General features: G+C 40.1%; 44 protein-coding genes, 1 tRNA gene and 1 riboswitch (2 of these 46 only partly in view). Of the genes, 12 read left to right on the forward strand and 33 right to left on the reverse strand.

Annotated features, from left to right (window positions below; genetic code table 11):
* The 3 genes from EO113_RS04235 to EO113_RS04245 form a co-directional block, all read right to left on the reverse strand.
* On the reverse strand, positions 1–49 hold the start of the coding sequence (locus EO113_RS04235; protein ID WP_240633663.1) for a DMT family transporter. 782 nt of this gene lie to the left of the window's left edge; only the first 49 of its 831 coding nucleotides appear in the window; it begins with the start codon at positions 47–49; the stop codon falls past the left edge of the window.
* Positions 50–83: 34 nt separating this feature from the next.
* Positions 84–1,583, reverse strand: coding sequence for a threonine synthase (gene thrC, locus EO113_RS04240; protein WP_127010224.1), 1,500 nt, complete (start codon positions 1,581–1,583; stop codon positions 84–86).
* A 211-nt stretch (positions 1,584–1,794) separates the two neighbouring features.
* Positions 1,795–1,964: riboswitch (cobalamin riboswitch) on the forward strand.
* A gap of 425 nt (positions 1,965–2,389) precedes the next feature.
* Entirely contained in the window at positions 2,390–3,196 is an 807-nt protein-coding gene (locus EO113_RS04245; protein ID WP_164723786.1) for an ADP-ribosylglycohydrolase family protein, read from the reverse strand.
* 257 nt (positions 3,197–3,453) lie between these two features.
* Here EO113_RS04245 and EO113_RS04250 point away from each other — a divergent pair, with 257 nt between their 5' ends.
* The 4 genes from EO113_RS04250 (at position 3,454) to ychF (ending at position 8,834) form a co-directional block, all read left to right on the forward strand.
* On the forward strand, positions 3,454–4,794 hold the full coding sequence (locus tag EO113_RS04250) for an MATE family efflux transporter (RefSeq protein WP_127010226.1): 1,341 nt from the start codon (positions 3,454–3,456) through the stop codon (positions 4,792–4,794).
* A gap of 250 nt (positions 4,795–5,044) precedes the next feature.
* Entirely contained in the window at positions 5,045–6,274 is a 1,230-nt protein-coding gene (locus EO113_RS04255; RefSeq protein ID WP_126939339.1) for an LL-diaminopimelate aminotransferase, read from the forward strand.
* A 160-nt stretch (positions 6,275–6,434) separates the two neighbouring features.
* A complete protein-coding gene (locus EO113_RS04260; RefSeq protein WP_127135634.1) occupies positions 6,435–7,409 on the forward strand; it encodes a diaminopimelate dehydrogenase in 975 nt (324 codons plus the stop codon).
* 318 nt (positions 7,410–7,727) lie between these two features.
* Positions 7,728–8,834: a redox-regulated ATPase YchF gene (gene ychF / locus EO113_RS04265; RefSeq protein ID WP_127135635.1), complete on the forward strand. Its 1,107-nt coding sequence runs from the start codon at positions 7,728–7,730 to the stop codon at positions 8,832–8,834.
* Positions 8,835–8,904: 70 nt separating this feature from the next.
* Here the strand turns inward: ychF and EO113_RS04270 are convergent, their stop codons facing one another.
* The 4 genes from EO113_RS04270 to EO113_RS04290 are packed head-to-tail and all read right to left on the reverse strand — an operon-like array spanning position 8,905 to position 11,420.
* Positions 8,905–9,219 (reverse strand): DUF3343 domain-containing protein, encoded by a 315-nt coding sequence (locus tag EO113_RS04270; protein ID WP_127010227.1) that lies wholly within the window; start codon positions 9,217–9,219, stop codon positions 8,905–8,907.
* A 58-nt stretch (positions 9,220–9,277) separates the two neighbouring features.
* Complete coding sequence (gene yedF, locus EO113_RS08255; RefSeq protein ID WP_240632804.1) at positions 9,278–10,150, reverse strand: sulfurtransferase-like selenium metabolism protein YedF; 873 nt, start codon at positions 10,148–10,150, stop codon at positions 9,278–9,280.
* Positions 10,140–11,168 carry a selenide, water dikinase SelD gene (gene selD, locus EO113_RS04285; RefSeq protein ID WP_126940570.1) on the reverse strand — a complete coding sequence of 343 codons (1,029 nt, stop codon included), beginning with the start codon at positions 11,166–11,168 and terminating at the stop codon, positions 10,140–10,142. The genes yedF and selD overlap by 11 nt, the downstream gene beginning before the upstream one ends.
* Before the next feature lie 45 nt (positions 11,169–11,213).
* Complete coding sequence (locus EO113_RS04290) at positions 11,214–11,420, reverse strand: DUF951 domain-containing protein (RefSeq protein WP_009352829.1); 207 nt, start codon at positions 11,418–11,420, stop codon at positions 11,214–11,216.
* Between the two features lie 518 nt (positions 11,421–11,938).
* On the opposite strand from EO113_RS04290, the gene rbr reads away from it, so the two are divergent.
* A complete protein-coding gene (rbr, locus tag EO113_RS04295) occupies positions 11,939–12,487 on the forward strand; it encodes a rubrerythrin (RefSeq protein ID WP_127135636.1) in 549 nt (182 codons plus the stop codon).
* Positions 12,488–12,966: 479 nt separating this feature from the next.
* Positions 12,967–13,458 (forward strand): hypothetical protein, encoded by a 492-nt coding sequence (locus EO113_RS04300; RefSeq protein ID WP_126940572.1) that lies wholly within the window; start codon positions 12,967–12,969, stop codon positions 13,456–13,458.
* Positions 13,459–13,736: 278 nt separating this feature from the next.
* Here EO113_RS04300 and EO113_RS04305 read toward each other — a convergent pair whose 3' ends face one another.
* On the reverse strand, positions 13,737–15,125 hold the full coding sequence (locus tag EO113_RS04305; protein ID WP_127010229.1) for a cation:dicarboxylate symporter family transporter: 1,389 nt from the start codon (positions 15,123–15,125) through the stop codon (positions 13,737–13,739).
* Positions 15,126–15,456: 331 nt separating this feature from the next.
* Here EO113_RS04305 and EO113_RS04310 point away from each other — a divergent pair, with 331 nt between their 5' ends.
* Positions 15,457–16,353, forward strand: coding sequence for a LysR family transcriptional regulator (locus EO113_RS04310; RefSeq protein ID WP_127010230.1), 897 nt, complete (start codon positions 15,457–15,459; stop codon positions 16,351–16,353).
* Positions 16,354–16,651: 298 nt separating this feature from the next.
* Here EO113_RS04310 and EO113_RS04315 read toward each other — a convergent pair whose 3' ends face one another.
* From EO113_RS04315 to EO113_RS04325, 3 genes are all read right to left on the reverse strand, one after another.
* Positions 16,652–17,368, reverse strand: coding sequence for a gamma-glutamyl-gamma-aminobutyrate hydrolase family protein (locus EO113_RS04315; protein ID WP_127010231.1), 717 nt, complete (start codon positions 17,366–17,368; stop codon positions 16,652–16,654).
* Positions 17,369–17,591: 223 nt separating this feature from the next.
* Positions 17,592–18,761 (reverse strand): 2-methylaconitate cis-trans isomerase PrpF family protein, encoded by a 1,170-nt coding sequence (locus tag EO113_RS04320; RefSeq protein WP_240633664.1) that lies wholly within the window; start codon positions 18,759–18,761, stop codon positions 17,592–17,594.
* 74 nt (positions 18,762–18,835) lie between these two features.
* Entirely contained in the window at positions 18,836–20,770 is a 1,935-nt protein-coding gene (locus tag EO113_RS04325; protein WP_127010233.1) for an aconitate hydratase, read from the reverse strand.
* A 143-nt stretch (positions 20,771–20,913) separates the two neighbouring features.
* Here EO113_RS04325 and EO113_RS04330 point away from each other — a divergent pair, with 143 nt between their 5' ends.
* A complete protein-coding gene (locus EO113_RS04330) occupies positions 20,914–21,795 on the forward strand; it encodes a LysR family transcriptional regulator (protein ID WP_127010234.1) in 882 nt (293 codons plus the stop codon).
* 84 nt (positions 21,796–21,879) lie between these two features.
* Here EO113_RS04330 and citF read toward each other — a convergent pair whose 3' ends face one another.
* From citF to zwf, 16 genes are all read right to left on the reverse strand, one after another.
* Complete coding sequence (gene citF / locus EO113_RS04335; RefSeq protein ID WP_127135637.1) at positions 21,880–23,430, reverse strand: citrate lyase subunit alpha; 1,551 nt, start codon at positions 23,428–23,430, stop codon at positions 21,880–21,882.
* A complete protein-coding gene (locus EO113_RS04340; protein ID WP_009352816.1) occupies positions 23,420–24,352 on the reverse strand; it encodes a CoA ester lyase in 933 nt (310 codons plus the stop codon). The genes citF and EO113_RS04340 overlap by 11 nt, the downstream gene beginning before the upstream one ends.
* Positions 24,352–24,621: a citrate lyase ACP gene (locus EO113_RS04345; RefSeq protein WP_009352869.1), complete on the reverse strand. Its 270-nt coding sequence runs from the start codon at positions 24,619–24,621 to the stop codon at positions 24,352–24,354. Before EO113_RS04345 ends, EO113_RS04340 begins: the two co-directional genes overlap by 1 nt.
* Before the next feature lie 95 nt (positions 24,622–24,716).
* Positions 24,717–26,138, reverse strand: coding sequence for an anion permease (locus EO113_RS04350; protein ID WP_127135638.1), 1,422 nt, complete (start codon positions 26,136–26,138; stop codon positions 24,717–24,719).
* A 714-nt stretch (positions 26,139–26,852) separates the two neighbouring features.
* Positions 26,853–27,755: a LysR family transcriptional regulator gene (locus EO113_RS04355; RefSeq protein ID WP_062401016.1), complete on the reverse strand. Its 903-nt coding sequence runs from the start codon at positions 27,753–27,755 to the stop codon at positions 26,853–26,855.
* A gap of 125 nt (positions 27,756–27,880) precedes the next feature.
* Positions 27,881–28,579, reverse strand: coding sequence for a Bax inhibitor-1/YccA family protein (locus EO113_RS04360; RefSeq protein WP_127135639.1), 699 nt, complete (start codon positions 28,577–28,579; stop codon positions 27,881–27,883).
* Between the two features lie 9 nt (positions 28,580–28,588).
* Entirely contained in the window at positions 28,589–30,325 is a 1,737-nt protein-coding gene (gene pyk, locus EO113_RS04365) for a pyruvate kinase (protein WP_127135640.1), read from the reverse strand.
* A 10-nt stretch (positions 30,326–30,335) separates the two neighbouring features.
* On the reverse strand, positions 30,336–33,743 hold the full coding sequence (locus EO113_RS04370; protein WP_127135641.1) for a DNA polymerase III subunit alpha: 3,408 nt from the start codon (positions 33,741–33,743) through the stop codon (positions 30,336–30,338).
* A gap of 214 nt (positions 33,744–33,957) precedes the next feature.
* Positions 33,958–34,821 carry a M48 family metallopeptidase gene (locus tag EO113_RS04375; protein WP_127135642.1) on the reverse strand — a complete coding sequence of 288 codons (864 nt, stop codon included), beginning with the start codon at positions 34,819–34,821 and terminating at the stop codon, positions 33,958–33,960.
* A 159-nt stretch (positions 34,822–34,980) separates the two neighbouring features.
* A complete protein-coding gene (gene typA / locus EO113_RS04380; RefSeq protein WP_009352910.1) occupies positions 34,981–36,792 on the reverse strand; it encodes a translational GTPase TypA in 1,812 nt (603 codons plus the stop codon).
* Between the two features lie 209 nt (positions 36,793–37,001).
* Complete coding sequence (locus EO113_RS04385; RefSeq protein ID WP_009352921.1) at positions 37,002–37,940, reverse strand: bile acid:sodium symporter family protein; 939 nt, start codon at positions 37,938–37,940, stop codon at positions 37,002–37,004.
* Between the two features lie 343 nt (positions 37,941–38,283).
* Positions 38,284–38,724: a cupin domain-containing protein gene (locus tag EO113_RS04390; RefSeq protein ID WP_009352998.1), complete on the reverse strand. Its 441-nt coding sequence runs from the start codon at positions 38,722–38,724 to the stop codon at positions 38,284–38,286.
* 93 nt (positions 38,725–38,817) lie between these two features.
* Positions 38,818–39,123, reverse strand: a complete 306-nt coding sequence (locus tag EO113_RS04395; protein ID WP_127135643.1) for a heavy-metal-associated domain-containing protein — start codon at positions 39,121–39,123, stop codon at positions 38,818–38,820.
* An 84-nt stretch (positions 39,124–39,207) separates the two neighbouring features.
* On the reverse strand, positions 39,208–39,432 hold the full coding sequence (locus tag EO113_RS04400; RefSeq protein ID WP_009352849.1) for a twin-arginine translocase TatA/TatE family subunit: 225 nt from the start codon (positions 39,430–39,432) through the stop codon (positions 39,208–39,210).
* 26 nt (positions 39,433–39,458) lie between these two features.
* Positions 39,459–40,208: a 6-phosphogluconolactonase gene (gene pgl, locus EO113_RS04405; protein ID WP_127135644.1), complete on the reverse strand. Its 750-nt coding sequence runs from the start codon at positions 40,206–40,208 to the stop codon at positions 39,459–39,461.
* Complete coding sequence (gene zwf / locus EO113_RS04410; RefSeq protein ID WP_127135645.1) at positions 40,193–41,716, reverse strand: glucose-6-phosphate dehydrogenase; 1,524 nt, start codon at positions 41,714–41,716, stop codon at positions 40,193–40,195. The genes pgl and zwf overlap by 16 nt, the downstream gene beginning before the upstream one ends.
* A gap of 175 nt (positions 41,717–41,891) precedes the next feature.
* On the opposite strand from zwf, the gene rpsD reads away from it, so the two are divergent.
* Together rpsD and EO113_RS04420 are read left to right on the forward strand one after the other, a co-directional pair.
* Positions 41,892–42,479, forward strand: coding sequence for a 30S ribosomal protein S4 (gene rpsD / locus EO113_RS04415; RefSeq protein ID WP_009353000.1), 588 nt, complete (start codon positions 41,892–41,894; stop codon positions 42,477–42,479).
* A 222-nt stretch (positions 42,480–42,701) separates the two neighbouring features.
* Entirely contained in the window at positions 42,702–43,022 is a 321-nt protein-coding gene (locus EO113_RS04420) for a YnfA family protein (RefSeq protein ID WP_197413469.1), read from the forward strand.
* A 215-nt stretch (positions 43,023–43,237) separates the two neighbouring features.
* On the opposite strand, the gene EO113_RS04425 is transcribed toward EO113_RS04420, so the two are convergent.
* The 3 genes from EO113_RS04425 to tadA form a co-directional block, all read right to left on the reverse strand.
* Positions 43,238–44,080, reverse strand: a complete 843-nt coding sequence (locus EO113_RS04425; RefSeq protein ID WP_062401034.1) for a DUF362 domain-containing protein — start codon at positions 44,078–44,080, stop codon at positions 43,238–43,240.
* A 66-nt stretch (positions 44,081–44,146) separates the two neighbouring features.
* Positions 44,147–44,237 (reverse strand) — tRNA-Ser (locus tag EO113_RS04430).
* A complete protein-coding gene (gene tadA / locus EO113_RS04435) occupies positions 44,191–44,688 on the reverse strand; it encodes a tRNA adenosine(34) deaminase TadA (protein WP_072270739.1) in 498 nt (165 codons plus the stop codon). The genes EO113_RS04430 and tadA overlap by 47 nt, the downstream gene beginning before the upstream one ends.
* Positions 44,689–44,824: 136 nt before the next feature.
* On the opposite strand from tadA, the gene ispE reads away from it, so the two are divergent.
* Both ispE and EO113_RS04445 read left to right on the forward strand, forming a co-directional pair.
* Positions 44,825–45,709 carry a 4-(cytidine 5'-diphospho)-2-C-methyl-D-erythritol kinase gene (gene ispE, locus EO113_RS04440; RefSeq protein WP_062401036.1) on the forward strand — a complete coding sequence of 295 codons (885 nt, stop codon included), beginning with the start codon at positions 44,825–44,827 and terminating at the stop codon, positions 45,707–45,709.
* The gene (locus tag EO113_RS04445) at positions 45,706–46,395 is read left to right on the forward strand and encodes a GntR family transcriptional regulator (RefSeq protein WP_062401039.1); all 690 of its coding nucleotides are present in this window, start codon (positions 45,706–45,708) and stop codon (positions 46,393–46,395) included. Before ispE ends, EO113_RS04445 begins: the two co-directional genes overlap by 4 nt.
* Positions 46,396–46,451: 56 nt before the next feature.
* On the opposite strand, the gene EO113_RS04450 is transcribed toward EO113_RS04445, so the two are convergent.
* The 3 genes from EO113_RS04450 to EO113_RS04460 form a co-directional block, all read right to left on the reverse strand.
* Positions 46,452–51,605, reverse strand: a complete 5,154-nt coding sequence (locus EO113_RS04450) for a TonB-dependent siderophore receptor (protein ID WP_127135646.1) — start codon at positions 51,603–51,605, stop codon at positions 46,452–46,454.
* A gap of 675 nt (positions 51,606–52,280) precedes the next feature.
* Positions 52,281–56,867: a glutamate synthase large subunit gene (gltB, locus tag EO113_RS04455; protein WP_370466846.1), complete on the reverse strand. Its 4,587-nt coding sequence runs from the start codon at positions 56,865–56,867 to the stop codon at positions 52,281–52,283.
* Positions 56,868–57,281: 414 nt separating this feature from the next.
* Positions 57,282–57,671, reverse strand: the final stretch of a protein-coding gene (locus EO113_RS04460; protein ID WP_127135647.1) for a branched-chain amino acid aminotransferase. It continues 630 nt past the right edge of the window; 390 of the gene's 1,020 nt are visible here — the last part of the coding sequence; its start codon lies beyond the right edge, outside the window — the gene reads right to left on this strand; it ends in the stop codon at positions 57,282–57,284.

Below are 57,671 nucleotides of genomic sequence, written 5' to 3' on the forward strand. Positions count from 1 at the left end.
CTAGAAGTTTCACAAATAAATTCATAATACTGAAGGCGAAGGATGACATGAGGGAAAAGAAAAATGCTTGTACCATAGGTCACCTATTGTTTGAAAGTATCCACAAAGGATAGAATTTCTTCTTTCATAGCTTCTTTTGGAATCACCTTGGTGAAACGCAATGGCTTATGTTGCAACTCTGCCAATTGTTTCGGACAACCTACGCCTGTGACTGCCGAAATATTGTCTAAGCTTTCATAAGGAGTTGATCCTACTTTGATATCCAAGGCTTCACAAATCGGTGTTGGGAATTTGAAAGGATGCGCCGTGGAAGCAATCACCGTATGACGGTGACCATCTTCAGGATGAGCCTCTAGCTCTTTCATATAAGCTCCCATCGCCACCGCTGTGTGCGGATCCATTACATAGCCATAGGAATTGTACACTTGCTCGATGACAGCCTTTGTCATGTCATCGTCTACATAGGCGCCAGCAAACTCTTTTTGCACCGCTTGTAGTTCTTCTGGAGTGACAGAGAATTTGCCCTCTCCTTTCAGTGCTTTCATACGCTCAGCTGTCAATTCTGCATTTTCACCGCTCACATAATAAATAAACCGTTCAAAGTTAGAACTTTCCAAAATATCCATAGACGGAGAGATGGTTGTATAGAACGGACGGTTCATATCATAGGTACCAGTGCTGAAGAAATCTGCGAGCACATTGTTTTGATTGGATGCACAAATTAATTTACCAACCGGAATACCCATGCGTTTTGCATAGTAAGCGGCCAAAATATTGCCGAAGTTGCCTGTTGGCACCACCACATTAAACGCTTCATCTTCGTGGATAGCCCCCGTATTTACCAATTCAGCATAGGCTGCCACATAGTACACCACTTGTGGCGCTAGACGGCCGATATTAATAGAGTTAGCAGAAGAGAACTTCACTCCTTTGTCTGCCACTTCCTTCGCCACATCAGCATCCACAAAGAGACGCTTCAAAAATTGTTGAGCATCATCAAAGTTACCTTCGATGGCTGTTACATTGACATTTGCACCTTCTTGCTTTTGCATTTGCTCTTGTTGCATAGGGCTAACGCCATCCGTTGGGAAGAACACTTGAATGTGTGTGCCTGGTACATCTTTGAATCCTTCTAAGGCTGCTTTTCCTGTATCACCAGAGGTAGCTGTCAATATCAACACTTCTTTTATTTCTTTTTCCGCTTCCTTTGCTGCCACCAATAAGTATGGGAACAAAGATAAGGCCATATCTTTAAAAGCTTGGGTGCGACCGTGGAACAACTCCAACACGGATACTCGCTCTAACAAGGAATGCATAGGCGCCATATCTGGTGTATCGAAGTTCACCGTATTATAGGCACTACGAATCATCGTTTCTAATTCCGCTTCTGTGAAAGTCGTAAATAACTTACTCAACACAACCAGTGCAATTTCTTCATAACTCTTGTCTGCCACATCGCGGTAGGACAAACATTGTTCCGGAAACTCCACCGGCACATATAAACCGCCATCACTTGCCAATCCATGGAGCAACGCAAAGGTTTCACTCACCGTTTCATGACTGCGCGTACTTGTATACTTCATCTCATCATCCTTTATATTACACAATATATTGTATTATCTTCATTCATTATAAATTAATGCTATCTATTTAGCAAGAAAAGGCGCACTTCAATCTCAATCATGACAATTAGTAATAAAAGTCACAATTATACCACTCTAATTATAAAATAGTCATACTTATTCATCTTGTTCTTGACATCGAAAAACCAAAGGAGTACAATACACACATACAATCAAACATTCGGGAATAGGTGCGAAAGCATAATAGAGAAGCCAGTTAAAGTCTGGCACGGTCCCGCCACTGTAAAGCAGAGCAAATCCAATTATGTCACTGGGAAACTGGGAAGGCTGGAGGCGCGTTGAAGCTGAGTCAGGAGAACTGCCTATTCATCATTCACCACTTGACCTACGAGAGATAGGGAGGAGAATCAAAGGCCTTTTTCTGATACTCCAAAATACAAGAAAAAGGATTTTTTATTACTACAATATGCGTTGTATGGGATACGTCACATATTGATGATCGCCTTATCATGGCCAAGTGAATTCACCATTATGGTATTAGCACTCAAAGTGTTGATATAGTTGTCATGATTTTGTATGGGCGTACATCATCATCCTAAAAAGAACCTGCCGGTGGGCAGGTTCTTTTTTTTGCGTCAATAGTAAATAGGGAGACCACTCACATACGAGTAGCCTCCCATATTTTTATCATAATTCTATTTTCTCTCTATCGTCATTGCCTTTCACATGGTACAATACAATTGCATAGGGGATTCCGGCCCCTTGTATCATACCCTCAAAGGCAATATGCGTGTCCAGCGCTAGCTTTAGAGGGTTTTTTCTTTGTCCATATACATTGCTTTGAAGTCTTCATAATCTTCCGCCATATAGTCCGGCATTATGGATAAGGCTTTTTCTTGGATCCATTCTGGGATTCCATAATAGGCCCCCGCTACAGCACCGACAATGGCACCCAATGTATCACAGTCACCACCGATGTACATTACATTGCGAATAGCCGATTCATAGTCTTCACTTTCAAAGAAACATTGCATTCCTTCTGGCACTGTTTTTTGACAGCTTGGCTCAAACCTATAAGTCTTATGCAACTCTTCCACACTGTACTCACCAGGATAATAGGATCGTACCATTTCTTGAATTTCTTCTTTCGTCGCTCCATGAAGTGCTTTGAACACGGCTAAAGCCGTCACTTCTCCACCTTTTAATCCTTCCGGATCATTATGGGTGGTACCTGTTACAATTTGGCTCAACAACTTGACTTCCATTTCACTATTCCCTACGTAAGCCACAGGGCTAATACGCATCGCTGCTCCATTACCCCAACTACCATAGGGCTCAGTCACATCAGATAACCCCCATCGGAAAAATTTTGCACCAAATCCGCCCATCGGTAATGGATTGGAAAGAAAATATTCTTTCATACGATAGATAGTAGCTCGTTGTAAATGTGTCCCCCTTCCTTTTACATCAATTAAAGCTCGTGCAATAGCACATGTTAAAATCGAATCATCTGTAGGCTTACAAGCCTCTGACAAAAACTCGAAGTCTCTGCTTTTGATATTATTGAACTCATAGATTGAGCCCGCCATATCTCCAATGATTGCTCCTAACATAGAACTCCTTTCCGGTGTTTCCACCAAACTCATTGCGATAATTACATAGATATATGCAAAAATTATATACATCTATGATTTTTCCACAATATACCTCGTTACATCTATTGATATAACTGAATTGTTACCATTATACACCATGTCTTTTTAAGAGACAATACCTCTCAACAGCTATAGATATATAGTGTAACAAGTGATAAAATTAAATGTTATTAACATTATTAATATCATAAGTGAGTTTGTTTTTGGGAGGCACTATGTCTTTAGTTTCTATGATTAAACATTTTCTACTTGTAGCTGCCCCCGTCATTGCTACACAATTTTCTATCATTGCTGGTAGTTTTGTAGCGGTCACATTAACGGGGCAATACAGTACTATAGATTTAGCAGCTATCGGTGTGGGGTATAACTTATGGGTCGCCGCTTTTTTTGGTCTGTCAGGAATTCTCCTTGGTGTGACCCCTATTATTTCTCACGCCTTAGGGGCTAAAAAAACTGAATCGGTAGCTGCTACTATGTGGCAAAATATCTATTTAGGGCTTGCATTTGCAACAGTTCTTATACTTGCCACTCTACTTGGTTTATCTCCTTTGTTAGATCTATTGGGATTAGAACCAGCGGCAAAATCTGTTTGCATCCAATATATGAACGCCATGTGCGTCGCCTTTCCAGCTATGATGATTATGTCTGGATTCCGATATATCGTCGATGCTCACGGAAATACTCGCTACTCTTTATACATCATTGGCAGCAGCGTACTTTTTCAGTCCATTTTCAATGTACTATTCATACAAGGTTATGGCCCCATCCCCGCTCTTGGGGGCTTTGGTGCCGGTATTTCAACGGCCATCGCCTATTGGTATATGATGCTGTGTTTCCTTGGATTAATTACATTTCACAAGAACTTTAAGCACTATCGGTTTTGGTCATCTTTCACTGGACCTAGCTGGATATTAATCAGAGACCAATTAGCCTTAGGTATCCCTATCGGTTTATCTATCTTTGCTGAAATTAGCATTTTCAGTGCTGCCGGTATTGCTATGACAAAATTTGGTACAGAAATTATAGCCGCCCATCAAGCTGCCTCTAGTTTCCTTGGTCTAACGTTTTCCTTTCCACTTAGTCTAAGTATGGCAGCTACCATCGTTATTGCCTATGAATTGGGGGCTAAACGATATCAAAATGCCATTACCTACACATGGATTACTCGTGGCGTAGCCATATGTATCGCTCTTGGTATTGGGACCTATTCCTTCACACACATCGATTTCTTAGCTAACTTATACACTAAAGAGGAACACATGATTCCTCTCATCGATAGCTTCATTTCTTACGCTGTATTTTTCACCATCATAGATGCTCTAGGCACTCCATTGCAGGGTGTACTTCGGGCTTATCGTGATGTAACTAGCGTGTCTATTATTACTATAGGTACTTATTGGGGGGTAACCGTTCCCGTTGCGTATCTATGTTATCTATTCACAGATTTTGGCCCCTATTCCGTATGGATCGGGTTATTGTCAAGTACCTCTACGGCAGCGTTATGTTATATGTATCGCTTGCGGAGAGTGCAACGTAAATTACTATATTTGACGTGAAAGAAAATAACACACTCTAATTCTACAGGACTGTTCACCTAGAGCAGTCCTTTTTATATTCCTTAGTATCCCTCTTACAAGTATTTATAATCTCCAATACAAAACTAGGCTATAGACAATGCATATATCAGACTTTTTCAGATAAAGCCATTTTATTTTGACATATCGCTCCAAATACTATAGAATATAGAAATGCAATTTAAGCTATATATAAATGTATCATTATTGATGTATAACAGAAGGAGCTCCTATGGCTACTGTAAATCCAAATTACGAAAACCTACAAGGTTCTTATTTATTCGCTAACATCGCTCGTAAAGTAGAAGCTTTCAAAGAAAGCCATCCTGAGGCAGACATCATTCGCCTTGGTATTGGTGATGTGACACGTCCTCTTGTGCCAGCTGTAATTGAAGCTATGCACGCAGCGGTGGATGAAATGGGTTCTGCTGACACATTCCGTGGTTACGGTCCTGAGCAAGGCTATGATTTTTTGCGTAATGCTATTGCTGAAGGAGATTACGCTCCCCTAGGTATTACCATTCAAGCGGATGAAATTTTCGTGTCCGACGGTGCTAAATCTGATGTGGGTAACATCCAAGAAATTTTCTCTGAAGATAACATCATTGCTATTACTGACCCTGTATATCCTGTATACCTTGACTCTAATGTTATGGGCGGTCGTACTGGCAAAGCTATCGACGGTATTTATGAAAAAGTAGTATACCTACCAACGAACGCAGAGAACAATTTCTCTCCGGATTTTCCAAAAGAACGTGTAGACATTGTTTATCTTTGCTGCCCTAATAACCCTACAGGCACTGTATTAAGCCGTGCTCGCTTGACTGAATGGGTGCAATGGTGTAAAGAAAACGAAGCAATTTTGATGTTTGACTCTGCTTATGAAGCGTTCATCACTTCTACGGATACAGTTCGTTCTATTTATGAAATTGAAGGCGCTCGTGAAGTGGCTATCGAATTCCGCTCTTTCTCTAAAACAGCTGGATTCACTGGCACTCGTTGCGCCTACACTGTAGTCCCTCATGAAGTAACTGCAAAAAATGCAGAGGGTAAACGGGTTCCTCTAAATCCTATGTGGAATCGTCGTCAAACTACAAAATTCAACGGAGTTCCTTACATCATCCAACGTGGTGCTGCTGCTGTATACACACCAGAGGGCCGTGCCCAAATTAAAGAGCATATCGCTTACTATATGGAAAATGCACGCATTATCCGTGAAGGCCTAGAAGCCATTGGTCTTACTGTATTTGGTGGCGTCGATGCTCCGTATATTTGGATCCAAGCTCCGAAAGGTATGAGCAGTTGGGACTTATTCGATACCTTATTAGAAAAGGTACACATTGTAAGTACCCCTGGATCCGGCTTTGGCCCTGAAGGAGAAGGCTATCTACGTCTCACTGCATTCGGCAGCCGAGAAAATACGATTCGCGCAGTAGATCGCATTAAAATATTACAATTTTAATATTCCCCTTTTCTATATGGGAATTTTCCGCTATAATGATACATGCGAAAATAGTGGGCGCAATGTCCCTAATTTATTTCATCATATACTGTAATTTTCCATTACAGTTCGTATAGTATTATTATTAATGAAAGTATCAACTTTCACGAAAGGAAGTAACATGAGTAACATTCGTATTGGTATCATTGGATACGGTAACCTTGGTCGCGGTGTAGAAGCGGCTGTAGCATTACAACCAGATATGGAATTAGTAGGCGTATTCTCCCGTCGTTCTGGTTTACAAACTGTTAGCGGTGTGCCTAGCTACACAATGGAAGACGTAGAGTCTTTCAAAGGTAAGATTGATGTGATGGTATTATGCGGTGGCAGCGCTACAGATTTAATCGATCAAACTCCAGCTATCGCAGCACATTTCAATGTCATCGATAGTTTTGATACACATGCTCGTATTCCTGAGCACTTTGAAAACGTAGGCAAAGTAGCTCAAGAAGCCGGCACTGCTGCTCTAATTTCTTGCGGTTGGGACCCTGGCATGTTCTCTTTACAACGTGTATACGCTGAAAGCATCTTACCTCAAGGCGATTCCTACACATTCTGGGGCCGTGGTGTATCCCAAGGTCATTCCGACGCAATCCGTCGTATCGAAGGCGTGGCAGATGCACGCCAATATACAGTACCTAAACAAGAGATCATCTCCTCTATCCGTAACGGTGAAACTCCTGAAGTAACAGCGACATCTTCTCACCTTCGCGAATGTTACGTAGTATTGAAAGAAGGCGCTGACGCAGCTCGTATTGAAAACGAAATCAAAACAATGCCTAACTACTTCGTTGGTTATGAAACAACAGTAACATTCATTTCCCAAGAAGAATTAGATGCAAACCACAAAGGTATTCCACATGGTGGTCTTGTCATCCGTAGTGGCGAAACTACAACAGGTACAAAACATATCTATGAATTCGGCTTACAATTAGATTCTAACCCTGAGTTCACAGGTGCTGTATTAGTAGCCTTCGCTCGTGGCGTACACCGCTTAGCAGCACATGGTGGCCGTGGTGCTTTCACAGTATTCGATATTGCACCAGCTTGGTTATCCCCAAAATCTGCTGAAGAATTACGTGCACATTATCTATAAGATATACGTTAGTAGCATCTTATTTCATGAGATACTCGGGACTGTAATAACATAGTCAAAACAAAGTAGAGGAACGTCGATCAAGGAGTATCAACGTTCCTCTATTTTTATATTTTGCATAAATCTATTGGCAGGTAGTATGCAATTATGGTATACTATGACTGTAAAAAAGAGAGCCCACAACGTATACTAGGCGTTAGGCTCATCTCGAAACGTATCAAAAATCGAAATGCCTAACGTGTTAAGGTACGCGAAACCTTATATCGTTAGGCATTTATATTATTTTAATAATTATCGCAAGCACTAAAGGAGTTACCAATGAGCACAAATTTAGAAGTAGGCATTGTAGGCCTTCCGAATGTCGGAAAAAGTACATTGTTTAATGCTATTACAAAGGCTGGCGCAGAAGCGGCAAACTATCCTTTCTGCACCATCGAACCAAATGTAGGCGTTGTTGACGTACCAGACGCTCGTTTAGCTGTATTGGCTGAAATGTTCGGTTCTAAACGCATCTTACCTGCTGCTATGCGCTTTGTAGACATTGCAGGCTTAGTAGCTGGTGCTTCCAAAGGGGAAGGTTTGGGCAACAAGTTCTTGAGTCATATCCGCCAAGTCGATGCTATCGCCCAAGTCATTCGTTGTTTCGATGACCCTAACATCACACATGTGGCAGGTTCTGTAGATCCTGTTCGCGATATTGAAATCATCAACACTGAACTTTGCTTAGCTGACCTTGAAAGCGTAGATAAACGCTTACAACGCATTGCTAAGTTAGCAAAATCTGGCGACAAAGATGCTCGTATGGAAGCACCTATTTTAGAAAAAGTATCTGCTGCATTAGGCGATGCCATCCCTGTTCGTGCCCAAGGCTTAACAGAAGATGAGCTAGAGATTTTAAAAGATTTAACCTTATTGACAGCAAAAAAATCTTTATACGTAGCCAATGTGGGAGAAGATGAAGTATCCGACTACTCTGGCAACGAATTTGTCAAACAAGTAGAAGAGTATGCAGCGAAAGAAGGCTCTGGTGTAGTTGTAGTATCTGCTCGTATCGAATCTGAAATCGCTGAATTATCCGACGAAGAAGCAACTGCTTTCTTAGCTGACCTTGGCTTAGAAGAAAGTGGCTTAACGAAATTAATCAAAGCTAGTTACTCCTTATTAGGTTTAATTAACTACTTCACAGCTGGTGAAATGGAAGCTCGTGCGTGGACTATCGTGGAAGGCACAAAAGCTCCACAAGCAGCTGGTAAAATCCACTCCGATATCGAAAAAGGCTTCATTCGTGCGGAAATCGTATCCTTTGACGATTTAGAAGCTTGCGGTAGCCAAAATGCTGCCAAAGAAAAAGGTCTTGTGCGCCTAGAAGGCAAAGACTATATCATGAAAGACGGCGATGTAACACATTTCCGCTTCAACGTATAATAACCTACTAACAATACAGGCATATACAGTGTACTTTTACTTAAAATATCACTGTATATGCCTCTTTTAGTTAGCAAGGTCTGCGTACATATTCAGTTGGTTCTTTTCCCTTTTCATAATAATACATATGAGAAGGGGTTATTTTTTCTACTTCAAAGATACGTAACACTTCTTCTATGTATTCTTCTTGCACACCAATAGAGAGCCCACAAGCACTAGATAGCTCTGGTGGAACTGGCATTAACTGATGAGGCACTTTATATTGCCCTAACATTTTATCTGCTTTATCTGCAAAATAGTAAGAACTAAATAGAACGAGTACTTTTTGTGGTACCTTATCTGTAGCTGTATCAAGTTTCTTACTATCTACTGCAAAAACGTTCATGTGCGTCTACCTCATTCCATCTTTCCAGTTCTATCTACCAATGTTACCACGCATCTAATTACAACGTAACAAATGGTTCTTGCATCATACTTTCAGTAATAGCATACAGATTCGTAATAGTGCCTACTTGCACTTTGTCTTTCACCTCGTAAAAGTCTAAACAAATGCCACAGCCACTAACAGTCACCCCTGCTGCTTCTAAGGCTTTGAAGTTTTCAATATGTTCAGACCCTTCTACGAGCATTTTTACAGCGCTATTAATGCAATAGATGGCTTTGGGTTTCACATCTGTTTCTGTCAATACATAGATGAATGTTTTCATCAAATTACGACCTAACTCTTCACTACCTTCACCTAAATAGTCTTTTGTCAGCAATAAGACTTTACCACCCATAGAAGGGGTTGGCACAGACGGTACCGCGGTTCCCATCAATTCAGGGGGAACTGTATCTTGACTAATCGGCGCACCCATTGCTGCTTTTTCTGCTTTTGTTTTTTCATAAGCTGCAATACTGCGTTCCAAGCTACCTGTACCATTTGTCATATAAAATGGGGCCTCTCCACCGGCAATCGTTGTATTCGTTACAACCTTTCCTAGGGGTGCAGCAAATTCATTTTCAAAAATATCTTCCAAATCTAGGTCCTCTAAATCATTCGAAGTTTGAATATTTACAGCACTAACCGCAGTCACTTCCGCTTTCACAGCTGTAGGGGGAATCAATACAACGATGTAATTTCCCTCTTGTTCTAATACATGGTTTTCATAGCCTCGGTATTCTCCTAATTTCACCACATTGTCACGGCTCACATCATTGTCGACAATGACTTTTACATACAGATTCGCATCAGAATCCATCGCTTTTTTTGCTTCAATCACAGGCGCTGGGCATACTTGGCCTCGCATATCTATCGTTACTTCTTTATTTGACATAGACTTGTTTCCTTCCTTCCTGAATGACACGGCCGATCTGCGCGGCCTGTAAACCCTTTGCCTGTAACTCTGAAAGTAACTGCTTTCCTTCACTTTCAGAACAAGCAAATAATAAACCACCTGATGTTTGCGGATCAAAACAAATATCGCTCCATACTGGATCTAAATGGTCAGCAAACTCAGCTTGATCGCCTAATGCTTTACGATTCCCATAGGTAGACGCTGGAACTAAGCCCATACTAGCAGCCTCTAATACATCCGTAAAGAGAGGAATTTGCTCCGCATAGAGTTCCACAGATGTTCCACTAGCTTTTGCCATTTCAGATACATGACCAATCAAGCTGAATCCCGTAATATCCGTACAACCGTGAATGATAAACTGCGCCGCCACATCTCGAGCTCCTTTATTAATCGTTCCCATACTGTGCACAGCTTCCTGCACACCTTCAGAGAATACGCCACCTTTTGCAGCCGTGTTCATAATGCCCGTTCCAATCGGTTTAGATAGAATTAAGACATCACCCACTTGAGCATCTCCATTCGTCCAAATATGACGTGGATTAATGAGACCAGTCACAGCCATTCCAAAAATAGGCACTTCATTTTCGATACTGTGACCACCAAGAAGAGCTACTCCCGTCTCCAGTAAAACCTCATTGGCCCCTTCTAAGACCTCACGAAGGACACCTTCTTTCACTAAAGACACAGGAAATCCTACAATATTCAATGCTGATATAGGCGTGCCCCCCATGGCATATATATCACTTAAACTATTGCAAGCCGCTACTCTACCAAAGAGTCTCGGATCTGCCACTGGAGGTGTAAAAAAATCCACCGTCTGTACAATAGCTTGACTTTCATTAATTTGATACACTCCAGCATCTTCCATACCAGATGCATCGGTCAATACAGCTGGATGTGTAGGCATCTTCATATGTTGCAACACATCCTCTAAAATGTGCGGCCCAATCTTGCAAGCACAACCGCCCTTAGCTGCATATTTCGTTAAATCAACCATAGGTATCCCTTTCCTAGAAAATTATTATGATTTACAAATCATATTTTATTCTTCTGTTGCTTCTTTTCTGGATACTATCTTTTTTACATTCTTTTCAAACTTAGGTCGTGGTATCATCACTTGATGCCCACAGCCTTCACAGACTGTTACGAAATCAACGCCAGTTCGTTTAATCTCCCAATTCTGACTACCACAAGGATGGGGTTTCTTCATTTGTACCACATCACCTACTTGGTATTTTATAAATCCCATAGGCACCTCCTATTTCCATGATTATGTTTATAGTATATCATCTAACTTTATATTTCTCTATAGGGCCGTATGGGTATTACTAAAAGTTTGCACTAAGTCTGTCAACCCTCTCATCAGTACTGATGACTGCTATCACTTGTTAGCAACTGACAACTCCCCTTTTCTGTTTCATAACTAAGAAACCCTATAAATAGAGGGATTTCTATGTATTATCATTACAGCTTTATCTCTTGAGTTCGATTCTCAATTTCTTTTCTGTGTAATCCCCTTGTTTTTATAGGGAATTAAATAGCTATAAATGCGATACTATAGCCGATTGAGAGGCTTTATCATTTACAAAAAATTTTAAATTTTTCTAAAAAAAGACTTGCATTTCTCATTTTCATAGTCTATAATGTAATCAACAATGATTATTCGTTAAGTAACGAAATCAATAGGGACTTGTTCAAGTGAACAAGCCCACTATACAAATAAGTATTTATTTTATTACAACAATGTAAAGTACATGGAGGAACAAAATGCCAGAATTAAAAGGTACTCAAACAGAAAAAAATCTTCAAGCAGCATTCGCTGGTGAATCTCAAGCTAACCGTAAATATACATACTATGCAAGTGCAGCTCGTAAAGCTGGTATGAACAAAATCGCTGATTACTTCGAAGAAACAGCAATCAACGAATCCGCTCATGCTAAAGTATGGTTCAAATTGTTACACGGTGGCGATGTAAACGCTGACGTAGCAATCAACTTAAAAGATGCTGCTGCTGGCGAACACTACGAACACACTGTAATGTACCCAGAATTTGCTAAAGTTGCAAAAGAAGAAGGTTTCGCTAAAATCGCTTACTTATTCGAACAAGTTGGTGTTATCGAAGCTCGTCACGAAGAACGTTACCTTGACCTTGTAACTGCTGTTGAAGGCGGTAAAGTGTTCAAACGTGAACAACCAATTGCTTGGATCTGTGCTAACTGTGGTTATATCCACATCGGTGAAGAAGCTCCAAAACTTTGCCCAGTATGTGCTCATCCACAAGCATTCTTCTCTCAACACGGAGAAACTCTTATCTAATCAGTAAGCCGAGTGGTTTCTTAGATAAGTACTATAAGATTGTATCAAGTGATACAAAACAACCTACATAGAGAACTAAGTAGTTCTAAGGGTAAGTACCCCATACAAATGATATACTAAGTAGTAATGATATATACCCAAGTGGGTCAAATTACATATACCTTATCCCAAGTGGGTTAGAACTAGTATAGGTATACTAAAGCGACTGTGAAAACAGTCGCTTTTTTGTACCCTAACTCATAAGTATATAGGTTCATAGGTATCCTCCATATAGTAGCTATACATATCTTTCACCATGTATCATCGTATCTTCATTTTACTAGGATATACTTTAACTACAAGGTCCACTTCTCAAGATGGATACTAGTATGTAACAAACCCTTACACGCAGTTGTTTTCAAAATATACCTGCGGTGATTGTAAACACTACTAGGTACTGAACTATATTTTACAAATGTAATGATGAAAAGGAGACACTTATGAAACGTGCACTACTATTGACAACTATAGCCATGACTATTGGTTCTTCCGCTTTTGCTTCATCCATCAACTACCCTAATTTTCAAAGCGACCATACACCTATGTCTTTTAAAATGGCATCTACTGAGGATATGAAAGCATACACGAAAGATTTGGAAAATTACTTAGCAGATACAGATGCAGTGATTCAAATGTTGATTACTAAAAAACGTGCTGCTATCGATGCTTACAATGCAGGTGTACGTGAATATAACAAGGATGATTTTTTTCATAAAGATCGTGTAGAACCATACTCCTATGATGAAAGTTACTCCCAAACTAAACGTGTAGGTGGGCATACATACCATACCTTTGGTGATACTGTGATTATCACATCACCTAACTCCATTCCTGTAGTTGAAGAAACAAAATCGCAGAAAAAAGAGGAAGATGATGCCTTCGCACGCATGATGCGTCGTATGGAACGCCACCTAGGCATTGATCGATGGTAAGGTTTCCTATATATACCCTTAAATACCCTTAAATAGCCTTACACTACCCTTATCTATATTCTTTTATATTCCCTTCCCTATATCACAAATAAGGACCTCTATCGCGCGATAGAGGTCCTTATTTTACATCTGTCATGGCACACTCAAGGAATAGCCTATTTTCTTCAACTCTATGATAGAAAAAAGCTGCAACCTACGCGATATCAATAGGTTGCAGCTGTATATCTTTTAGTACTTTCATCATAGATACATGATGCATCTAATACATTACTTATACCTTATCGAATTGTTTTTGTGTCGTTAAAGGCTTCTTGGTCAAAAGTTCCTTGCAAACGATCTACTACAATAGCATTTGTCATAGAACCACTTACATTTAACATTGTACGTCCCATATCTACAATAGGGTCTACTGCTAAAATTGGAGAAATGGAGCCGAAGAATGCTCCCATACCAGTACCAGATAAGGATACGGATGCTGCCATAGTTGCTGTACCCGGAACCCCTGCAATCCCTAAGGAGCCTAATGCAATCACGATAACGCTCATCACATACATTGTAAAGTCTAATGGCACTCCAGATACGCGAGCGATATAAACGATACATAAGGCTGGGAAGATGCCTGCACAGCCTTGCATGCCTGCTGTCGTACCAAAACTTGCTACTGTATTCGCAGTAGCAGGGTTAACGCCTAACTTTTTAGTCAATGTTTCTACCGTCAATGGTAATACACCCATACTAGAACGAGATGTGAAAGCCAAGATTAAGGCTTCTTTTGCTTTACGGAAGTACATGATTGGACTAACACCAAACATAGTTAATAATACAGCTTGTACTACTAACATGATTGCAACGCCTACATAGATTAAGATAATAAACAAGCCCATGTCAGCAATAGCACCAAACCCTTTTTGCGCCAATGTTGTAGCCAACAACGCCACAACACCATATGGCATTAAGCCGATCACAAAATCTGCTACCCAGAAGATAACTGTGTGCACTTCATCAAATAATTTTGTGACTACTTCTAAATCACTGGCACCATGTTGTTTCACAAGTCTAGCAACACCACCAATAATAACGCCAAATACAACAACAGCAATAACATTAGTTTGCGCCATTGCATTAATAGGATTTGCTGGTATCAAGGCACGCAATGTATCTACAACAGGTTTTACCTCTCGCATTTTAGAATCACCAGCCACTGCTAAGGTACCTTCTCCTAATCCTGTTACAGTACCTAGTACTAAACCTATAATAGCAGCAATACCTACCATGATTAAAGCTACTACACCTGTGGAGGATACAAGGCGTTTTAAGTTCGCATTCGTATCCATATGTAAGATAACATGAACAATGGAAATAAATACCACAGGAATGACAAGCATACGGATTAAATCAATAAATCCTCCCCCAATAAGAGAGAACCACTTCGTGCTTTCCTTAATAAACACCACGTCCATTGGGTTTTTAGGGAATCCTGCAATCAATTGCACCGCAACCCCTAACACAGCACCTACTACAGTGGCAATCATTACCAATGTGCCGAATTGAATATTTCTTTTTTGAAGAAAATACACGTATCCCAACGCAATAAGGAATAACACAAGTATTCCTACTGTCATGAGATCGCTAATCATGAGAAATTGTGTAAAAAATGGCATATCCATACAAATTCCCCTTCCTTTCCAGACCTAACTATAGTCCAATTACTTCTTGATTCCCTGCACTGTACAGGCAACAATATGACCCAATTATATCATTCTCAATATAGCACGTCAATATTCCTACTTTTTATATAGGTTTATATCCATGAGTTATAATCATAAACTAAACCATAATTAACAGCATTAGTTAACAAATATAGGAGACGAATTATAAAATTTATAGTACAATAGAATAGTAAAGGTTAACAATAAGAGATCTATTGTACGATGATGTGCGCCCATGAATAGAAACGAACTAACATGACATCTGACTACGTATGTTTAGGAGGATACCATGGATACATCTTACTATTATAATTTTATCATCTTAGTACAAACGGGGAATATGACGCAAGCAGCAGAGATACTGCACATTACGCAACCAGCTTTAAGTAAGCAACTCAAGTACTTAGAAGCAGAATTTGGTACCCCCCTATTAGTTATCAAGCGTGGCCAACGTGGAGCTAGCTTTCACCTCACCGAAGCCGGTCGCATTTTCTATGAAAAAGCACAACAATTGTGTTCCATTGAGGAGTCTACCTACGCTGATGTAAAGCGTCTTAGTTCTGAGGTAGAAGGCACTCTTCGTATCGCCTCCTCTGCCTCAAGGTCTACCGCCTTAATTCAGCAATATTTACATTTCTTTTCCCGCCAATACCCTGTGGTGCGTTATGAAATCTATGAAGGATTAATGACAGATGTTACAGAATCCTTATTAAATGGTAGCGCTGAAATTGGTCTATGCAACGAGCAAATGGTAGATACCAACAAATTTGATGTTCTCTATACGCAAACGGAGGACTTATATGCTCTGTTCCGAAAAGATTTATTTTGGACAGACCGTGACCTAGAAAGTATTTCTTGGAATGATATTGCCAAATGTCCTCTTAGCTTGTCTGGTGGTTCTGTACGTATGTTGATGCAAGCTCATCACAATGACTTCTCTTCTCTCAATGTTATTTCTGTAACTACCACAAAGAGTTCTGCCATTGAATGGGCTCAATCTGGACGTACCATAGCCATTATTCCTATGGATGGACAGGAAACCGTATCTCATCCAGATATGACTCGCATTAAGTTAACAGAACTGACCAACACATTCTATAAAGCGTTTATTACCATCAAAGGACAACCTTTGTCCATGGTGGCACAACAGTTTTTAGAATTCTACAAAGCGCATTCAGAAGAATAGTAGCTACGAGGCTATGCATTTTATATCCATGTGAACAAAAACACTACAACACTTTACAGTAAATAGAGGAACATTGATCATTGCGTATCAATGTTCCTCTATTTATTTTATATTCATATATTCCGTACTATTGATGCCTTTATCTAAGTATTTTATAGTACAGGGTATCTACAACAATCCGACTAATACACAATACAAAAAAGGGTCCCTAAGGACCCTTTCAATATGTAAATTACATGGTATATCAATTTCCTTACACAAGCTACGCCATTTGAGAGCAAAATTAACTCTTTACATATTACTTAGCAGCGGCTACAAAATCTTCAAAAATTACTTTATTTAACTCTGTATGACGCATCATTTCTGGATGGAATTGATACGTACGTAGATATGGATAGTCAGTGCCTTCCATTGCTTCTACTACAGTATCTTTCGCACGTCCTACCACACGCAAGCCTTCCCCAACTTCTTTCACGACTTGGTGATGATGGGAATTCACCATCACTTCTTCTGCACCTACCATAGCAAATAATTGGGAGTCCTTTTCAATCACCATGGAATGAGTTGGTAATCCTGCTGTTTGGCTTTGGGCATGCTTAATCGTAGCAAAGGCAGGTAAATCTTGATACAAAGAACCTTTGTGAGCTACGTTGATGATTTGATGACCACGGCAAATACCCATAATAGGAATGTTCCGTTCTTTCGCAAAGGCTAATAGACGCATATCAAAAATATCGCGTTCTGGCCAAATTTCACCTAACCCACGTTCTGGCTCTTCGCCATAGAATTGTGGGGCAATATCATGACCGCCAGATAAAAGTAACCCATCAATGCGCTCCACCAAAGCTTTCAATACAGCTTCATCTTCTTGGAATGGAATAATCACAGGAATACCACCTGCTTCTAATACGGATTGCACATAATCATCATTTACATAGGATCGTTTATACCCTGGGAATGGACCTCCTTGGTCAATCATATGAGAACCTGAAATGCCGATTAATGGTTGTTTCATGTATATTACCTCTCCTTACTTATATACTATAATATATAGCTATATAATAAAGGAATTTATCCTTCATTACAAGGTGTACATATATCTATTCACAAAAATAGATGTATTTTATGATTCCTAACATACTATAAAAATAGATTTAAAGAAAAGAACATACAATATAATAGGTTTTCCTCTGTATATCATGGTATATCTGTTACAGTAAATTTTCTACTGCATTCTACTAGTATTTACCCACCTTAACATAGGCAATGCCATCCATTATAGGTCTAGCCGTTCTAGCTACACCTGCTTTGGTAACACATAAACTCTCTGTATCTATATCAATAGTAAATGTAAAAGTCCCACTTGGATGACCCAAAGTAACGGTTTTCGTACGCTTAGCCTCTTCACTGACCACATCATTGACAACCGTTCCTGGAATGAGGGCTGCTGTGGCTGTGGCAATGCCTCCTGTCACTGCATAAGCCTTATGAATCACTTGTAATGCTTTTGTGCGCGCCACTATATCGATCGATGCGCCCTCAATGACACGGCCCTGTATATCTGTATACGTACAAGACGTTCCCACCATACATACCTTTGGAATGGCTGGACTAGCACTATCTTTTGATGTAACTAATCCCATTCTGACAGCGGCAGTCTTACGAATATCTTCTAATATAGCCAATAGCCCCTCTTTATCTGTTTCAATGTCACTTGGCATTTCTGTTCCTGTATACCCTAAATCTTCTGCTTTCACAAATACACCTGGTGTGGCAGAGTCCACAAAACTTACGTCTATCCTTTGATTGTTCTTCGCCGTATGCGCATTGCCTACTTCCAAAGTAATGGTATCTCGCACATTGCCTGTAGGCAGTAATTTCCCAGTTTTAGACCCACTAGGGGATTGAAAGTAAAGCATGATTTGTGCCCCTGTACCAGGAACTCCATCGATGGCAAAGTCTCCTGTTACCACTGGTAATCCATCTTGTACAGGTATATGAGCTTCTATGATTTTATGGGTATTCGTATTATGTATGCGAACTACAGTTATTGGCTCTACTGGTTCTACCAAACCACGTAACATAGCAAAAATACCAACTCCAGATGAAATATTACCACAATTACCTTCATAATCGACAACTGCCGTATCGATACCTACGTAAGCAAATGTATAATCTACATCACATCCTTCCACCGAAGCAGGTCCCACAATAGCCAGTTTACTCGTTAAAGGGTCTGCTCCTCCAATCCCATCAATTTGACGTATATCTGGACTCCCATAGAGGGATAGAATCATTGCATCCCGTTCTACTTGATCTCTAGGCAAGTCTGGAGCATATAAATAAGCTCCTTTACTAGTTCCCCCACGCATATATAATACGGGTAATTTCATATATTCTTTCATCATTCACCTCGAATATAGAGGATGACACAGTCTACACTGTGCCATCTCTTACTGTATCTATTAACTATTATTACTAATTATTGTCCACCATTACGCAAGAAGTTCAATTTACCTCCTGCTCGAACAATTTCTAATTGTCGTTCATTTAATGGTGTTCTTAATGTATAAATAGTAGATTTTGTTTTATTCTCTACGGTAAATACACCAGCTGCAAAGGAAGCATCATCACAATGATAGAATAATTCATCACCTTCTTGAATACTCTCATAATCTGCATCATTTTCAAATAATAAAGGCAAAATACCAAAGTTAACAAGATTATCCATATGAATCCGTTCAATAGATTTTGCAATCACTGCTTTTACTCCTAAATACATTGGGCAAAGCGCGGCATGTTCACGAGAAGATCCTTGTCCATAACTTTCACGAGCTACAATCACATTATAGTATCCATGCTCAACATTTTCTTTACATTCTTCTGCAAAATCTGGTTTTACAGGGCTAAATACATATTGACTATATTTAGGTACATTCGATCTAAATTTCAAATATGGTCCAGCTGGCATAATATGATCTGTAGTAATTTTATCCTCTACTTTTATAGCTACTTTAGCAGAAATTGTTTCTGGTAAGGCACTATTACTAGGAGGTTCGCCAATATTAGGACCACGTAAAATAGATTGGTTCACATCACAGCTTGGAGCAACAATCAAGGAATCATCAATTTCATACACCTCAGGGAGCTCAATTGTTGGTACTTCTATTCCTATTTCACGAGGATCTGTAATCGTTCCCGTTAAAGCAGAGGCTACCGCTGTTTCTACTGAAACTAAATGTACTAAGGCATCTTTAGTCCCACTACGACCCTCATAGTTACGGTTATTCGTACGCAATGAAATAGATTTTGTTCGTGGTGCTTGTCCACAACCTACACAGAATCCACAAGCACTTTCAAACAGACGTGCTCCGGAAGCAAGTATATCTGCTAAGGCTCCATTTTTTGTAATCATAGCTAATGCTTGCTTGGATCCAGGAGCAACCCCAAAACTCACATCTGGATGAATTTTACGTCCTTTCAACATTGCTGCTACGATCATTAAGTCTCGATAACTGGAATTGGTACAGCTTCCCACTAACACTTGATCTACGGCAACATCTTTTAATTCTGCTACTGTTTTTACATTATCTGGAGAGTGTGGACATGCAATCATAGGCACTAATGCATTTAGATCAATTTCAATGACTTCATCATACTGTGCATCTTTATCTGCCTGTAATTCCACCCATACATCTTCACGACCTTGAGCGCGTAAAAACTCTTTTGTTTTTGCATCACTTGGGAAAATGGATGTAGTGATTCCCATTTCTGCACCCATATTCGTGATTGTTGCTCTCTCTGGTACTGTTAAAGATGCCACACCTTCACCTGTATACTCGATGGCTGTTCCTACATTTCCTTTAGTGGTTAAAATACTTAATACTTTTAACACGATATCTTTTGCTGCACACCAAGGTTGTAAACGCCCATTTAATTTAATATTCGTAACTTTAGGACAAGTTAAATGGAATGGCTTTCCTGCCATAGATGCCGCCACATCCATACCCCCAACACCGACAGCAAACATCCCTAAACCTCCAGCAGTTGGAGTATGACTATCTGCACCTACTAAGGTTTGACCTGGTCTAGCAAATCGTTCTAAATGTACTTGATGGCAAATCCCATTACCTGCTTTTGAGTAATAAATACCATATTTACTTGCTACATCTTGTAAATATTTATGATCGTCTGCATTTTCAAATCCATCTTGTAATGTATTATGATCTACATAGGATACGGATAGAGTTTTTACTGTATCTAAACCTAATGATTCAAACTCTAAGTACGCCATAGTCCCTGTGGCATCCTGTGTTAACGTTTGGTCTATGGCAACAGCAATATCTTCACCTGCAACCAATCTTCCCTCTACTAAATGAGATTCTAATATTTTATAGATTAAACTTTTTCCTGCCATCTTAGTCCTCCTACTTATGACTAACTACGGTTTTACCTTACTTGAAGGCCTTTATAGTTTAAGTATATATGTTGTAAGTAAATAAATAAAATAGATTACATTTATCTTATGTGATAAAATATTTTTATTAAAGGAGGGCGACCATGGAAACTATGGAAAAAGATTGGCATTTTTTTATTGCTATTGCAGAAGAGGGAAATATGACGAAGGCAGCCAATCGTTTATATATCTCTCAGCCTGCGTTATCGTATCGTCTACAGCAACTAGAAAAGCAGTTCAATAAACCTTTATTTATACGTACATCTCGTGGCGTTACCTTAACAGAAACAGGGGAATTATATTATCACTATGCCTTAGATATGCTACATAGAAAGCGTGAATTTGAAAACACTCTATCCAATTATAGTAAAGAAATAACAGGAACATTACGGCTTGGCGTCTCAAGCATCTATGCCAATTATATGTTACCTGATATTTTATCAGGGTTTACGCAAGCCTATCCAAAGGTAAAGTTAGAAGTTTATACTGGCATTAGCTCTAAAATAGCTCAATTATTTCAGTCTAATGAGGTAGAGGTTGCTATTATTCGCGGTCCTCAATCCATTGACGGTGAATCATTGTTAATTCACACAGATCGCATCGGTTTAGTAACCAATACATCTTTACCTTCTAAACCTATGCCCAGAGAAGACATCTTGACTTTGCCATTTATACGATATGCAACAGCCCATGATTTATATACTATCATCGATAAATGGTGGAAACAGCATTACCAAGTCCCTCCCAACGATAGTATAAAAGTTGATACCATGGCTACATGTCGACAATTCATCAGAAAAAATTTAGGATGGTCTGTTCTCCCAGAAACAGGATTGGGAAGGTTCTCTGATGAATTTACCTTTGATCCATTACTATGGGAAGATGGTACACCTCTATTGCGAGAAACAAAGCTTTATTATCAAGCAAATTCCCTACAACGTAGAGCTGTTCATACCTTTATTACCTATATAAAAAGCACTATATAATAGTCTATTGCATATACATATACTAGATATACAAAAAGGATTGAACTCGTTGAGTTCAATCCTTTTGTATTTGACAGTATGTAATTATAGTAATGGTTTACGTACTACGTCGATGATAGATCCATCACGATATTCGATGATAGCTACTACATCTTTAGGATCTTGAGATACTTCAATACCTTCTGGTTTACCAACCATGTCGTACGCCATTTGTTGTAACTCTTCAATTGTGTAAATTGGCAAGTTAGAATCTTTGAAACGTTCAATTAAATCTTGACGATTTGGATTGATCGCGATACCACGTTCTGTTACCAAAACGTCGATACTTTCACCTGGAGTGATAACTGTTTCCACGCGTTCACGAATCATTGGCAAGCGACCACGAATCAATGGGCATGTAATAACAGTTACTTTTGCGCCTGCTGCTGTATCAGAGTGACCACCAGATGCACCCATCAAGATACCGTTGGAGTCAGTCATACAGTTTACGTTGAAATCTGTATCGATTTCTGTAGCGCCCAAGAATACTACATCTAAGTAGTTTGTCATGCAGTCTGTTGTAGGGTCTGCGTACATGGATGCGCTCATTTCGATATGATTTGGATTTGTATCCAAAGATGCCGCTGCTGTTGTGTCAAATGTTTGTGTATCATAAATCGCTTTGATGTGACCTTTTTCAAGCATGCTGACTAGTACGCCTGTAGCACCGCCAACACCGAATCCACCAACAACGCCTTTTTTCTCTAATTTTTCACCGATGAATTTAGCTACTGCTAATGGAGCTCCGCCAGCGCCTAATTGGAAAGAGAAACCTTCTTGGATAATGCCCGCTTCATCAAGGAATTCTGCGGCCATTTCCGCAATTTTAATTTGTACAGGATTTTTTGTGATTCCCACAGCACCAGATGCGATACCTTCTGGATCACCGATAGCCTCTACTTCTACGATGTAATCTACATCTGTTTGAGGGATGGAGATTGGGTATACATTGTCGATTAAGTTATCTGTTAATAATACAGTTTGGTCTGCATAGTGAGAGTCAACCATAGCATAACCCAACGCACCGCAAGCGGATTTACCTTTACGGCCTGTAGCATTACCACGACGATCACAAGCAGGTACGCCCATGAAAGCTACGTCAATATGAGCTTCCCCAGTACAAACGGCACGAGCACGTCCACCATGGGAACGAATTACTACTGGGCGTTTTAATACGCCTGGGTTCAAGCTTAAGAATTTGCCCAATGCATCACGAAGACCAGATGTTTCGATGGCTGTTACTGTACCATCTTTAATCATATCGATTAAGAATTCATGGCAGGGTGCTAAGGAAGAATTAAGGATTGTAATATCTTTGATTCCTTTGGCTTGTACACGGTCCATCACAAGTTTCATTACATAGTCACCATTACGTAAATGATGGTGGAAGGAAATAGACATGCCATCTTTCAGACCTACTTTTTCAATAGCTTCATCGATAGAGCCTACTAATTTATTTTCGCCTGGAGTGTGAAGTTTCACTGGTTTACCTGCACGAACTGCAGTTTCTGTCATTGCAAATTGTCCTTCATAGAGACGACGACCTTGAAGGCATTCTAATTCCATAGGAATATCGCGACCAATTTTATTTAACATCGATTTCTGCTCCTTCCTCAAGCTCTACTTTGATACCTGCTGCACGGGCTTTATCTACCACGCGTTGTGCACGTACTACGATAGGACCGTCGATCATTTTACCATCTACAGCGATAACGCCTTTATTGTTGCGAAGTGCTTCTGCATAGGAGTTCAACACTTTTACAGAATGAGCAATTTCTTTTTCATCTGGAGTGAACACTTCATGGATAATTTTGATTTGGCTTGGGTGAATACAAGATTTTCCATCATAACCAAGAGCTTTAATGAATTCTACTTCTTCACGGAAGCCTTGTGGATCTTTCACATCGGAGAATACTGTGTCAAGTACACGGATACCTGCTTCACGAGCTGCATGAAGGATTGTTTGACGAGCAAATAACAATTCATGAGCTGGTTTATGTTTGCCTGTACGAAGGTCAGCACGGTAGTCTTCCGCACCAAGAGCAATCGCTACTACACGAGGACCTTGTGCAATTTCACGCACATTGTATAGACCTTTAACGGATTCAATAGCAACGATAATATTGATAGTACCTTCTTCCCAACCGTTCGCTTTTTCTACTTCTTCAATTTTCTTAGCAACGATTTCTACTTCAGATACATCTTCTGTTTTTGGAAGACGAATCAAGTCAGGTTTTGCTGGTACAATCACATCAAGGTCAGCATAACCATATGGAGTTTGTGTAGGATGGTTGATACGAACCACTGTTTCGCCTTTGAATTTTAAAGTTTTCAAAGCTTCTGCTGTCAATAAACGAGCTGTATCTTTTTCAGTGACTGCTACAGAGTCTTCAATATCAAACATGATGGAGTCTGCACCGTGGATATCAGCACTGTTAATCATTTTAGGCGTGTTACCTGGTACGAACATCATGGAACGAGATAAACGTTTTTTTGCTAATTCAGTTAATTGGCTCATTATGCTTCGCTCCCTCTTTCTAATGCACCCAATACACGGGCTTTAATAGTATAATCCCAAGCTGCTTTATCGATAGCTGTTACTTTCACGCCATCGAAGCCTGCTTCTTTTACAGTGGCTTCAATGAAAGCACGAATATGCTTACCATAAGCACGCTCAACTTTTGATTTTAATTCTACTTCGATACCAGATGCAATTGGTTCAACCGTTACCAATACATCATTTTTTTCATCAAAGCCAGCCATAGCTGCTTTCACTAGATGTTTCATAGCAAATCCTTTCTATTACATCAAAATATAGCATAAAAGTCAGGTTCTACAGAGGTATTTCCCCTGTAGACTCTGACTATACAAATTACCTTGTCCTATAGGATGCCTAGCATACCCCACCATGGATAGCCTACTACGAATGTAAGGGTTAAGCACAATACAGCGATAATACCGCCAGTAATCCACCAATCTTTTACATCATTGTAACCTGCGCCAAATACGATTGGTGCTGCTGCTCCGCCGTAGTGTGTTAATGCACCACCATAAGAGTTAGATGCACAAAGCACTAATGCTAATGCCATAGGATTTACACCTGCTGCTGGGCCTACTGCCAAGAATACAGGTAGCATTGCTACTACATAAGCAGATCCAGATGCAAATAAGTAACGAATTGCTACGGAAATAATACCGATAATAACAAGTGCTACAAATCCATTATCTCCGAAGTGAAGATGTGTTTGCATTACATCTGCTAACCATTCGAAGAATTTTGCTTTAGATAACGCATCAGATAAACCGATGATACCACCGAACCACATCAATGTGTTCCAGCCACCTTTATTGGCAACCATATCATCCCATTTAATCGCGCCTAAGCAGAAGCTAGCAACCATAGCTACAATAGCTACTGCAGTAGCATCAATTTTAAATTTAATACCAAATGCTGCTAAGATAGAAGGCAATGCCCAGCCTACTAATGCAAAGATGAAAATACCAACTAATGTTTTTTCAGCACTAGTCATAGGTCCTAATTCTGCTAAGCCTTCTGCTGCAATTTTCTTATTGTCAACTGTAGTCAACGTTGGTTTGTTTAATAAGTATGTTACATATGGAACTACTAATAACATTACTATGCCTGGTACTGACATAGCCAATGCCCATAAGCCCCAATCTAAATGTACACCTAACATTTTTGCCATGAAGTCACCTGCTAGTGCATTTGGTGCCATCGCTGTTAGGAACATTAAGGATGTAACTTTTGTTACCATGTACGTATTAACCATTAAGTAACGACCAGCTTTGTTCGCTGTTTCACCAGGTTCAGAACCCAAGGATTTCGCTACAGAGTTCATGATTGGGAATACGATACCACCACAACGAGCAGTGTTAGATGGTGTAGCTGGGGAAATGATTCCGTCTAATAAAGCCGTTACATAGCCTAAACGAAGTACTGTACCGCCAAATGCATTGATTAGATGATACGCAATACGACGGCCTAAGCCAGTCTTTACAAATGCTACAGATAAAGCAAATGCAGAGAATACCAACCATGCTGTTGTTGTAGCATAACCAGAAAGAACTGCTTTTGTGTTACCTAAAAATAATGCAGAACCTGCGATAGCGGATAATACTACTACAGGAGCTGGAAATGGCTTCAAAATTAAGCCTACGATAGCTGCTAAATAGAAACCAAATAGTTTCCAAGCACCATCTGCTAATCCTTCTGGAGCTGGGCTATACCAGATCACGATTGGGATTAACAACATAATCAAAGCATTGATTACTTTTTTGTTCATCTTGTGTCTCCTTACTACATAAGATATAAATACATTGCCTATGTTGCTTGCACTCATACTTTCTATAAACGTGAAACTTAATATATATATAAATGAATGTATATAAGGGCGGTTCACCACTTACTAGAATACTAGAACGTGCAAATGTCTAGGTCTTTTTACGCTCTCATTATATCCAATCATTTCAGAAGGTAAAAATAAAAATCCTTTATAAGGCTTATAAAAATTTTATTATCATCAAAAAGCCTTCATGTATGCATTTAGAGAATACATTATAAACATAGGTATCATGCGGTTTTTATATTATTCCTACTAAATTGTTCCTATTTTCATGATATATATCTATAATAATTGCTACTTTCATATACATTAACAGTCTGTTAATAGTATTCTAAACTAATCAAATATTAGCATTAGAAAAATCTATACATTGTAAAAACTCAAGCATACTAATATACAAAAGTACCAACTACAATGCAAACCACATACAAAAAGAACGCAACTCAATTAGCTGCGCTCTTTATATGTAATACTTTATACGCTTTATCAACTATGAGGCCTTGTTCGACCAGACATGTAACCCCTATCTATATACGTAGTCAGGGACATATTTTTTGCTGACCAAATATATACAAATCCATTAAGTTGTATACTTATATCTATGGACAAAAATACCTGACAGTTGTAAATCCTTACCATACGCACATCAGCCTCTTAGCTTGTATATCCCGATAATGTAACGATTTGATGATTTTCGTAATACTCTGTTACATAATCAATGAAAGTTTTCACTGCAATAAGCTTTGTACTTACTTCATCGTGGAACAAATAGGTAGAACGTACCAATGGACGATTATCTTTCATCCGCAAAGGTTCTACATAAATACCATGTTCACGGCAACTACCAAGTCCTAAATATGGTAAAATAGCCCAACCTAATCCTTCTCGCACAAAGTGACGGCAAGTCACCATAGAATCCAGTTCCATGGCTGGTCTCACATCCCCCACGCTATGTTCTTTCTTCCAATTTTCTACCACTGTCGCAATGGATCCATCCGTGCGATAGTTAAGCATCGGAATATCTCGTAATTCCTTGTAATCTACAGGATGTTTATAGACTAAACAATAGGGTTCATCAAAAAGACGCACACCATTCGGCACATGATTATATTCACCACGGGCAAAGGCAATCATCACCTCTCCAGAATTAAACATTTTATTCACATGGGAGCTATACCCTGTCTTTACTTCAATACGAATCTTAGGATACTGTTTTGTGAAATTATTGAGTAAATGAGGCAACTCATAGTCCGCAAAATTAATGGATGCAGCAATTTTTAAGGTACCTTGTATTTTTCCCGTCACCTTTCCAATATTTTGTCGCAATTCCTCCCGGGATCGAATCATACGTCGGCAATAATCGTAATACAACTCGCCTTCTGCAGTTAACGCAATGCCATCATTAGCACGAATTAATAAGGGCCGCCCTAAAATATCTTCTACTTGCTTTAGTCGATAGCTTAATGCAGGTTGTGAAAGAAATAATTTTTCTGCTGCTTTCGTAATATTGCCTTCTTCCACCACTGTGACGAAGGTTTGCCATTCTTTTGCTTCCATATACAACCTCCTTACTTGTGTTAATCTATTATATATTATCTCATATATCGAAAGATTTGCATACTAAAAGGGAGAGCTTATAGCTCCCCCCTTTTATAAATGTACTCTCACAAATTAACGATACGTTACCGACGACCGAAAACGCGAAGTAGATTGATGAAAATATTGATGAAATCTAGATATAAACCTAAAGCACCAATCAATTCAACACGTTCCAGAACACTTTCATCTTCATAAGCTACTTCCATTATGGTCCGTTTAATGCGATATACATCATACATGGTAAATAAGGAAAAAATCCCTACGGCTATATAGCTGTATACTAATAATCCAAAGTCACTAGCACCGAAGAACATCATAATCAAACTAGCAATGAGTAGCGCAATCACTGCACCCATTAAAAATGTGCCTAATCCAGACAAATCTTTTTTTACCACTACTCCTAAAAAAGCAAAACTGCCAAATACCGCTACAGCTCCTGTTAAAGCATATACTACCACCTCAAAGGAATAGTGTAACGCAATAGCGGTCAAGGTCAATCCATTCATAATGGAATAGAGGAAAAACATGGCTTTCAAAAATGTGTTAGACGCCGTGTATTGACGGAAGGAAAATAAGAACACTACCGCCACTTCGGCTAACAAAATAATATTAAAGTTGGAATGGGCAAAGCGCAACCAACTGGAGTTCGTCAACGCCATAAACCCAATGATGGCTGTAGTCAATAAGCCCCACACCATCCAAAGCATAGAATTGCGTAATTTACGATTTACAATTTCTTCTACTACCACTGTATCTGCTTGTGTAGGAACATGATATTCCATAGTTACCTCCTATCTTGCGTTTGCAATACCTTCATAGACATTACCACGAATGCCATCTACTGTTACCACTTGACCATTTGTCAATTGCGATTGCTCATGAGCACCTAAAATAACAGGAATACCAAATTGAATACCTGCAATAGCTGCTGTCGATGTGTATCCTTCTTCTGCGGTAATAATAGCACCAGCTCGTTTTGCTAGTTCCATATATTCTGGTTCTAAATCACGAACTACTAGAATGCTTCCATCTGCCATAGGCTCTGTAGAATCACCGTGATGGATTGTTCCCGTTACAGATAGTTTACCAACTCCGCGACCTTTAATCAATACATTACCAGTGACATGAACACGAATCATATTAGTTGTACCAGATAAGCCAGATGGCACACCAGCTGTAACAACCACTAAATCACCAGATTGAATTAAACCTTCTCCTAAGGCAGCACTCATAGCGCAGTGTACCATTTCATCTGAATTGGAGTGCGAAGGCCCTTGAATCGGTGTCACCCCCCAGTATAACTGCATACGACGTACAGCGTGTTCATGTGGTGTTACTGCAATAATTTGACAGTTTGGACGATGACGAGAAATACTCATGGCTGTAATACCCGATTCAGTACAAGTAATGATCGCACCAGCTCCCAAAGAACGTCCTACTTCAACAGTAGCAGAGCAAATAGCATCTGTCGTTTTTGCTTCTTCTAACGGCACTGTATGATTACTATTCATATATAAATCAGATGTTTCTGTTACCTTTGCAATACGAGCCATAGTGGTGACCGCTTCCAATGGGTAGTCCCCACCTGCAGTTTCCCCAGATAACATGACCGCATCCGTACCATCTAATATGGCATTCGCAACGTCACTAGCTTCTGCTCTTGTAGGTCTTGGATTAGTTACCATGGACTCTAACATCTGGGTCGCTGTAATCACAGGCTTGGAGGCCGCATTACATTTTTGAATCATCATTTTTTGCAATACAGGCACTTCTTCGGCTGGAATCTCTACACCCAAGTCACCACGAGCCACCATCAATCCATCAGAGACTTCTAAAATATCATCTAAATTATTAAGACCTTCTTCATTTTCGATTTTAGAAATGATGCGAATATCTGCCCCTTTGGATTCCAAAATACGACGAATTGCCACTACATCGCTGGCCCGTTGCATGAAAGAAGCTGCTACATAGTCCACACCCATTTCACAACCAAATACCAAATCTTTTTCATCTTGTTCCGACACTGGCGGCAAGGATAAGGATACTCCTGGTACAGCCACTCGTTTGCGATTGCTCATCATACCCGTGTTCATAACAGTCGTATGAATCTCCGTACCCTCAATAGAATCAATGCGCAATGTCACTAATCCATCAGATAAGAGAATTTGTTTTGCCTCTTTCACATCTTCTGGCAATCCTGCATGATTCACGGAGCAAATCTCCTTCGTTCCTTCCACATCTCTTGTAGTCAATGTAAAAGCTTGTCCTTCTTCTAAGCATACTTTACCGTCTTTGAATAGGCCAAGACGAATTTCAGGACCTTTTGTATCTAGCATTAATGCCACTGGAATACCTGTTCTAGTAGAGGCTAAGCGAACGAGCTCCATACGCTTTGCTTGCTCTTCATGAGAACCATGAGAGAAGTTAAAACGTGCCACGTTCATACCTGCTCGCAATAAGGATTCTACCATTTCTAAACTATCTGTACTAGGTCCCATGGTACAAACAATCTTTGTTTTTTTATTCATTTCTATCTCCTTATAGTAACTCTACTGCATTGGCCCCTAGTAAGGCTTGCACACGCCCAATAGATTCTTTTGATGGGGTGAAATAAAAACTACGATTCACCGCTAAGCTGCGTTTTTGACGTTGCAAGAATAGAGTGACTGGTGTATCTCCTTGTAATTCTTGCAACAGCTTTTGTAATTGTTGGCTCACTTGCGGTGTATCATGAGCTATATCAATATGAATACGAATCTGTCGTACTCTATCATATTCTACTTTCAATAATTGTACGGAACTAGCAATGCATTGTACACCTTTTTCATCCGCATCAATGCGTCCCTCGATAGCTACCACACCATCTCGTTGCAATAGCATATGACTTTTTTGATACCCTTGTGGGAATACTACTACTTGTACGGTGCCTGTGAAATCTTCCAAGGTTAAGGTGCACATTTTTTCCTGTTTTGCCTTCGTTAATCGATCCACTTTTTCCGTAATCAATCCACCAATGGTAACAGTTTTGCCATCAAAATCCTCTGGATTTTCTGCTAATCTCCCTAATTGAAATAGTCCTTCCAATTCATCACGATAGGCATCTAAAGGATGGCCCGTAATATAAAATCCTGTATATTCCTTTTCATCTTTCAGTTTCAGCTCTTTGGGCAAGTCTGGCAAGTCTGGAACATGGATACTCTCCATTTCCTCTACCTCCGCAAAGAGGCTCACCGCTCCTAAAGCACTATTTTTTTGTCCTTTAGAACCAATCCCTTGGGCTTGTTCATAAATCTGCAATAGCTGATTACGATTTTCTTTGAAAGAATCCATAGCCCCGCATCGGATTAAACTTTCCAACAAACGCTTATTGACCACACGGTATGGTATACGTTCGCAGAAATCAACAATGGATGTAAATTGTCCATTGGCCTTTCGTTCTGCTAGTAATTCTTCGATGGCATTATCACCTACATTTTTAATGCCACCTAAGCCAAAACGAATTTGTCCATTTTGTACGGTAAACATACGCTCTGAATGGTTGATATCTGGTCCTAATACAGCCACCTGTTTCGCTTTACACACATTGATATAATTCGTCATTTTATCCATATTACCCATAAAGCTTGTCATAGTAGCAGCCATAAACTCTGGGAAATAATGGGCTTTCAGGTACGCCGTTTGATACGCAATATAGGCATAAGCGGCAGAGTGGGATTTATTAAATCCATACCCTGCGAAATATAGCAAGAGATCAAATACTTCATTGGCTAGCTTCTCATCGATATCATTGTTCACAGAACCAAACACAAAGGAATCTCGTTGTGCTTTTAGTACAGATTCCTTTTTCTTACCCATGGCACGGCGCATTAAGTCCGCCTGCCCCAAGGAGAATCCCCCCATAGCAGAGGCAATCTGCATAACTTGTTCTTGGTATAGGATAACCCCAAATGTATCCTCTAAAATAGGCTCTAATATAGGATGTAAATAGGTCACTTCTTTTTCTTTATGACGACGCTTGATAAAATCTTCTACCATGCCCGATCCCAACGGTCCTGGACGATAGAGGGCCACTAAAGGAATTAAATCTTCAAAATGTTCTGGCTTCAAATCCATTACTAATTTTGTAATCCCTTCCGATTCTAACTGGAAGACCCCTGCTGTTTCCCCTTTACATAAGATTTCACAAGATGCCTTGTCATCTAACGGGATGGCATCCAAGTCTAGCTCAACACCATGATTTTCCTTAATGAGGCGTAGTGCCTCACCCATCACTGTCAACGTACGAAGTCCCAAAAAGTCCATCTTCAATAGGCCTAGTTCTTCGATATTATCTTTATCATATTGCGTGACAAAACCATCTTCATTGGAGTTTTGTACCGGCACATACTCATCTAATGGTGCTGCTGAAATTACGACCCCCGCCGCATGGGTAGAAGAGTTTCTCGCAATGCCTTCTAAGCGCAAGCAAAGATCAAATAGTTCTTTTACCGATGCATCACTTTCATATAGATCTTTGAGTTCTTTTACCTCTAAAGATTTTTTCAAAGTGATACCTAGCTCATTGGGAATCATCTTAGCTAATCGATTCACCTCTGGCAAAGGCATATCTAGCACGCGACCTACATCACGAATAACAGCACGAGCCGCTTCGGTACCGAAGGTAATAATTTGTGCTACTCGCTCTTGTCCATATTTTTCTGTCACATATTCGATGACCTTATTCCGAGTTTCATAGCAGAAGTCGATATCGATATCGGGCATGCTCACCCGCTCCGGATTCAAGAACCGTTCAAAGAGCAAATCGTATTTAATAGGATCTAGACCTGTAATCCCTAATAAGTAGGCTACCACTGACCCTGCTGCACTACCACGACCCGGGCCTACTAGTACCCCATGTTCACGAGCATATTTAACATAGTCCCAAACGATGAGGAAGTAATCTTCAAAGCCCATGCGACTAATAACACCTAACTCATAATCTAGTCGCTCTTGTAATACCGGTGTTACCTCTGGATAGAATTGAGGAATATAGGACTCACAAACTTTACGCAAGTAAGAATGTGCTGTTTCCCCTTCTGGTACATCAAATTTTGGCAAATGGTGTGCATCAAAATTGAACTCTACATGGCAACGTTCCGCAATCTTCAAGGTATTATCCAAAGCTTCTGGAATATGACCAAAGAGTTCTTCCATCTCATCGCCGCTTTTCATGTAAAACTCATTACTGAAAAACTTCATGCGATCTACATCATTCCGCCTTGCACCCGTAGCAATACATACCTTAATATCATGAGCTTCCGCATCGTCTGCATAAACATAGTGAAAGTCATTAGAACATACAAGTCCCACACCATATTGCTCCGCCATATCTACCAACACATCTTGAACACGTAATTCCTTAGAATCTCCATGGTTCTGAATCTCTAAGAAAAAGTTCTCTTTTCCATAGGTCTCAAGATACCATTCCAAAGCACGATGAGCGCCCTCAATGTTGTCCTGTAAAATCAGTTGCGGAATTTCTCCTGCAATACAAGCACTCAAAGCGATGATTCCTTTGTTGTAGGTAGATAGCAAATCTCGATCAGCACGCGGCTTGCGGTAGAACCCTTCTGTAGAGGATTTAGATACAATTTTTACAATATTTTCGTATCCTTCCATGGTTTCTGCTAAGAGAATTAAATGCTTTAATCGTTCATAGGTCTTACCTTCAGGGCGGTCAAAACGACTGCCTTCGGTCACATACACTTCGCATCCTAAGATGGGTTTGATACCTTGTGCCATGGCCTCTTTATAAAAATATATGGCTCCATACATATTACCATGGTCCGTTAACGCTAGGGCAGGCATATTGAGTTCTTTCGCACGACTCACCATTTGTGGCAATCGGCTAATGCCATCTATGAGGCTATATTCACTATGACTATGCAGATGTACAAATGGTCTCATGTGCCCTCCTTACTAACGTAACGCGATATACTTTCATTCCTTTTATTATATCATAATTTGCATATTTCAGTGTACCGTGAAAGCGTTTGTCATCTATCAATCCATGGATACTTACAAAATAAAAATGCCTATGTAATCTGTATAACAAACTACATAGGCTTTGCATTATTTAATAAACTTTACTTCTTGGTAGATAGATACTAGGCAACTATATTTATTTATAATATGCACGCATTTTTAGTTTTATCTCTTGCCAGTTTGGCAACACATCATTCATGACCTTGTAAAATCGTGACGAATGGTTCGGCTCTATAAAGTGCGCAAATTCATGGACCATCACATAGTGAGCAAACTCGGTAGGCCCTAATAGCAATCGAGTATTCATAGTGATAATTTCTTTTACAGGCATACAGGATCCCCAACGGCTCGTCATATATCGCAATCGCAAGGCCGGTGTCGGCACTGTATACCCCGCTTGTTGAAACTCACTATACACTTGTTGTGCTAGTGTTTCCATGAAGTCCTGACCTATGGTTTTCCAAAAGCTAAGCCACATTCGTTCTACTTTGCTAGCATCCAAGGTCTCATGATTACTTGGGTAGCGTACCAACAATATGTCGTCTACCACCGTTACTGCATAGGTAGAGGCGTTCCCTCTCGACAGTTTTCTTTGTGATCGGCTTCCTTGTGCGCCCTTCCTTTTTGATGAACTACCTTTCAATGGAGAATCTGACGGAGTATCGCTTAATTGACTATCCTGCGAAGATATTTCCAAGTAGGCAGATACTGCGTGAGGCTTTTCTAATACTACTCGATACATCTTACCCATCACCATGATTTCTGTATCTACAGCAGGTACCATCGGATGACCGCCTCTGCTTTTTCGGTTTTGCAGTGCTTTTTCAACGAAAGCTCGATGACGACAGATGAAGGCTTCAATCATTCCTAGGGGGACACGAGGGGAGGCAGACACTCGTACTACGCCACTGGTGGTGACACGAAGATTCATGTTCTTCACGCGTTTTCTATGCAGTTCATAAGTAATGCTACCATCTGGCAGTGTGCGAAGTTCTTTCATCCTGTCTCCTATATCTCCTATATCATTACTAATGTATTACTTATATATCTATTATAGGCTTTCACCCCTATAAAATACAACAAAATAGAGAAAGCCATGGTATCCCACTACTTTCTCTATTTCTATGTACATAGACTATTCCTAGTCTAGTATATGTAATTATTTTGCTGCTTTTGCTGCTTTCGCACGAGCGGAACGATCCAAGATCGCTTTACGCATACGGATATTTTCTGGTGTTACTTCTACCAATTCATCATCGTTAATCCACTCTAGAGCTTGTTCTAAGCTGAAGATACGTGGAGGTGTTAAACGAACTGCCTCATCAGAGGAGCTAGAACGCATATTAGTAACATGTTTCTTTTTGTTAGGGTTTACGTCCATGTCGTTTTCACGAGCATTTTCGCCGATAACTTGGCCTGTGTATACTGGTACGTTAGCGCCCAAGAATAAAGTACCACGATCTTGTACAGAGTTCAAACCATATGGTGTTGTTTCACCATCTTCGAAAGCTACCAAAGCACCGCGCGTACGGCCTGGGATATCTCCTTTGTATGGTGCATAGCCATGGAATACATGGTTCATGATACCATTACCTTTTGTAGCTGTTAAGAACTGCGCACGGAAACCAATCAAGCCACGAGCAGGTACTACGAATTCCATACGTAAGTAACCAGCTAATTCAACCATGTTGATTAACTCAGCTTTACGAACACCTAAGTTTTCCATTACAGCACCCATAAATTCTTGTGGCACGTCGATAGTTAAATGCTCCAATGGTTCACATTTTTGACCATTGATATCTTTGAAAATTACACGAGGTTTACCCACTTGTAATTCGTAACCTTCACGACGCATGGTTTCAATCAATACTGCCAAATGCAATTCGCCACGGCCAGATACTTTGAAAGAGTCTGGAGAATCTGTTTCTTCTACACGCATAGATACGTTAGTTTCTACTTCTTTGAACAAACGGTCACGTAAATGACGGCTTGTTACATAGTCACCTTCACGGCCTGCGAATGGAGAGTTATTAACGGAGAACATCATAGACAATGTTGGCTCATCAATGGAGATTGTTGGTAGTGCTTCTGGATTTTCTGCATCCGCTACGGTCTCACCAATATTGATGTCATCGATACCTACGAAAGCAATGATGTCGCCCATGCCTGCTTCATCAGTTTCTACACGATTTAAACCATTGTATGTGTACACACGACCGATTTTGCCTTTACGAGTGCTTTCACCATTCATTAACACCACTTGTTGATTAGTTTTCATGCGACCACGAACGATACGACCTACTGCAATTTTTCCTACGAAATCATCATAGTCAAGGGTAGTTACCATGAATTGCAATGGACCATCGATATCACCTTGTGGAGCAGGAATTTCTTTAATCAATACATCGAATAATGCAGTCATATCTGTGGAATCATCTTCCATGGATGCTTTCGCAATGCCATCACGAGCAGAGGCATACACCACTGGGAAGTCCAATTGATCATCGTCTGCTTCCAATTCCATGAATAATTCTAATACTTCATCTTCTACTTCATGAACGCGTTGGTCAGGACGGTCAATTTTGTTGATAACCACGATTGGTTTCAAACCTTGTTCCAAAGCTTTGCGCAATACGTATTTCGTTTGTGGCATTGGACCTTCAAAAGAGTCCACCAATAACAATACGCCATCAACCATGTTCAATACACGTTCTACTTCACCACCGAAGTCAGCATGGCCCGGTGTGTCCACGATGTTAATTTTTACATCGTTATGCATAACTGCTGTATTTTTGGAAAGGATCGTAATCCCTCTTTCACGTTCTAAGTCGTTAGAGTCCATTACACGCTCAGCAACTTTTTCATTGTCACGGAAAATATGACTTTGTTTAAGCAATGCGTCTACCAATGTTGTTTTACCATGGTCAACGTGGGCGATAATCGCCACATTGCGAAGATTTTCACGAATCATTCTATACTCCTTTATCTACTTAAGTAGGGTATTCCTAATATTTGTACAAATCGTACTACGACAGTCTATTATATACTTTATTTTATAATTTTACAAGGAAAAAACGTCACATACTTTCATCCTATAACAGGCTATGAAAGTACATGACGTTTCTACTAGATATTTAATTTTCTAAATGCTCTAATACCCAAAGTACATTAACTTATAGATTAATGTGTATTTTTAGAATCGTTTCTTCGGCAAATGCCCGCAAAGATAGATCCTGTAAAGTTATGGATAATGGAGAACACGGCGCCTGCTACGGCTGCTTGTGGTGTAAAATGTTTCAACGCTAAGCTAGCGGCCAAGGCAGAGTTTTGCATTGCCACTTCGATTTGCATGGCACGGCGATCTGGTACGTTAGAACCAAATAGACGGCAAATGAAATACGTCACTACATAACCGCTCACATTTTGCACTAAACAAGCTAAGAAAATCATCACACCGTGCGCTAAGATATTATCACGGCTAACGGCAGTGACGCCAGCTAGGATAATTAATACAGCTACGGCACCTACTGTTGGTAATACTTCTTTCACAGGTTCAATGCGAGAACCGATGAAATAGTTTACAATAATGCCCAACGCAATTGGGACCGCAATGATTTTCACGATGGACATGAACATCGGCCAGAATGCAATATCTACAGTTTGTCCTGCGTATAAGACGATGAAGATTGGTGTTAACACTGGTGCCAACAAAGTGGATACTGTCGTTGCAGATACGGACAATGGCACATTACCATTTGCCAAGAATGTCATTACATTGGATGCGGTACCACCTGGTGCTGCCCCTAACAAGATAAATCCTAAGGCGATTTCTGGTGGGAATCCAAACAAGGTACCTACTAACCAACCTGCTAGTGGCATCCACAAGAATTGAATCAAGGATACCAAGATCACTTGCCACGGTTGTTTAAATACGTCTAAGAATACTTTCCCTGTTAAGGTTAAGCCCATGCTGAACATAACTAATTGTAACAAAGGAACTGTTTGTTTCGCTGCCCCCATGAATAGTTCTGGCACTAAGAATGCGATAACTGCCATAGCTAACACAATCCATGCTAGGTAATCATTGAACAAGCGATTAATACTACGAATAAAATTCATATGTAACCTACTTTCTATAAAAAATGAGAACTTTTCAATTATAACAAATATTTCTCTCTAATAAAAGGGATTTATCTTAAATTTATAATATATTTGTCCATTTATGTATTACAACTATTAGCTGTGATATGCATCGTATAGTTTTCGTCCCACTCTCATGATTATAACTAGACTCCGTTATTGTATATCAGAAAATGTTATCTACTTAATTGTATAATGCAATTTCACTTTAAAATAAAAAAGAAACATAAGTAACGATAACTCCTAACATCAATATTAGATGCCTAGATTCCTCATCACTTATATTTCTTCCTTGTGAGACAGTTGTATGTAAACTGATTAACTAGCTATTTAAAAACTCCTCGATTACAGGATTTTCCATCATCACAGCTTGTTCTTCCTCTGTGATAACTTGCACCTTATCTCGGTCCACATTAACCAAGCAGAGGAAGCCTAAATGATCGTCTTGGTTCGCACGGAATTGGTGTGCCATCAATTTAGGGATTTCAATCATATCTCCTTCTTGGACGTCTTCCACGGTGTCGCCTAGTAAACATTGGCCTTTCCCACGGAAGATCATGACCATATGCGTATGCTCATGGCGCTCCATAGTGCTATACCCACCTGGTTGTACCTCAAAATAACGGAATTGGCATGGAATATCCCAAGCTCCATCAAACAAAACTTGACGGGTCACATCTTTAAAAGGGCTATTATCTTGCTTGTATACCAACGTGTCGACTCCATCCCAGGTGTATTCTTTTTGATTAAACTTGCGTATCATACTAACTCCTATAAAAGGGCCATCTTGAAATCAATCCAGATAGCCCCTCCTTGTATTCTAATATATACCCGGCATATCACCAGATAGTACGCCTTATTTGAATATTTTCTTAATAGCGCCCAAAATGCCACCATGTTCATGAACATAGTCTTTCACAGATTCCACTTCAAAACCTGTTTCGTCGATAGCTGCACGAATGGTTGCTTCATCCGTTTTAATATGGTCAAAGCGAATCCGTACTTCTTTTGTTTTCAAATCCACAGTAGATTCTAATACGCCTGGCAACCCACGAACGGCCCCATTTACAGTGTTTTCACAGTTCCCGCACATCATGCCTGGCACGTGAAATAATTTTGTAGTCACATTACCCGTGCTACCACAACCACAATCTTTACACATAGTTCCTCCTAATTATTTTGTTTATGACTATTTTTAGCCCCTAAATAAGGAGCAGAAATATGACTAAATTCATTATAGCACATCCTAATTATTTTGTTTATGACTATTAGTAGCACCAGCTTCTACATCAATGGTTTCCGCTTTTGCAGGTTCTTCTTTAGCTACTTTTTTATCGCCACTAACAGCATCTTTAAATTCATTAATACTTTTACCAATGGCCTTACCAATTTCAGGTAACTTTTTAGGTCCAAAGATAACAAGGGCAATAATTAAAATAAGAAATAACTCTTGTGTACCAAAATTAAACATACCTAATACCTCGCATTTCAAATCAATTAATTTTTATGCGCAGAATCATCTACATACCATTCTACTGGTTCATGAGTTAATACCGCACCTGGTAAACAATGGTCTACTCGATCCTCCCAAGAATATTCTTCATATTCTTTACGTTGGCGAAGCACACGAGCTAAGGCCGCCTCTTTAGAAGCGCCTACCACCGTGAACCACACAGATTTCGCATTCACCAGCATTGGGAATGTTAATGTCACACGTTCCCATACTTTGCCGTCTTTTACGGCCACTACCATACGATTACGTTCATACAAAGCTTCAGATTTAGGGAACAGGGACGCTGTATGTCCATCATCACCTAAGCCTAATAAGACTAAATCTATGGATTCCTTTTCTGTGCGCTTCAAGACCATTTGTACTTCTTGTTCATATTTATCTGCTGCTTCCTCCACAGTACCATTATTCGTTGGTACTGGATAATAGTGAGCCGCTCCCATAATATTTCCAAATAAGCGATCTTTTGCACGGCCAAAATTGTTATCTGGATTCGACTGTGGCACAAATCGTTCATCTACCCAAAGGAAGAAAATATGCTCCCAATCGATACGATTTGTATACTCATCAGAATCGAGCAACGAAAACAATGCATTTGGTGTAGTCCCTCCAGATACAGCCACCACGCAAGCACCCGTTTCTGCAATGCATTCGTTTGTATAAGTTAAAAAACGATCGGCCACTGCTTTCGCCACGTCATCTCCTGTAGGAAATGCATGAATTATATCTCTCGCCACGACCAAGATCCTCCTTCTAATAACTCTTCTGCCTCTTTTGGTCCCTCACTGAAAGCTGGATAGAAGCATAACGGTGTTTCTTCATCATTTCGTTCCCATGCCTCAATCAATGGCTTAAATAAACGCCAAGATTTTTCTACCGCATCGTTGCGAACGAATAATGTTTGGTCTCCTAATAAACCATCTAAAATCAATCTTTCATAAGCATCTGGAATATCTGCTAATTCCTTAGAATTGCTATAAGAAAAGTCCATTTCTAACGTATTGACACTTAATTTCGATCCTGGAGATTTTACCTCTAAGGACAATCCCATTCCTTCATTTGGTTGCATGCGAAGAACCAATACGTTTTGGTTAAAGTCTTTCGCATGGAACGGTTTAAAAATGGAGTGCGGAATTGGTTTGAAAGTAATAGCAATTTCACTCGATTTCTTCGGCAATCGTTTCCCTGTACGTAAATAGAACGGCACATCACGCCACCTCCAATTATCAATGAACAGTTTCAAAGCCACATAAGTTTCTGTCGTAGACGTGGGTGGCACATTTTCTTCCTTCCGATACTCTGGGGCTGGACGTTCTGTATTACCAGAATCTGTATATTGACCACGCACTGCAATATCGCCTAATTTTTGACGATGTAAACCACGAATAGACGAAATCAATTTAGCAATTTCATCACGGTAATCGTCGGCATTAAAACTGGCAGGTGGTTCCATAGCAATCAAAGATAATACCTGGATCATATGGTTTTGCACCATATCACGCAAAGCGCCTGCCCCATCATAATAGCCAGCACGTTTTTCTACACCTAACTCTTCAGCCACCGTAATTTCTACACGTTCAATATATTTGCGATTCCAAAGTGGTTCAAATATAGCATTGGCGAAACGAAGCATCAAAATATTTTGTACCGTTTCTTTCCCTAAATAATGATCAATACGATAGGTTTGCTCTTCTGTTATATATTGTTTTAATGATTCATCTAATGCGATAGCACTTTCTAAATCATGCCCAAACGGTTTCTCAATGATTACTCGAGACCAAGACCCTACTTCTTCTAATAGCTTCGCCCCATGTAATTCACGTACGATAGGTTCAAATAACTCTGGTGGCATGGCTAGATAAAATAGTGCATTACCACCTGTGCAATGCGCCGTTGCCACACGCTCTAACTCTTCTCGCAATGCTACATACGTAGAAGGCTCTGTATATTGACCAGACACATAGGAAAAGCGTTCAATAAATGCTAGTTCTTCTACACTTGGTTCACGATCGCCTAATATGGATGCTTTCACTTGTTCACGAAACTCGTCGTGGCTCATGGCTGTCCGTGCTACGCCCACTACGGCTACCTTCGGTGAAAGTAAACCACGTTGAAACAAGGAATAAATAGCTGGTAATAATTTACGTTTTGTCAGGTCTCCAGAGGCCCCAAAAATAACGATGGCACCTGCACCTGGTGTATGTTCTATACATAATTCTTCTTTAACATTATAGGACACATTCATTGTGAATCTCCTCTTACATCATTTCCCAATGGAAATACTAATACTGCACCCTTTATTATAGCACATACACGGCCCTTGACAATGGTTATAGCCCTTTGACTTTTTCATTTTCATAGGGTATAATAATTAAGCACGATTTGTGCAAAGTTTTATTAATCTATGAGGTGATAATCACATGGCAACGAGAAGAGAAGCACGATTTAAGTTATGCCGTCGCTTCGGTGTGAACGTTTTCGGTCACGCGAAGGCTTTAAAACGTGTAAAAAAAGACCAACGTCAAAAGAAAATGTCTGAATATGGTCTTCAATTATTAGAAAAACAAAAAGTTAAAGCATACTACAACTTGCTAGAACGCCAGTTCGTACGCTATTACGATAAAGCGAAAAAAATGCATGGTGTTACAGGTCAAAACATGTTAAAATTGTTGGAATGCCGTTTGGACAACCTTGTATATCGCATTGGCTTCGGTAACTCCATCCGTCAAGCACGTCAAATGGTAAACCATGGCCACATTCTTGTTAACGGTAAACGCGTTGACATTCCATCCTACCAATGTAAAGTTGGCGATGTAATCGAACTTCGTGAAGCTAGCCGTGACAACGAAATGTTCAAAGTGAACTTCCAAGAACTTCGTTCTTTCGAACTTCCTTACATCGAAAAAAATCTTGACGCTTTCCAAGGCACATTAACTCGCCTTCCTGAACGTGAAGAACTTCCTATCGAAGTAAACGAAACATTAATCGTCGAATTGTACTCCAAATAATAGGATACTACAGCAACCAATCTTCGGATTGGTTGCTTTTTTATGCCTTGGTGGTTGAAATTATTATGATTAGTTTATATAATGAAAATATATATCATTTACTATATATTACATACGGTCTTAGTACACGGTATATTGAAATTATAAAATTCTTGCACAACGTACCGTATGTATTTCATCCTATGAAAGGCAGTTAACATAAAGGTATTTACTATGTCGCAAATTCTCTTATCAATATTTTATTTTATTCTAGCCGGTATTGCTGAAATCGGTGGCGGTTATTTAGTATGGCTTTACCTGAAAGACGATAAAAGCCCGTGGTATATGCTCGCAGGTGCTATTACACTCATCATTTATGGAATTATCCCTACCTTACAAGAAGCGCCTTTCGGTAAAGTATACGCCGCCTATGGTGGCATCTTCATTGCCCTCTCTATTTTATGGGGCTATTATGTAGATGGAATCACACCCGATCGCTATGATATCATCGGTGGCATTGTGTCTATCATCGGGGTATTGATTATTATGTATTATCCTCGTTAATACACCTAATGAATGCGAAACTGTATATAACAAGGCAACTATTGCTTCTCTATCTATACCGTCACTCCTAATACATTAGAATTGTTACGACACAGTGTATCCCCTTATATATACTTTTTTGGGATACATCCATTACATCATATACAAATATGCAAAAATCTCTAGTATAAGCTATGCCTTACGCACTCGCTTACACTAGAGATTTTTATTATCTATTAAATTTTTTCACCATAGAAGATTAACTCTTCGTCTTTCACTAAAGCATAGGAACGTGTACCAAGTCCCATGCGGTCTGCACGTAATAAAATGGCTTGCCATTCGCTATTAGGGGAAATATCTTTGAAATAATCCCATGTGCGTTTTTCCACTGTGCTTAATACACCGTTTTCCACTGGTGTAGCTTGGGTAATAATATCGCCTAAGGCTTCGTCCATCGCCACCATATCGTAGGACACAACGATACCTAGGTTTCCTACGATTTCGTTAGTGGCACCTGCGTCTTTTAATTTTTCTTGGTTCACATAATCCGCCACAACGTCCATCGCTACCCCTACATGGAATCGTTGACGATTCCGTGTGGCAGCTGCTGCATATTCAGCCACCGCTTTATGATGCTCTGTACCTGTTAAAGCTACCAATTCACGACGACCTTCTAAGCTGGCGGAGTACCATCCTGTATTGTTCACAGCCCCAGAGAATCCGCTGTACTCATTCGCTTTAATGTGATTCACGGAAATCACCACATCACTAGTTGCAATGCGTTCATCGATATAGGCTACTTTCACAGATTCACCATCAGGAATAATAACCTCACGGGAATGATGGCTAGGCTCATCTACATAGACCACAGTGCCGCCTTCGGATTCGATGCGTGCTTTCATATATGCCACTACCGTTTCATAGGCCTCATAATCGCTATGCAAATCATTGCGAAGTAGAGCCACTTTTTTGCCAGCGCAACCAATTTCACCAAAACCAATTTTACGCAACAAAAAATCTAATCGTTTATGAATTAATTCTTGATTAACCTCTTGTAAAGGGGAGTAATATACTTCCATATCATGCCTCCTACAACTACGTCATTTTGTAAAAAAGGGCTGCATCTACTGACACAGCCCTTACTTTGGCGGAGAGAGGGGGATTTGAACCCCCGCGCCAGTTTCCTGACCTACCGCATTTCGAGTGCGGACTCTTCAGCCACTTGAGTACCTCTCCGTATACGTCGGCGTTCTTTGAAAAAATCTTTCATAATTTGACTGCATTCTTCTTGCAATACACCCGCCAACACCTGTGGTTCATGGTTTAAATTCGGATGTGAAAGTACATTAAACAAAGATTCTACCGCACCGCCCTTATAATCACTACTGCCATAGACAACACGATCTATACGACTATTAATAATAGCACCAGCACACATAGGGCACGGCTCTATGGTAACATAAAGCGTACAACCGGTCAACCGCCACCTTTCAAGCATAGCATTCGCCTCACGGATGACAAGGACCTCTGCATGAGCCGTCGCATCATGGTCAATCTCGCGTCTGTTGTGATGACGACTGATAATCTTGCCTTCATGCACTAATACTGCACCAATAGGAATCTCACCCATATCATAGGCCTTACGTGCCTCTACCAAGGCTTCACGCATATACTCTTCATCAGTCATACAGTCACTTCCTTTCCAATTGCCGCTACACAATAGAATACCATACTTTCAGAGAATCGTCACTTCTTAAGCTAATTATGATATAATAAAGAGTACATGTAAACATTTTCGATGACTTCACTGAGGTGACAATCTTATGGAACAACGAGCTTTTAGTAAAATCAATGTAGGTCTTGCTATCACGGGCAAACGTGATGATGGGTACCACGATATAGATACCATTTTTCAATCTATTTTCTTAGGGGATTCCCTCTATTTCGCACGTCACCATTCTGTGGTGTTCTCTGGCGATGCGCCTGAACTGCCTTATTATATGGCACAATTAATTCCCTATACAGAAAGTAATATTGCTATGAAAGCCCTTCGTATGGTACAAGACTATACGGGCTGTACCCAAGGGGCTGCCATTCATTTGTTAAAACGAGTTCCCCCTTGTGCTGGTATGGGCGGTGGTAGTGGTGACGGTGCCGCTATGCTACTAGGCCTTAACAAGTTTTGGGACCTTCGCTTAACCGATGAAGAACTATTGACCATGGCTTCTAAACTCGGATCTGATGTTCCTTTCTTACTGAAAGGCGGCACTGCGCGTGGCACTGGTCGAGGAGAACGATTAGAAATTTTACCAACTAGCAGTGCTCAATGGCTACTGATCGTAAAACCAGAAGTGAGCATTTCCACAGCAAAAGCCTACGGTAGATTTACGGGTACGTCTCGTGTGACTTCTGATACGATGGATACCGTTACCGCACATATGAAAGCAAAAGACTTCCGTCAAGCTTTCATGGCGAGTGATAACACCTTTGAAGAATTAATGTTTCCGGTCCACCCAGAGCTTACCGCATGCAAACAGTTTTTCTTAGACCGTGGATTTCCTACCATCATGACTGGTAGCGGTCCTACTATGGTGGTTCTATTGGAAAAAGCACTGGATGCGATTCGATTACAAGAATACATCAAACAAGCTGGTTATAACTGGCTTTCACTAATTACGAAAACACATGATGAGGAGGCCCTACGATGAATGCACCACGTTTACAACCCATCCGTTTAGACGCTTACAAACCGCTTCGTGAGATTGTTAGCGATGCTTTGCGCCAAGCTATTCGCGATGGTATTTTACCACCAGGAGAACGTCTCATGGAGATTCCTTTGGCAGAAGAACTCGGTGTGAGCCGCACTCCTATCCGTGAAGCCATCCGCATTTTAGAGCAAGAAGGACTCATTGTTATGATTCCTCGCCGTGGTACCTATGTGGCAGATATGAGTTTGAAAGATGTAACAGAAGTGTTTGAACTTCGTTCTATCTTAGAAGAATTAGCCGCAGAACTAGCTGCAGAACGTATTACGAATGAAGAAATCGAGGCCTTAGAGCAACATCTTGTAGAAATCGGCAATTACATGAACGAAAATAACTTAGACAAAGTCGTACAAGCCGATATTCTATTCCATGAAATCCTTTATAAAGCTTCTCGTAATGATCGTCTTGTTGAAATGATAAACAATCTACGGGAACAAACATTGCGGTTCCGTACATTGTCTATGAGCCAAACAGGTCGTCTTGCCAAAACTTGGGATGAACATCGTCAACTTGTGGAAGCTATCTCCGATCGCGATGTGGAACGAGCTCGCCAGATTGCTCGCATCCATATGGAAGAATCGGAGAAAACATTGTTAGAAGGTATGCAATTAAAAAGTCATGAAGAGTAATCTTCATAAATTAATATACTATGCAAAAAGGGTCCTCTCGGACCCTTTTTTAGTTATCAAAATTTATACGTCATTTGTACTGTGGAGTAGTTGCCCAAGTTAAAGCGTTCTGGTCCGAATAATGTATCACGTTGACCGATACCTTTCGCACCGAATGTGTAACTTGCTTCGACTAACCAGTTTCTTGCTGGCACATAGGAGCCGCCTACAGTAAAGCTTCGGATCCCATCTAAATAGCGGTCAGTTAAACCATTTGTACCATTACCGCCGAAGAAGGAGCCATGTTCGAAATGTTTATAGTCTGCATACATAGACCATGTATGAGGTCTGTAAATATCTGCAGCACCAATTTGAGCACGCAATACCCAGAATGTAGGAGTTTTACCCAATCTATGACCTAGCAAGGCAAATGTATTCGTACCTTGATTATAGTCATATTGCATATTGCCGTTTAGGTGTTTACCCAAGGATGACATATTTTTACCATAGTCAAAAGATAACAATGCTGTGTTACCAAGATTGTATCTAGCGCCTACGGCTACTACATTGGCTACTTTGTTGTAGCGATGTACTTCATTACCTTTCACACCAGCTGTTTCTTTAGCTGTTTCAAATGCCACATTGCGACCGCCTTGAGAATGTAAGTACCACGCAGATAACCCCAAGTTATTTTTAACTTGTTGTTTCACTTCTACGAAGAGAGCTCGTTTAATGCTTGGTACTTCCGCGCGATCAAGTACATAGCCTTGTTGTAATACATGAACGCCTGTAGCTTCCCCTAATGGTACACGTGGGAAAGCACTTCCTTTTTCAGTGAAACGTAAGGCGCTGTCAATTTTATTTGCATACGCAGCTACTGGCGCTACCAAGCCTTTATTGTTAACTCCATCAGCAGGTAAAGTATTTTCCTTCTCAATTGTAGCACGTAACGCTGCTTCATCAATCGTTCCACCTACAATATCTGTGGCTGTAAATGGAGGTCGAGCAAGGCTTTCCTTGTCATTTTCAATTTTTCCATTGTAGTAATCTACAAGCCAAGATGCCAAGTCTTGCTTTTTCAGCAATTCAAAGTGTTTTTTCTCTGTTTCTGTGAAAGTACCATTCGCACTTTCTTTACCGCGATATGATTCTAAGGTTCCCAATCCTGTTGGATTCGCTGCTACAAGGGCACTTATCTCTTTATTCACCGCATCTAGCTCACCTTGTTTTGTATCTCTAGATTCTGTATGAGATTTTAAATCATCCATAGCATATCCATAGTCTTCTTTGGCACTATTTTCGGCACTAGTGATATTTTCTTTAATTTTTTTGTTGTATCGTTCAATTAAAGTAGCTCCATGGTCAGCCCAGAATTTTTTCACGAAAGCACTACCATCACCTTGAATTGGTGCATCATCGTCATAACTATACCCTAAAATATCCTTATTCAATGATGGATATAAATCCGCCGACATCGTTCTAGGGAAATTATATGTAGGCTTATTAAACTTTTCAGTATCCGTTCCATAATATGGATATGTACCTGTTTCTTTTAGGTATGCCGCACCTGCTTCACCTAATTTTTCAGGCGCTTTATTTGCTGATGCTTCATATGTTTTAGTATAACCATACACCGCTTTTGGAATACTGATATAGTATTTTACTTCATCATTTTTCAAGTAATTAGGGTAGGCCTGTTTTGCCCAATTGTAATACTTACGAATAGTTTCGTATTGACCAGCCACATCCCCTACTTTTTCTCGAATCGCTTTATTCAACGGAGTAAATGGTTTTGTTAATTTCAATCCATCTACATTTTCTAAGAACTCAACCACTGTCAATGGACGTTCCATTGTTTTATAAGATACTTGAGTATAGGCAGAATCAGTGATACCTGTATTTCTAGAGAAATCACCATAGCCAACACGTACTTGCGTATTGTTCTTCGTCCAAACAGCACGTACACCATCAAAAGTTTGGTTGAACCAATAGCCAGTTTCCCCTAATTTTTCAGGTAAACGACCAACGGAGAAGTCCCAAGCTTTTTCTTTTCTTGTAACATTCGCCTCTTCTAATTTAACTTTGTTTAGACCTCGGCTTGTTTTTACATTGTCCTCTGTGGCATGACCTGTATGACCGCTGGCACTTGTGATAACTTTCACTGCCGTCTTGTCATTCACACGACCTTCCATGCCAACTTGCACTTTTTGTTCCCATCCATGTTCAGAAGGATCCACCATGTTCTTCATCGCAGAACCAATAGCAGATGTTAATGTCGTTCTTACATCTGGACGGTTTTGACCTTCCATGTAATGAGTACGCCAAGCATAATCACCTATAAAGCGCAATTTAGAACTACTAATATCTTCGAATGGTGTGGTAATAAACTTGTCAAAATCTACTGGACCTAAATCAATAGTAGCTACTTCTTTACCTGTTTGATCTTTCAAAACTTTTTGTACATGTCCATCACTGCCCACTTTAAAGTTAAAGCCAAAACGATATACACGGCCTTGCATCGCTCGGTCATCATCTCGGTAATTGAATAAGTTATCTACACCGATATATGCTTTGATATCATTGCCCCAAGATTTTTGAACGATGAAATTCCATACGCTATATGTTTTTGATTGATACTCTTGTTTTTTACCTTCTTTAAAGTATGTATCAATATGAGAAATATTTGGATTTTCGTTTTCAGATGGTCCATAGGAATCGATAAAATTACCATTCCCTGCTAAAGAACGACTATCTAGCATTTTCACATATAGATTGCCATACAAGGACGCATACACCCCTGAATCTTTGTTATCGTAATTAATACCTATATCAATTTTATGTTTTGGTTTATCCAATAATTGTTTTGGCAAATTAGGGTCTGATTTATTCACTGTATGCAAGAAGGTATATCCTAATTTACTGGACCAATTTTTATTAAAATTATGTTTCACTTCTGCTTGAAGACCAGTAATGGACACTTTACCAATATTTTTGAAGCTATAAATCATATCTGGGGAATGTTGATATTTTTCAGAGCCTAAATGTGTTTTTTCATTATATTCTGGATAGAAATCTAATAAGTGACCAGTGAAGTAAATGGAATGATAATTGTTGATATTATTGTGGAATGCACTAGTCCGATAGGATGTTTTCTTATTTTCATACTCCCATCCTAAGTCCATATTAATAGATTTTTCAGGTTTCAAGTCAGGATTACCAACCCAATACCAGCCCATTCTTGCAGTACCACCACCAAGACCACCACTTAATGGATTACCAGCATACATTTCCCAGTTATAGTACAATTCGCCCATACCTGGTTCGTTATAACTAGTACCTACATTGGCTTTTAACCGTTTATGTACATTGCCACCCACATTGTGTAACATACCTACATTGAACGTCAAATTGCTACCAAATAAGTTGCTATGATCAAGACGTACAATTGGTGTAATGGTCGTATTTTTATTGACTTGCCAATCATCTTGTACATATACATATTCTTTTTGAATTTCTGCTTGACCTACAGTGACACGATTATGTAAGGCATCGCCTTTTTTGAATTGTACATTATTCAACTTCACATCGTAAGATTTACCGTTGATAACCATCGGCTTGCCTGTATAGTAGTAATATACGATGGCACTTTGTCGCACACGAGATTCACTAGCATTAGCCGCTTTAATCTCTGGATTTTGTTCATATAACTTATCTACTAATTGATTAAAGCGATCTCTCGTTTCCGATGTAGTATGATCCAAGAAATAGGAAATACGGTTATTACTATTCATATGAGAACCTTCGATTTCTTTTGGCACTGTGTCCACTAAATCAAAGGCATGCTCTTGACTGAAAAACTCTTCGTAAGTAAAAGATGGTAAATACTCCTTGCCTTGCACACCTTTTTCATAACCATACCATTCTTTCAAACGATTCCAATATGGCGTGCCATCCTTATCCTTTTCAATTGGATAGTCTTCTACACGAGAGGATACTTCATGCGTAGTTGGGTCTTCCCGTAAATGTTTATCATAGTCCCAAGGATTGATAAACATTTTTGATGTCTTAGGAGCGCTTTTTAAACGGCTACCACTACCTTTTTCTTTTTTAATACCAAATCCAGCATTCACATAGTGGTTGTCATTAACGTTAATATGAAAGTCCGAATGCATATCTAATTGGGAATGGTCGATCGTATCTACTTGGTTCAATTCATTGGCACCAAAGAACGGTACATGACCTACTGTATTCGTTAAGGTAATATCATTTTCCTTCAATTTAGCGTAGTTTACCTCTACATCCCAATTGATTTTCTCTTGATTTTTCGCATGCCAACCAATACTGTATTGATTTCGTTTAATGCTTCGTTTGAACTGCACTTCGGGAGCCATTAAAGAGTTAGACCCTTTATTAAAACGATGTAAATTTTCTGTATGTTGATCCACACGAATATCTACACTATGATTTTTATTTGCATCCCAATGCGCACTCATACCGATATTGGATTGTTCACCATAATAGCGCAAAGAGTTTTTATTAAAAACAGTCATGTCATCATGGGCTAATTCCACCGATTTTCTCGGGTTTGCTGCATACACTGGTAACACATCACGTTTGCTACCATAAATGGCCATATTAATGTTGCCAATTTTTCCCGTGTCAGCACGCATGAAGAAATTAGAATATGGCATAGACCCTTTGTCACCTTTAGTGCGCAAAGACTCTACATTGAACTGAAGACCACTCGTTTTTGTCGGTTTCTTTGTGACTACATTGATAACGCCACCAATAGCACCAGAACCATACTTCGCGGAAGCTGCCCCTTGTACAACCTCAATATGATCTAAGTTTTCCGTTCCTAGGCGCATCAATTCATCGCCTTGCCCTGCATATCTAGCAAACTCACCGATAGCTGGTTGACCATCAATTAAAATTAAGGTATGACGTGGGTCTGCACCACGAATAGACACACCCACACGACCCATCGCATCCACTGTACGAGATACACCTGTTTCATGGAAGACCACATCTTCCACATTTTTAGCCTGTTTCGCTTCAATGTCTTTTTGCGTAATAATCGTTGTATGCTGAGTCTCATACTGCTCAGCTGCTTTTAATCGATCCGCTTCTACATATACGGCATTCTCCGCTGCTACGCCATGGAACATACCCATCCATGTCATAATTGCACCGTATAACAGTAAATACTTGCCCGTTTTTCTTTGATACATCCTAACACCTCATATTAAAAAATAATCTTCCCTATATACGACAAGGATACCACGCCTTACACATATCATAGGCATTGATGCATCGCAAGGTTTGACTACTATTACAAGTGAAAGAAACTAATTTATTTATCTACACACACCTTTACTTGTCTATTGTAAACCGTTGCAACAGTCTCTTCTTAACTATATACATAATGAAAGTGAAAGTCAAATAAAATTTCATCATACCTTCATATTCATATTGTATAGTTTTCAAAATAAGCTAGTATATAAATATTTTTATCTGTACTATATTCTATTAATTATATAGATAAATATTTTTAACTGAATATGTATATCAATATTTTCTATTTATAAGTATTTATTTTACCAAATCAATAGCAAAACTATCCTTCTTTCTAATACTACTCTTATTGCAAAATCCTAATACTATCTAGTAAACAAGCATTCTCTTATTGCTTATGTTATCATTGATTTCCGTAGCGTATGAAAATCCGCTGCCCTTTCTATCTACTAAATAACTAAAAAGCAAAATAACATCACTTTATATAACATATTATCAATATAAACCAATTACACACTCCACAAAAAAGGAATGGTTCTGAAGTATCAGTTCCATTCCTTTTTATATTCTTAGTCAACTAGGGCATAGCTACTAACTATCTACTAGGTAGATTATTTTCCACTCATATATTTCGCTTTGAATGCTGCCAATTGTGCTTCTTCTAATGGCATGCCTTCACCTTGGTAATGAGCAATACTTTGCTCCATTTCTTCGTAAGCTGTTGGCACGATTTTCGTAAAGCGATCTTTGTACAATACCCAGTTTTCTAACATATGTCGACCTTGTTTAGAGTTCGTATGCAATACATGTTGTTGTATTAGCTCATGAATCCGTGCTAGATCACTTTCACTAGTTTTACGAAGTTCCACAAGTCCTGTATTACAGTAGCGTCCATCTAAATCAAGCACGTACGCATAACCACCGGACATGCCAGCCCCAAAGTTACGACCCACACGGCCAAGGACAAGGACCTCACCACCAGTCATATATTCGCAACCGTGGTCACCTACACCTTCTACAACGGCGGTAATACCGCTGTTACGAACGCAGAACCGTTCCCCAGCCACACCGTTGATATAGGCAGTACCAGAAGTAGCCCCATAGAATGCCACGTTACCGATTAAGATGTTTTCATGCGCCTCATAGGTAGCAGCTTTTGGTGGGTACGCAATGATAGTACCACCAGACAAGCCTTTGCCAAGATAGTCGTTGGCATCACCTTCAAGTTCCAATGTCATACCATTCGGAATGAAAGCGCCGAAGCTTTGACCTGCAGAACCAACGAAATTCAATTTGATAGTATTCTCTGGCAAGCCCGTTTCACCGTAACGACGAACCACCTCGCCACCAACTAAGGTACCTACTACACGATTCACATTGCTGATAGCCAATTTGGCACGAATTGGTTTTTGATCATCCAAGGCAGGACGGCACATACGAAGTAATTTTTTCATATCTAAGGTGCGTTCCAATTCATGGTCTTGGTCAATGCTGTGTAAATGTCCCACAGACGCATCTGTATATGGCTTGAATAATATCCGTTTCAAATCCACACGAGACAATTTGAAATTATCATCTTGTGAGCGTTGGCGTACCAAATCAATACGACCTACCAACTCACGCACGCTACGGATGCCTAAACGAGCCATGATTTCACGCAATTCTTGGGCGATAAACTTCATCAAGTTTTCCACATATTCTGGTTTACCTGTAAATTTAGCACGTAACTTCTCATCTTGTGTGGCCACGCCGTACGGACATGTATTCATATGGCAAACCCGTGCCATACGACAGCCTACAGCTACTAATGGCAAGGTACCAAATCCGAATAATTCTGCCCCCAACAAGGCTGCGATAGCCACATCATAACCAGTCATCAATTTACTATCTACTTCCAGCTGTACACGGTCACGCAAACGGTTCAACATTAAGGTTTGATGTGTCTCTGAAAGTCCCAATTCCCATGGCACACCTGCATGTTTTACAGATGTACGACCTGCTGCGCCAGTACCACCATCGTAGCCGGAGATGAGAATGCTGTCTGCTTTCGCTTTGGCTACCCCTGCGGCAATGGTACCTACTCCAGCTTCGGAAGTCAATTTTACGGAAATCGCTGCACTTGGGTTAACGCATTTCAAATCATAAATCAACTCTGCTAAGTCTTCGATAGAATAAATATCGTGATGTGGTGGCGGAGATACTAGTTCTACCCCTGGCGTGGAGTGACGAGCTTTGGCAATCTCTGGATATACCTTTTTGCCCGGTAATTGACCACCTTCACCTGGTTTCGCACCTTGGGCACACTTAATTTGCAATTCTTTCGCATGGACCAAGTAATTCGTTGTTACCCCAAAGCGACCTGATGCAATTTGTTTTACTTCACTATTGCGATTATCTCCATTGGCATCGAGAACAAAGCGACTTGTATCTTCGCCTCCTTCCCCAGAGTTCGACGTAGATCCTAATCGGTTCATAGCGATAGCAATAGTTTCGTGCGCTTCTTTACTGATAGCACCGTAACTCATAGCGCCAGCTTTAAAGCGTTTCACAATATCTTCAACTGGTTCTACTTCTTCCACAGGAATACCGCCACCTACAGGGAAGTTCAATTCCATCAAGCTACGCAAGGTCACATGATAGTCATTGCGAATCATTTTGGAGTATTCTTTGTATGTATTGTAATCTCCTTCGATTAAAGATGTTTGCAATAACTTAATCGTATCTGGATTGAATAAATGCTCTTCCCCATCTTTCATAGGTCCGTACCAACCACCTGGTTCAAGGACTTTCACATCTTCTTTGAAAGCCCGTTGGAATCGTTCCAATGTTTCATGGGCTACGCCACCTAAGCCGATACCACCAATGCGTGTCGGTGTGTTCGGGAAGTAGGTACTAATAAAGTTCGTATTCAATCCCAATGCCTCAAAGATTTGTGCCCCATGGTAGCTACGTACAGTGGAAATACCCATTTTCGACATCACTTTCATAATGCCCGACACAGAGGCCTTGATGTAGTTTGCTTCTGCTTCCTCTGGTGTAAGGTCTCCCAATCGGTTGGTGGCTTGTAAGTCACGTACTGTTGCTAATGCCACATATGGATTGATGGCCGTTACGCCATAGCCTAAGAGTGTACAGAAATGATGCACTTCACGAGGTTCCCCAGATTCTAAGATTAAGCCCATTTCTGTGCGTAATACAGTGTTAATTAAATGATTGTGCACCGCTGCCACTGCCAATAAAGCTGGAATCGGCGCATGGTGTTCGTCCACGCCACGGTCAGACAAGATCAACACATTTTGGTCCGTGCGAGCTGCTTCCTCTGCATCCTTGCACAAACGGTCTAAGGCTTCTTTCATACCCTCCGCACCTTTGGCTGGGTCAAACAAGATGGACAAGGTCACGGATTTCATGCGACGGCAGTCCAATTGTTTAATACTTGCCAATTCTTGATTCGTCATGATAGGTGTCCGCATGGATACTGCATAGGTGCCCACTTTGTTAGGGTCCGTCAAGTTACCGCTATTTCCGAGCATCACTCGTGTGGATGTCACCATTTCTTCGCGGATAGCATCGATTGGGGGATTTGTCACCTGTGCAAAAAGCTGTTTAAAATAGGAGTATAACATTTGTGGTTTGTCCGACAAGATTGCTAGCGGCGCATCAGCCCCCATAGATCCTACAGGATCTTTCCCATCTTTTGCCATAGGGATAATCATGCGTACCAAATCTTCTTGGGTATAGCCGAATACTTGTTGTTGCATGAACAAGTCCCCTACCTCAGGGATACTCTCTTCCGTAGCTTGTTGAATCTCCGACAAGTGGATCACATGTTCTTTCACCCACTCATTGTAAGGAAGTTCTGTAGCCACACGGTGTTTGATTTCTTCATCAGAAATGATGCGACCTTCTTCTGTGTCGATTAATAGCATTTTACCTGGTTCTAAACGGCCTTTGGCACGAATCATATCATCTGCTTCGTTTACAACGCCCACTTCGGATGCCATAATCACACGGTCATCTGCTGTAACATAGTAACGCGCTGGGCGCAAGCCATTTCTGTCTAAGACACCACCGATCACAGTCCCATCAGTAAAGCCCATCGCCGCTGGACCATCCCATGGTTCCATCATGAAACTATTGAACTCATAGAAGTCATGTTTTTCTTGGCTCATCAAGGTATTGCGTTCCCATGGTTCTGGAATCATCATCATGATCGCATGTGGTAAGCTACGGCCTGTCATATGCAAGAACTCAAGGGTATTATCGAACATAGCAGAGTCAGATCCTGTATCATCAACAACAGGGAACACTTTTTTAATATCTGGGAACAATGGAGACTCTGCTTTACCTTCACGAGCATTGATCCAGTTTACATTACCACGAATGGTGTTGATTTCCCCATTATGTACTAAATAACGGTTAGGATGAGCCCGTGCCCAGCTTGGGAATGTATTCGTACTGAAACGAGAATGAACCATCGCCAAGGCAGAGGTAAAATCTAAATCATTCAAATCTAGGTAAAAGTTTCGTAATTGCACTGGTGTCAACATACCTTTGTAGACGATCGTTTTAGAAGACAAAGAGGCAATGTAGAAATCGCTACTCATTTCTTTGCTCAATGGGACGATACGCTTTTCTGCAATTTTACGAATCATATATAATTTGCGTTCAAACTCCGCTTGGTTTGTCACATCTTGACCTTTACCGATAAGAATTTGGATCATCCAAGGACGAATTAATGCCGCCTCATGGCCAACTGCTGTAGAGTCTACCGGAACTTCCCGCCAGCCCAATACAATTTGTCCTTCCTCACGAACTACTTCTTCTAAGATTCGCTTTTGCTCATTCCGTAATGTTTCGTACTTATGAGCAAAAACCATACCCACCCCGTAGTCACCAGCAGGTGGTAAATGGATACCTAACACTTCGCACTCACGGCGGAAAAAATCATGTGGAATTTGCACTAAGATGCCCGCTCCATCGCCAGTATCCTTATCGGCGCCAGCACCACCACGGTGTTCCAAGCGCTCAAGAATACGCAAACCATCGTCGATGATATCGTGGGATTTTTTACCTTTAATATTGACTACAAATCCCATACCGCACGCATCTTTTTCAAATTGGGAACTATACAAACCATTTGCTTCCAAATGGCGCTGCTCCTCATGTTGTTTTGCAATGGTACTCATTTCCATCATAACCCTCTCCTCCTTTAGGCTTTCTATCACTACACTAGCATACTTAACACTAGGTATACATATACTGAAAGTTCTAATTCACCTATGCTTTTTGACTATACGTATAGCTGTCTAACTATAAACCGGATGAGTATGTACCTTTTTGATCTTTCTTCTGTAAGAATTAGACCTTACCATACTACATAACTTTAGTTTATACTGGTCATACATAATAGTTATTTTCTATAGAATATAGAACTGCATATTATACTAGCAAAATTTATTATATATTTCAATACATATTACTTATGTATACATGTATTCTTAAGTTTGGACCATCTCATACTACTTTCATATCTCCCTATATAGGAATATACAAAAACGCATAGCTACCCTAAGGTAACCATGCGTTTACGTCATTGTAAAAGTATTCTATTATACGATGCGAACAATCCAGCCTTCTGGTGCTTCTATTTCACCATGTTGAATGCCAAGTAATGTTTCGCGCAATTTTGTTAATGTTGGTCCCATTTCATCCATGCCGCTTGGGAAGAAGATATCTTCTTCTTTTGTATGAACCATGCCAACAGGAGAAATAACAGCCGCTGTACCGCAAAGACCACATTCAGCGAAGTCTTTCAATTCTTCTTTATACACTTCACGATGTTCTACGGTCATGCCCAAATAATGTTCAGCTACATACATCAAGGAACGACGTGTAATCGATGGAAGAATACTATCGGATTTAGGCGTTACTAATTTGCCATCTTTCGTGATGAAAATAAAGTTCGCTCCACCAGTTTCTTCTACTTTTGTACGAGTTTG

Source organism: Veillonella sp. 3913, assembly GCF_003992235.1.
Classification (GTDB): Bacteria; Bacillota; Negativicutes; order Veillonellales; family Veillonellaceae; genus F0422.

Coding starts and splice junctions, on each gene's coding strand:
- thrC (WP_127010224.1), bottom strand. CDS start 1,583: ATGAAGTATACAAGTACGCGCAGTCATGAAACGGTGAGTGAAACCTTT.
- EO113_RS04245 (WP_164723786.1), bottom strand. CDS start 3,196: ATGTTAGGAGCAATCATTGGAGATATGGCGGGCTCAATCTATGAGTTC.
- EO113_RS04250 (WP_127010226.1), top strand. CDS start 3,454: ATGTCTTTAGTTTCTATGATTAAACATTTTCTACTTGTAGCTGCCCCC.
- EO113_RS04255 (WP_126939339.1), top strand. CDS start 5,045: ATGGCTACTGTAAATCCAAATTACGAAAACCTACAAGGTTCTTATTTA.
- EO113_RS04260 (WP_127135634.1), top strand. CDS start 6,435: ATGAGTAACATTCGTATTGGTATCATTGGATACGGTAACCTTGGTCGC.
- ychF (WP_127135635.1), top strand. CDS start 7,728: ATGAGCACAAATTTAGAAGTAGGCATTGTAGGCCTTCCGAATGTCGGA.
- EO113_RS04270 (WP_127010227.1), bottom strand. CDS start 9,219: ATGAACGTTTTTGCAGTAGATAGTAAGAAACTTGATACAGCTACAGAT.
- yedF (WP_240632804.1), bottom strand. CDS start 10,150: ATGTCAAATAAAGAAGTAACGATAGATATGCGAGGCCAAGTATGCCCA.
- selD (WP_126940570.1), bottom strand. CDS start 11,168: ATGGTTGATTTAACGAAATATGCAGCTAAGGGCGGTTGTGCTTGCAAG.
- EO113_RS04290 (WP_009352829.1), bottom strand. CDS start 11,420: ATGGGATTTATAAAATACCAAGTAGGTGATGTGGTACAAATGAAGAAA.
- rbr (WP_127135636.1), top strand. CDS start 11,939: ATGCCAGAATTAAAAGGTACTCAAACAGAAAAAAATCTTCAAGCAGCA.
- EO113_RS04300 (WP_126940572.1), top strand. CDS start 12,967: ATGAAACGTGCACTACTATTGACAACTATAGCCATGACTATTGGTTCT.
- EO113_RS04305 (WP_127010229.1), bottom strand. CDS start 15,125: ATGGATATGCCATTTTTTACACAATTTCTCATGATTAGCGATCTCATG.
- EO113_RS04310 (WP_127010230.1), top strand. CDS start 15,457: ATGGATACATCTTACTATTATAATTTTATCATCTTAGTACAAACGGGG.
- EO113_RS04315 (WP_127010231.1), bottom strand. CDS start 17,368: ATGAAACAACCATTAATCGGCATTTCAGGTTCTCATATGATTGACCAA.
- EO113_RS04320 (WP_240633664.1), bottom strand. CDS start 18,761: ATGATGAAAGAATATATGAAATTACCCGTATTATATATGCGTGGGGGA.
- EO113_RS04325 (WP_127010233.1), bottom strand. CDS start 20,770: ATGGCAGGAAAAAGTTTAATCTATAAAATATTAGAATCTCATTTAGTA.
- EO113_RS04330 (WP_127010234.1), top strand. CDS start 20,914: ATGGAAACTATGGAAAAAGATTGGCATTTTTTTATTGCTATTGCAGAA.
- citF (WP_127135637.1), bottom strand. CDS start 23,430: ATGTTAAATAAAATTGGTCGCGATATTCCTATGGAATTAGAATGCCTT.
- EO113_RS04340 (WP_009352816.1), bottom strand. CDS start 24,352: ATGAGCCAATTAACTGAATTAGCAAAAAAACGTTTATCTCGTTCCATG.
- EO113_RS04345 (WP_009352869.1), bottom strand. CDS start 24,621: ATGAAACATCTAGTGAAAGCAGCTATGGCTGGCTTTGATGAAAAAAAT.
- EO113_RS04350 (WP_127135638.1), bottom strand. CDS start 26,138: ATGAACAAAAAAGTAATCAATGCTTTGATTATGTTGTTAATCCCAATC.
- EO113_RS04355 (WP_062401016.1), bottom strand. CDS start 27,755: ATGGAAGCAAAAGAATGGCAAACCTTCGTCACAGTGGTGGAAGAAGGC.
- EO113_RS04360 (WP_127135639.1), bottom strand. CDS start 28,579: ATGGAATATCATGTTCCTACACAAGCAGATACAGTGGTAGTAGAAGAA.
- pyk (WP_127135640.1), bottom strand. CDS start 30,325: ATGAATAAAAAAACAAAGATTGTTTGTACCATGGGACCTAGTACAGAT.
- EO113_RS04370 (WP_127135641.1), bottom strand. CDS start 33,743: ATGAGACCATTTGTACATCTGCATAGTCATAGTGAATATAGCCTCATA.
- EO113_RS04375 (WP_127135642.1), bottom strand. CDS start 34,821: ATGAAAGAACTTCGCACACTGCCAGATGGTAGCATTACTTATGAACTG.
- typA (WP_009352910.1), bottom strand. CDS start 36,792: ATGATTCGTGAAAATCTTCGCAATGTGGCGATTATCGCCCACGTTGAC.
- EO113_RS04385 (WP_009352921.1), bottom strand. CDS start 37,940: ATGAATTTTATTCGTAGTATTAATCGCTTGTTCAATGATTACCTAGCA.
- EO113_RS04390 (WP_009352998.1), bottom strand. CDS start 38,724: ATGATACGCAAGTTTAATCAAAAAGAATACACCTGGGATGGAGTCGAC.
- EO113_RS04395 (WP_127135643.1), bottom strand. CDS start 39,123: ATGTGTAAAGATTGTGGTTGTGGTAGCACGGGTAATGTGACTACAAAA.
- EO113_RS04400 (WP_009352849.1), bottom strand. CDS start 39,432: ATGTTTAATTTTGGTACACAAGAGTTATTTCTTATTTTAATTATTGCC.
- zwf (WP_127135645.1), bottom strand. CDS start 41,716: ATGAATGTGTCCTATAATGTTAAAGAAGAATTATGTATAGAACATACA.
- rpsD (WP_009353000.1), top strand. CDS start 41,892: ATGGCAACGAGAAGAGAAGCACGATTTAAGTTATGCCGTCGCTTCGGT.
- EO113_RS04425 (WP_062401034.1), bottom strand. CDS start 44,080: ATGGAAGTATATTACTCCCCTTTACAAGAGGTTAATCAAGAATTAATT.
- tadA (WP_072270739.1), bottom strand. CDS start 44,688: ATGACTGATGAAGAGTATATGCGTGAAGCCTTGGTAGAGGCACGTAAG.
- ispE (WP_062401036.1), top strand. CDS start 44,825: ATGGAACAACGAGCTTTTAGTAAAATCAATGTAGGTCTTGCTATCACG.
- EO113_RS04445 (WP_062401039.1), top strand. CDS start 45,706: ATGAATGCACCACGTTTACAACCCATCCGTTTAGACGCTTACAAACCG.
- EO113_RS04450 (WP_127135646.1), bottom strand. CDS start 51,605: ATGTATCAAAGAAAAACGGGCAAGTATTTACTGTTATACGGTGCAATT.
- gltB (WP_370466846.1), bottom strand. CDS start 56,867: ATGATGGAAATGAGTACCATTGCAAAACAACATGAGGAGCAGCGCCAT.